The organism is Streptomyces sp. NPDC050485 (assembly GCF_044458185.1).
Lineage (GTDB): Bacteria > Actinomycetota > Actinomycetes > Streptomycetales > Streptomycetaceae > Streptomyces.
Genome location: NZ_JBITHR010000009.1, coordinates 288,358 through 341,430 on the forward strand (window position 1 = coordinate 288,358; position 53,073 = coordinate 341,430).

General features: G+C 70.6%; 43 protein-coding genes, 1 tRNA gene, 1 rRNA gene and 2 pseudogenes (1 of these 47 only partly in view). 16 read left to right on the top strand and 31 right to left on the bottom strand.

The window, feature by feature from the left end; all coding sequences use genetic code 11:
* From hflX to miaA, 6 genes are all read right to left on the bottom strand, one after another.
* Nucleotides 1-1,028, bottom strand: the 5' portion of a protein-coding gene (hflX, locus tag ACIBK6_RS20660) for a GTPase HflX (RefSeq protein ID WP_399052728.1). It extends 475 nt beyond the left edge of the window; only the first 1,028 of its 1,503 coding nucleotides appear in the window; it begins with the start codon at nt 1,026-1,028; its stop codon lies beyond the left edge, outside the window.
* A 227-nt stretch (nt 1,029-1,255) separates the two neighbouring features.
* Nucleotides 1,256-2,713, bottom strand: a complete 1,458-nt coding sequence (locus ACIBK6_RS20665; protein ID WP_399052729.1) for a M1 family metallopeptidase — start codon at nt 2,711-2,713, stop codon at nt 1,256-1,258.
* A 131-nt stretch (nt 2,714-2,844) separates the two neighbouring features.
* On the bottom strand, nt 2,845-4,929 hold the full coding sequence (locus ACIBK6_RS20670) for a RelA/SpoT family protein (protein ID WP_399052730.1): 2,085 nt from the start codon (nt 4,927-4,929) through the stop codon (nt 2,845-2,847).
* A gap of 207 nt (nt 4,930-5,136) precedes the next feature.
* On the bottom strand, nt 5,137-6,000 hold the full coding sequence (gene dapF, locus ACIBK6_RS20675) for a diaminopimelate epimerase (RefSeq protein WP_399052731.1): 864 nt from the start codon (nt 5,998-6,000) through the stop codon (nt 5,137-5,139).
* A 64-nt stretch (nt 6,001-6,064) separates the two neighbouring features.
* A complete protein-coding gene (locus ACIBK6_RS20680; RefSeq protein WP_399052776.1) occupies nt 6,065-6,643 on the bottom strand; it encodes a hypothetical protein in 579 nt (192 codons plus the stop codon).
* Nucleotides 6,644-6,750: 107 nt separating this feature from the next.
* The gene (gene miaA / locus ACIBK6_RS20685) at nt 6,751-7,689 is read right to left on the bottom strand and encodes a tRNA (adenosine(37)-N6)-dimethylallyltransferase MiaA (RefSeq protein WP_399052732.1); all 939 of its coding nucleotides are present in this window, start codon (nt 7,687-7,689) and stop codon (nt 6,751-6,753) included.
* A 182-nt stretch (nt 7,690-7,871) separates the two neighbouring features.
* On the opposite strand from miaA, the gene ACIBK6_RS20690 reads away from it, so the two are divergent.
* Together ACIBK6_RS20690 and ACIBK6_RS20695 are read left to right on the top strand one after the other, a co-directional pair.
* Entirely contained in the window at nt 7,872-8,150 is a 279-nt protein-coding gene (locus ACIBK6_RS20690; protein ID WP_399052733.1) for a hypothetical protein, read from the top strand.
* Nucleotides 8,151-8,170: 20 nt separating this feature from the next.
* Nucleotides 8,171-8,413 (top strand): antitoxin, encoded by a 243-nt coding sequence (locus ACIBK6_RS20695; protein WP_399052734.1) that lies wholly within the window; start codon nt 8,171-8,173, stop codon nt 8,411-8,413.
* Nucleotides 8,414-8,524: 111 nt separating this feature from the next.
* On the opposite strand, the gene ACIBK6_RS20700 is transcribed toward ACIBK6_RS20695, so the two are convergent.
* Both ACIBK6_RS20700 and miaB read right to left on the bottom strand, forming a co-directional pair.
* The gene (locus ACIBK6_RS20700; protein WP_399052735.1) at nt 8,525-9,226 is read right to left on the bottom strand and encodes a class III extradiol dioxygenase subunit B-like domain-containing protein; all 702 of its coding nucleotides are present in this window, start codon (nt 9,224-9,226) and stop codon (nt 8,525-8,527) included.
* A gap of 98 nt (nt 9,227-9,324) precedes the next feature.
* Complete coding sequence (gene miaB, locus ACIBK6_RS20705; protein ID WP_399052736.1) at nt 9,325-10,812, bottom strand: tRNA (N6-isopentenyl adenosine(37)-C2)-methylthiotransferase MiaB; 1,488 nt, start codon at nt 10,810-10,812, stop codon at nt 9,325-9,327.
* A gap of 69 nt (nt 10,813-10,881) precedes the next feature.
* On the opposite strand from miaB, the gene ACIBK6_RS20710 reads away from it, so the two are divergent.
* Entirely contained in the window at nt 10,882-11,877 is a 996-nt protein-coding gene (locus tag ACIBK6_RS20710; protein WP_399052737.1) for a TAXI family TRAP transporter solute-binding subunit, read from the top strand.
* A gap of 55 nt (nt 11,878-11,932) precedes the next feature.
* Here ACIBK6_RS20710 and ACIBK6_RS20715 read toward each other — a convergent pair whose 3' ends face one another.
* The gene (locus ACIBK6_RS20715; protein WP_399052738.1) at nt 11,933-13,336 is read right to left on the bottom strand and encodes a sensor histidine kinase; all 1,404 of its coding nucleotides are present in this window, start codon (nt 13,334-13,336) and stop codon (nt 11,933-11,935) included.
* 16 nt (nt 13,337-13,352) lie between these two features.
* Complete coding sequence (locus ACIBK6_RS20720; RefSeq protein ID WP_399052739.1) at nt 13,353-14,054, bottom strand: response regulator transcription factor; 702 nt, start codon at nt 14,052-14,054, stop codon at nt 13,353-13,355.
* 262 nt (nt 14,055-14,316) lie between these two features.
* Here ACIBK6_RS20720 and ACIBK6_RS20725 point away from each other — a divergent pair, with 262 nt between their 5' ends.
* From ACIBK6_RS20725 to ACIBK6_RS20760, 8 genes are all read left to right on the top strand, one after another.
* A complete protein-coding gene (locus ACIBK6_RS20725) occupies nt 14,317-15,102 on the top strand; it encodes an amino acid ABC transporter ATP-binding protein (protein ID WP_399052740.1) in 786 nt (261 codons plus the stop codon).
* A gap of 174 nt (nt 15,103-15,276) precedes the next feature.
* Nucleotides 15,277-16,197, top strand: coding sequence for a glutamate ABC transporter substrate-binding protein (locus tag ACIBK6_RS20730; protein ID WP_399052741.1), 921 nt, complete (start codon nt 15,277-15,279; stop codon nt 16,195-16,197).
* 95 nt (nt 16,198-16,292) lie between these two features.
* Nucleotides 16,293-16,940: an amino acid ABC transporter permease gene (locus tag ACIBK6_RS20735; RefSeq protein WP_399052742.1), complete on the top strand. Its 648-nt coding sequence runs from the start codon at nt 16,293-16,295 to the stop codon at nt 16,938-16,940.
* Nucleotides 16,937-17,851: an amino acid ABC transporter permease gene (locus ACIBK6_RS20740; protein WP_399052743.1), complete on the top strand. Its 915-nt coding sequence runs from the start codon at nt 16,937-16,939 to the stop codon at nt 17,849-17,851. Before ACIBK6_RS20735 ends, ACIBK6_RS20740 begins: the two co-directional genes overlap by 4 nt.
* A gap of 143 nt (nt 17,852-17,994) precedes the next feature.
* On the top strand, nt 17,995-19,635 hold the full coding sequence (locus tag ACIBK6_RS20745) for an FAD-dependent monooxygenase (protein WP_399052744.1): 1,641 nt from the start codon (nt 17,995-17,997) through the stop codon (nt 19,633-19,635).
* Nucleotides 19,636-19,792: 157 nt separating this feature from the next.
* Complete coding sequence (locus ACIBK6_RS20750; protein WP_309544753.1) at nt 19,793-19,864, top strand: putative leader peptide; 72 nt, start codon at nt 19,793-19,795, stop codon at nt 19,862-19,864.
* Between the two features lie 37 nt (nt 19,865-19,901).
* Nucleotides 19,902-20,501, top strand: a complete 600-nt coding sequence (locus ACIBK6_RS20755; protein WP_399052745.1) for a cysteine dioxygenase — start codon at nt 19,902-19,904, stop codon at nt 20,499-20,501.
* Nucleotides 20,498-20,923 carry a rhodanese-like domain-containing protein gene (locus ACIBK6_RS20760; RefSeq protein WP_399052746.1) on the top strand — a complete coding sequence of 142 codons (426 nt, stop codon included), beginning with the start codon at nt 20,498-20,500 and terminating at the stop codon, nt 20,921-20,923. The genes ACIBK6_RS20755 and ACIBK6_RS20760 overlap by 4 nt, the downstream gene beginning before the upstream one ends.
* Nucleotides 20,924-21,162: 239 nt before the next feature.
* Here ACIBK6_RS20760 and recX read toward each other — a convergent pair.
* From recX to ACIBK6_RS20780, 4 genes and pseudogenes are all read right to left on the bottom strand, one after another.
* Nucleotides 21,163-21,849, bottom strand: a pseudogene (recX, locus tag ACIBK6_RS20765) (recombination regulator RecX); the annotation flags it as partial.
* Nucleotides 21,789-22,913: a recombinase RecA gene (gene recA, locus ACIBK6_RS20770; RefSeq protein ID WP_399052747.1), complete on the bottom strand. Its 1,125-nt coding sequence runs from the start codon at nt 22,911-22,913 to the stop codon at nt 21,789-21,791. The pseudogene recX and the gene recA, both read right to left, overlap by 61 nt.
* A 245-nt stretch (nt 22,914-23,158) precedes the next feature.
* Nucleotides 23,159-23,289: pseudogene (locus ACIBK6_RS20775) on the bottom strand (AI-2E family transporter); the annotation flags it as partial.
* 80 nt (nt 23,290-23,369) lie between these two features.
* A complete protein-coding gene (locus ACIBK6_RS20780) occupies nt 23,370-23,564 on the bottom strand; it encodes a DUF3046 domain-containing protein (protein WP_399052748.1) in 195 nt (64 codons plus the stop codon).
* Between the two features lie 80 nt (nt 23,565-23,644).
* Between ACIBK6_RS20780 and ACIBK6_RS20785 the strand changes: the two genes are divergently transcribed.
* Nucleotides 23,645-24,577 (top strand): hypothetical protein, encoded by a 933-nt coding sequence (locus ACIBK6_RS20785; protein WP_399052749.1) that lies wholly within the window; start codon nt 23,645-23,647, stop codon nt 24,575-24,577.
* A 9-nt stretch (nt 24,578-24,586) separates the two neighbouring features.
* Here ACIBK6_RS20785 and ACIBK6_RS20790 read toward each other — a convergent pair whose 3' ends face one another.
* The 4 genes from ACIBK6_RS20790 to ACIBK6_RS20805 form a co-directional block, all read right to left on the bottom strand.
* A complete protein-coding gene (locus ACIBK6_RS20790; protein WP_399052750.1) occupies nt 24,587-25,759 on the bottom strand; it encodes a PucR family transcriptional regulator in 1,173 nt (390 codons plus the stop codon).
* An 85-nt stretch (nt 25,760-25,844) separates the two neighbouring features.
* The gene (locus ACIBK6_RS20795) at nt 25,845-26,153 is read right to left on the bottom strand and encodes an AzlD domain-containing protein (protein ID WP_399052751.1); all 309 of its coding nucleotides are present in this window, start codon (nt 26,151-26,153) and stop codon (nt 25,845-25,847) included.
* Complete coding sequence (locus ACIBK6_RS20800; RefSeq protein ID WP_399052752.1) at nt 26,150-26,926, bottom strand: AzlC family ABC transporter permease; 777 nt, start codon at nt 26,924-26,926, stop codon at nt 26,150-26,152. The genes ACIBK6_RS20795 and ACIBK6_RS20800 overlap by 4 nt, the downstream gene beginning before the upstream one ends.
* A 10-nt stretch (nt 26,927-26,936) precedes the next feature.
* The gene (locus ACIBK6_RS20805; protein WP_399052753.1) at nt 26,937-27,818 is read right to left on the bottom strand and encodes an AraC family transcriptional regulator; all 882 of its coding nucleotides are present in this window, start codon (nt 27,816-27,818) and stop codon (nt 26,937-26,939) included.
* A gap of 29 nt (nt 27,819-27,847) precedes the next feature.
* On the opposite strand from ACIBK6_RS20805, the gene ACIBK6_RS20810 reads away from it, so the two are divergent.
* From ACIBK6_RS20810 to ACIBK6_RS20820, 3 genes are all read left to right on the top strand, one after another.
* On the top strand, nt 27,848-32,473 hold the full coding sequence (locus tag ACIBK6_RS20810) for an ATP-dependent helicase (protein ID WP_399052754.1): 4,626 nt from the start codon (nt 27,848-27,850) through the stop codon (nt 32,471-32,473).
* Between the two features lie 259 nt (nt 32,474-32,732).
* On the top strand, nt 32,733-33,500 hold the full coding sequence (locus ACIBK6_RS20815; protein ID WP_399052755.1) for an Fpg/Nei family DNA glycosylase: 768 nt from the start codon (nt 32,733-32,735) through the stop codon (nt 33,498-33,500).
* A 52-nt stretch (nt 33,501-33,552) separates the two neighbouring features.
* Nucleotides 33,553-34,317 carry an SDR family NAD(P)-dependent oxidoreductase gene (locus ACIBK6_RS20820; RefSeq protein ID WP_399052756.1) on the top strand — a complete coding sequence of 255 codons (765 nt, stop codon included), beginning with the start codon at nt 33,553-33,555 and terminating at the stop codon, nt 34,315-34,317.
* Here ACIBK6_RS20820 and ACIBK6_RS20825 read toward each other — a convergent pair.
* From ACIBK6_RS20825 to ACIBK6_RS20870, 10 genes are all read right to left on the bottom strand, one after another.
* A complete protein-coding gene (locus ACIBK6_RS20825; RefSeq protein WP_399052777.1) occupies nt 34,265-34,495 on the bottom strand; it encodes a hypothetical protein in 231 nt (76 codons plus the stop codon). The two genes, ACIBK6_RS20820 and ACIBK6_RS20825, sit on opposite strands and share 53 nt — an antisense overlap.
* Before the next feature lie 167 nt (nt 34,496-34,662).
* On the bottom strand, nt 34,663-35,133 hold the full coding sequence (locus tag ACIBK6_RS20830) for a Dps family protein (RefSeq protein WP_399052757.1): 471 nt from the start codon (nt 35,131-35,133) through the stop codon (nt 34,663-34,665).
* A gap of 183 nt (nt 35,134-35,316) precedes the next feature.
* Nucleotides 35,317-35,700 carry a helix-turn-helix domain-containing protein gene (locus tag ACIBK6_RS20835; RefSeq protein ID WP_120721030.1) on the bottom strand — a complete coding sequence of 128 codons (384 nt, stop codon included), beginning with the start codon at nt 35,698-35,700 and terminating at the stop codon, nt 35,317-35,319.
* 109 nt (nt 35,701-35,809) lie between these two features.
* On the bottom strand, nt 35,810-36,319 hold the full coding sequence (locus ACIBK6_RS20840) for a CinA family protein (protein ID WP_399052758.1): 510 nt from the start codon (nt 36,317-36,319) through the stop codon (nt 35,810-35,812).
* On the bottom strand, nt 36,316-36,984 hold the full coding sequence (gene pgsA / locus ACIBK6_RS20845) for a CDP-diacylglycerol--glycerol-3-phosphate 3-phosphatidyltransferase (protein ID WP_399052759.1): 669 nt from the start codon (nt 36,982-36,984) through the stop codon (nt 36,316-36,318). Before pgsA ends, ACIBK6_RS20840 begins: the two co-directional genes overlap by 4 nt.
* On the bottom strand, nt 36,981-38,450 hold the full coding sequence (gene rimO, locus ACIBK6_RS20850) for a 30S ribosomal protein S12 methylthiotransferase RimO (protein WP_399052760.1): 1,470 nt from the start codon (nt 38,448-38,450) through the stop codon (nt 36,981-36,983). The genes pgsA and rimO overlap by 4 nt, the downstream gene beginning before the upstream one ends.
* Nucleotides 38,451-38,510: 60 nt before the next feature.
* Nucleotides 38,511-39,365 carry a helix-turn-helix domain-containing protein gene (locus tag ACIBK6_RS20855; protein ID WP_399052761.1) on the bottom strand — a complete coding sequence of 285 codons (855 nt, stop codon included), beginning with the start codon at nt 39,363-39,365 and terminating at the stop codon, nt 38,511-38,513.
* A gap of 284 nt (nt 39,366-39,649) precedes the next feature.
* Nucleotides 39,650-42,409 (bottom strand): DNA translocase FtsK, encoded by a 2,760-nt coding sequence (locus ACIBK6_RS20860; protein WP_399052762.1) that lies wholly within the window; start codon nt 42,407-42,409, stop codon nt 39,650-39,652.
* Between the two features lie 124 nt (nt 42,410-42,533).
* On the bottom strand, nt 42,534-43,208 hold the full coding sequence (locus ACIBK6_RS20865) for a two-component system response regulator (RefSeq protein ID WP_399052763.1): 675 nt from the start codon (nt 43,206-43,208) through the stop codon (nt 42,534-42,536).
* Between the two features lie 244 nt (nt 43,209-43,452).
* Nucleotides 43,453-48,957, bottom strand: coding sequence for a HAMP domain-containing protein (locus tag ACIBK6_RS20870; protein WP_399052764.1), 5,505 nt, complete (start codon nt 48,955-48,957; stop codon nt 43,453-43,455).
* Between the two features lie 373 nt (nt 48,958-49,330).
* On the opposite strand from ACIBK6_RS20870, the gene ACIBK6_RS20875 reads away from it, so the two are divergent.
* Nucleotides 49,331-51,964: a SpoIIE family protein phosphatase gene (locus tag ACIBK6_RS20875; RefSeq protein WP_399052765.1), complete on the top strand. Its 2,634-nt coding sequence runs from the start codon at nt 49,331-49,333 to the stop codon at nt 51,962-51,964.
* A 56-nt stretch (nt 51,965-52,020) separates the two neighbouring features.
* Here the strand turns inward: ACIBK6_RS20875 and ACIBK6_RS20880 are convergent.
* The 3 genes from ACIBK6_RS20880 to rrf form a co-directional block, all read right to left on the bottom strand.
* Nucleotides 52,021-52,093 (bottom strand) — tRNA-Thr (locus tag ACIBK6_RS20880).
* A 112-nt stretch (nt 52,094-52,205) separates the two neighbouring features.
* Nucleotides 52,206-52,883: a DegT/DnrJ/EryC1/StrS family aminotransferase gene (locus ACIBK6_RS20885; RefSeq protein ID WP_399052766.1), complete on the bottom strand. Its 678-nt coding sequence runs from the start codon at nt 52,881-52,883 to the stop codon at nt 52,206-52,208.
* A 98-nt stretch (nt 52,884-52,981) separates the two neighbouring features.
* Nucleotides 52,982-53,073, bottom strand: a 5S ribosomal RNA gene (rrf, locus tag ACIBK6_RS20890); the annotation flags it as partial.

Below are 53,073 nucleotides of genomic sequence, written 5' to 3' on the forward strand. Positions count from 1 at the left end.
TGGTGCGGCAGATGCCGTACGAATCCGACGGTGTCCGCCAGCGTGTACAGCCGCCCGCCGGGCGTCTCGGCGCGGCGAACCGTCGGGTCGAGGGTGGCGAACAGCGCGTTCTCCACCAGCACGCCCGCGCCCGTGAGGCGGTTGAGCAGCGATGACTTGCCCGCGTTGGTGTATCCGGCGATGGCGACCGACGGCACCTTGTTGCGGCGCCGCTCCTGGCGCTTGATCTCGCGGCCGGTCTTCATCTCCGCGATCTCCCGGCGCATCTTCGCCATCTTCTCGCGGATCCGCCGGCGGTCCGTCTCGATCTTGGTCTCACCGGGACCACGGGTGGCCATGCCACCGCCGCCGCTGGACCCGCCGCCGCCCATCTGCCGGGACAGCGACTGACCCCAGCCGCGCAGCCGCGGCAGCATGTACTGCATCTGCGCCAGCGACACCTGCGCCTTGCCCTCACGGGACTTGGCGTGCTGGGCGAAGATGTCGAGGATCAGCGCGGTCCGGTCGACCACCTTGACCTTGACGACGTCTTCCAGGTGGATCAGCTGGCCCGGGCTGAGCTCACCGTCGCAGACCACCGTGTCCGCGCCGGACTCCAGCACGATGTCCCGCAGCTCCTGCGCCTTGCCGGAGCCGATGTAGGTGGCCGGGTCGGGCTTGTCGCGGCGCTGGTAGACGCCGTCGAGCACCAGGGCGCCCGCCGTCTCGGCGAGGGCCGCGAGCTCCGCGAGTGAGTTCTCCGCGTCCTTGAGCGTCCCCGTGGTCCATACGCCGACCAGCACCACGCGCTCCAGGCGCAGCTGCCGGTACTCGACCTCGGTGACGTCCTCGAGTTCGGTGGAGAGGCCCGCCACGCGCTTCAGCGCGGCACGCTCGGAGCGGTCCAGCTGGTCGCCGTCCCGCGCTCCGTCGATCTCGTGGCTCCAGGCGACGTCCTCTTCCATCAGGGCATCGGCCCGAAGGCTCTCCGTGCGGTGCGTGTCCGCGAAGCTCTGCTCGTCCTGGGAAGGGGATGAAGAGGAGGTCATTGGATCCTTTACGTCGTTGGAATTCCGGACCGGAGTCCCCGAGGGAATTCCGGCTGTGTCGGTCACAACGCGTAATGGACCCGAATGATTCCCGAACGGAATCCGGCCCCGGCGGCGCCGCCGACGTGAACGATGGTCGCACGGCGTCTCCAGGGCCGTCACCCCGGTTTTCCGGCCCTGCCCCGGTCTGGCGGCGCCGGTCCCCGGCAGACCGGGCCGGTGGCCGGTCAGGCGTGCTTCGGTGGCTGGCTGTGCCAGTCCGAATGGCCGGGCATCGGCGGCGTCTTCTCCCCGTACAGCCACGCCGTGAAGAACCCCGACAGGTCACGCCCGGCGATCTCCGAAGCCAGCGCGGAGAAGTCGGCGGTCGTGGCAGTGGAGTCCCGGTGGTCGCGCACCCAGCGCCGTTCGAGGCGCTCGAAGGCCCTCGTCCCGATCTCCTGGCGGAGGGCGTAGAGGACCAGCGCGCTGCCGTCGTAGACGATCGGGCGGAAGATGCCGATCTTCTGCCCGGGCGCGGCCTGCCTGGGCTTCGCCGGCGGCCCGCCCGCAGCCCGCCAGCCGTCGGACAGGGCGTAGGCATTCCGCATCCGCTGCTCCATGGACCGCTTGCCGTACTCCTCGGCGTACCGCGCCTCGTACCAGGTCGCGTGCCCCTCGTTCAGCCAGAGGTCCGACCACATGCGGGGTGAGACGCTGTCGCCGAACCAGTGGTGCGCCAGCTCGTGCACCATGACCGACTCGACGTACCACTCGGGGAACTCGGGGCGGACGAACAGCGACCGCTCGAACAGCGTGAGCGTCTGCGTCTCCATCTCGAACCCGGTGTCGGCCCCCGCGATCAGCGCCCCGTACGTTTCGAACGGGTACGTCCCGACCTGGCGCTCCATCCAGGCGATGTGCGCGGGCGTCTTCTTCAGCCAGCGCTCCAGCTTCGCCTTGTCCGCCGCCGGGACCACGTCGCGGATCGGCAGCCCGTGCGGCCCCTCCCGGTGCAGCACCGCCGAATGGCCGATCGACACCTGGGCCAGCTCGGTCGCCATGGGGTGGCTGGTGCGGTACGTGGACACGATCCTGGCGCCGTGCCGCTCACGCGCGGTCGGCAGACCGTTGGCGACGACCGTCACGTCCGGCGGGGCGGTCACATGGAAGGTGAAGAACGCCTTGTCGGAGGGGTGGTCGTTGCAGGGGAACACCCGGTGGGCGGCGTCGGCCTGATTGGCCATCACCAGACCGTCGGTGGTGCGCACCCAGCCGCCGTCGCGCGCGCCGTTGGGGTCGCTGGTGTGCCGCACCGTGATCCGCAGCGGCTCACCGGGGTACACCGGGCGCTCCGGAGTGACCACCAGATCCTCGTCGGCGCTGGCGAACTCGGCGGACTGGCCATTGACTTCGACGTCGTGCACCTGGCCCCGGGCGAAGTCGAGATTGATCCGCTCAAGTCCGCCCGTCGCGACGGCATCGATGGTCGTGACGGCCTCCATCGGCTTCCTGTTGTCCCCGAGATACGTGAGCCCGATGTCGTACGAGAGCACGTGGTACCCCGGGTTGCCCAAATGCGGGAACAGCGGGTCCCCGATGCCGAGCGGCACGGGGGCGGGCATGGCTGCGGCGACTACGGATGCTGCGGCGGCGGCCAGCAGCGCGGCACGCAGTCGGCGGGGGCGGCGCGGGGTGAGCGGCATGCACTACGGCTACCAGGGCGGCAGCCGGGTACGACGGCGACTCGCGTTGATCCACTCTAACGAGGGGCGGGGGAGGTTGCGGGGTGCCAGGGGGCGGATGTCAGATGCTGATGGGGCTCAGCCGGCATCCGTCACCCCGCAGCAGCAGGATGCTGCGCCCGGCTCACGTCGTACACCCCCGGCACATCGCGCATGGCCCGCATGAGCGCGGGAAGGCCTGCGGCGTCCGGGAGTTGGAGGGTGTAGGTGTGCCGGACCCGTTGTTCGCTGGGGGGTTCCACGGTGGCCGAGACGACCGCCGCCTCGGCGATGGCGATGGCCTCCGTGAGGTCGGCGAGGAGGCGTGGACGGCCGAATGCCTCGGCGACCAGGGTCACCCTGCATTCCACGGCGTCCCCCCAGCGCACCTCCACAGGCGCCCGTCCCCCCGCCTGCATGCGGGCCACGGCCGGACACTCCCGGCGGTGGACGGTCACCGCCGCCCCGCGCACCGAGAAGCCGGTGACCGCGTCCGGTGGTACGGGTGTGCAGCAGCCCGCGAGACGTACCGTCACATCCGGCAGGTCGGTCATCGCGTTGGCGGCTGCCCGCCGGCCGGCGGGGACGTTGACCTGCGGCCGGGGCGCCACGGCCGGCACTTTGGCGCCCTCCGGGTGGACGGCGAGCCAACCGGTGATCGCGATCCGGGCGGCCGGGGTCCTGGCGTGGTCGAGCCAGTCGGACGACGGCCCCGAGGACGCGTCCTGGGTCAGCAGCAGCTGCACGGTGTCGCCGTCGCCCAGCACCGTACTCAGCGTCGCCAGGCGGCCGTTGACGCGCGCGCCGATGCAGCCGTGGGCATCCTCCCCGTACTGCGCGTAGGCGGCGTCGACACAGCTCGCGCCGGCCGGCAGGCCCAGGGTGCGGCCGTCGGCGCCGTAGACGGTGATCTCGCTGTCCTCCGCCAGTTCTTCGCGGAGCGAGGACCAGAACGTGTCGGGGTCGGGCGCGTTCTGCTGCCAGTCCAGGAGGCGGGAGAGCCAGCCGGGCCTGGTCGGGTCCTCGCGCTCGTCCCCCGCCTGCTGCGGCCCGTCGCCGGGGCCCGCCGCATAGGGGTTGCCGAGCGCGATCACCCCGGCCTCGGCGACCATGTGCATCTGGTGCGTGCGGATGAGGACTTCGGCGACTTCGCCGCTCGGGCCGACGACCGCGGTGTGGAGCGACTGGTACAGGTTGAACTTGGGCGCCGCGATGAAGTCCTTGAACTCGGAGACGACCGGCGTGAAACAGGTGTGCAGCTCGCCCAGGACGGCATAGCAGTCGGCGTCCTCGGCGACCAGGACGAGAAGGCGGCCGAAGTCGGTACCGCGCAGGTCACCGCGTTTGAGCTGCACCCGGTGTACGGAGACGAAGTGGCGTGGCCTGATGAGGACTTCGGCGTTGATCCCGGCTTCCCGCAACACCCCGCGTACGCCGTCGGCGATCCCGGTGAACGGATCGACGGTGCCGGAGTTGCCCGCGATCAGGACCCGGGTGTGTTCGTACTCCTCGGGGTGCAGGATCGCGAAGACCAGGTCCTCCAGCTCGGACTTGAGGGCCTGGACGCCGAGGCGTTCGGCGAGCGGGATGAGAACGTCCCTGGTCACCTTGGCGATCCGGGCCTGTTTCTCGGGACGCATCACACCGAGGGTGCGCATGTTGTGCAGCCGGTCGGCCAGTTTGATCGACATCACGCGTACGTCGTCGCCGGTGGCGACCAGCATCTTGCGGAACGTCTCCGGTTCAGCTGCGGCGCCGTAGTCGACCTTCTCCAACTTGGTGACGCCGTCCACCAGATAGGTGACTTCCTCACCGAACTCGGCCCGCACCTGATCGAGCGTCACTTCGGTGTCCTCGACGGTGTCGTGGAGGAGGGAAGCGGTCAACGTCGTTGTTTCGGCGCCCAGTTCGGCGAGGATCAGCGTCACGGCGAGGGGATGGGTGATGTACGGCTCGCCGCTCTTGCGGAACTGCCCGCGATGGGACGTTTCGGCAAGGACGTACGCGCGGTGCAGTACGGCCAGGTCGGCGTCGGGGTGGTGGGCGCGGTGCGCGTCGGCCACATGGCCGATGGCGTCCGGCAGCCGGTCCCGGGAGACGGGTCCCAGCAGCGCCGCGCGTCCCAGTCTGCGGAGGTCGATCCGGGGGCGACCGCGTCGGCGGCTCTGAGCACCAGGATTTGTGGCCTCTGCACTCATGGGGCACCTCCGGCAGCATCGACCGGTGGTGGAGGGACCGGCGTGTCCCTCCGTACCGGTGCTTGATGCTACCGAGCCCACCACGTGGCGCAGTCCCGCTCTCGCTCAGCGTGAAACGGATCACCCATTCGAGCGAAGGTTCAGGACACGGCCGTTTCGGTCCCGACCGGACCGATCAGGATGTGGCGGGCTCCTCGGGCGGGCCGGTCAGCCGGCCAGGAGCGCCGGATCGATGACGCCTTCGGCGACGATCACCGCGGGTCCGGTCATCTCGATCTCGCCGTCCGGGTACTCGGTGATGAGCAGGGTGCCGCCGGGAAGATCCACGGTGTACGCGGCCGGGGCGCCGGTGACCGCGGGGTCCGCTCCGTCCCTGCGCGCGGCGGCTACGGCGACCGCGCAGGCGCCGGTGCCGCAGGAGCGGGTCTCTCCCGCGCCGCGCTCGTGGACCCGCATGGCCACGTGTCCGGGGCCGCGGTCCACGACGAACTCGACGTTCACTCCGTCCGGATACACGTGCGCGGGGGTGAACGGCGGTGCCGAGAACAGGTTGCCCGCGTGGTCCAGGTCGGCCACGAAGGCGACGGCGTGCGGGTTGCCCATGTTCACGTTGCGCGCGGGCCAGCTGCGGCCGTCCACGGTGACCGTGACGCCCTCATCGGGGAGCACGGCGCGCCCCATGGAGACGGTGATGTCGCCGCCCTTGGCGATGTGCACCTTCTTGATGCCGCCGCGGGTGGCGACTGCCACGTCGCCCTCTTCCACGAGCCCGGCCCGCTCCAGATAGCCGGCGAAGACACGTACCCCGTTGCCGCACATCTCGGCGATCGAGCCGTCGCCGTTGCGGTAGTCCATGAACCATGCGGCCTCGTCGGCCATGGCCTTGGCCTCCGGGTGTGCGGCGCTGCGCACGACATGGAGCAGGCCGTCGCCGCCGATTCCGGCCCGGCGGTCGCAGAGCCTGGCGACGGTGGCCGCGGGCAGGTCGATGGCGTTGTCCGGGTCGGGCACGATCACGAAGTCGTTCTCGGTCCCGTGGCCCTTGAGGAAGGCGATCGGCGAGGTGTTCACGCGTCAATCGTACGGGGACGCACTGACACCCGTACGGGACGGCTGCCCCCAGTGGCCGCCGGGCTCAGCGGAGCCGGGCGACGCGCCAGACCGCGAGCGCGACCAGTACGCAGGCGAGGCCGACGTAGAGGGCGAGGACCCGCCAGTCGGGGCGTTCGCCGGATCCTCTGGTGGGCAGGCCCGGCCAGGTGTGGCCGACGCGGCGGGCGGCCATCATGCCCCATCCGGCGGCGCAGCAGCTGATGAGGAGGCCGAGCATGGCCACGACCGGTCCGCCGTCGCCGAATTCGAAGGCGAGGGGGAACGCGAACATGAGCGAGCCGAGCGCCGCGAGCATCACGATGGGGGCGAGCTGCCAGATCCTCAGCCGAGGCTGGGGCCGCAGCTCGACCTCGACCTCACCGCCGTCGGACACGGCACCGACGGAGCCGTCCTCCGGCCCGTCCGGGCTCAGTCCGGACGCGCCGAGCACCGTGGACCCCAGCACCGAGGGCGTTGCTTCCGGGGAGCGCCCGGCATCAGCGTTGCCTTCTGCTGATTCCGCTTCCGAAACCTCCGGGGACGCGGAATCGTGATCCGTCGAGCGCGGGAGCGCGGCGTCCTCCCGCGATCCTTGCTCTCTGTCGCGAGGGCCGGCCTCCATCGCCACGCGCCCTCCCAACTCGGACTCCACTGGTCGATCGAAGTTTGATGATGGCACGCGCGACAGTGCCGCAATGACCGGCGGAGCGTCCCGATGCCATCACGTGATCAGGCTGTAACCGCTCGTTCGACCAACGCCAGCGCCTGACGCGGGAGTTCCTCCCGGTGCTCCACGGCACCGCTCAGCCAATGGACGCGGGGATCGCGTCGAAACCAGGAGTCCTGACGGCGCGCGAAGCGTTTGGTGGCGCGTACGGTTTCGGCGCGCGCCTCGTCCTCGGTGCACTCCCCGGCGAACGCCGCGAGAACCTGCTGGTAACCGAGCGCCCGTGACGCCGTACGCCCCTCGCGCAGCCCGCGCTCCTCCAGCACCCGCACCTCCTCGATCAGACCCGCCTCCCACATCCGGTCGACACGCAGGCTGATCCGCTCATCGAGCTCCGGCCGGCCGACGTCCACACCGATCTGGACCGTGTCGTAGACCGATTCGTGCCCGGGGAGATTGGCCGTGAACGGCTGCCCGGTGATCTCGATCACTTCGAGCGCTCGGACGATCCGGCGGCCGTTGCTGGCCAGGATCGCGCGGGCCGCTTCGGGGTCGGCCGACGCCAGTCGCGCGTGCAGGGCGCCGGAGCCCTGCTCGTCCAGTTCGCGCTCCAGGCGGGCGCGCACCTCCGGGTCGGTTCCCGGGAATTCGAGCACGTCGATCGCGGCGCGCACATACAGTCCGGAACCACCGACCAGGACCGGGGTACGTCCCGCTGCGAGCAGCCGGTCGATCTCGGCGCGGGCAAGCTTCTGATAAGTGGCGACGTTCGCAGGTTCCGTCACGTCCCAGATGTCGAGGAGGTGGTGCGGGACGCCGCCGCGCTCTTCGAGCGTCAGCTTTGCGGTACCGATGTCCATCCCCCGGTAGAGCTGCATGGAGTCGGCGTTGACGACCTCGCCGTCGAGCTGCTGGGCAAGGAAGACACCCAGATCGGACTTTCCGGCCGCTGTCGGGCCGACGACGGCGATGACCCGCGGTGCGGGAGCTGCGCTTCTCACCGTCACAGTCTCGCAAACCTCGGCAGCCCTCCTCGAACGAGCTACGTGACGGGGCACGGCTGGGTTCGTTGCCTGTTGCGAGGTTCCGAACGCCGGTTTGTTGACCGGTGCCCCCGGGCGACGCAATGAGGCGCTCCGGTTGGCGCGGGATTTCGCCCACACGAGTACGCTATGGAGTAGATATGGGCGTTTTTTCAAGGTTTCGCCGTAAGGCCGACGAGGCTGTCGCGGAGTCGACCGAGGAAGTGAAGGCTGCCACGCTGACGGCGGACCCGGAAGTCGAGGGCGCCGCCGAAACGGCGGACTCCCCGGTTGAGGCTTCCAAGGTGACCGAGGATGTCTCGCAGACCGAGGCGGCGGAACCCACCGAGGCCGCGGCCGCGGAGGGGGTCGAGATCCCCAAGCAGCAGTCCGCCGAGGAAGTGGCGGACAGCGAGGCCGGCGAGAGCGCCCGCAAGTAGTCCCCGAGGGAAGGTGCCCCATGGGTTTCCTGGATAATCTGAAAGCCAAGCTGGCCCCGGCCAAGGACAAGGTCTCGGACTTCGCGCAGCAGCACGGGGACAAGATCGACCACGGTCTGGAGAAGGCCGCCAAACTGGTCGACGAGAAGACCAAGGGCAAGTACAGCGACAAGATCGAGTCGGGTACGGGCAAGGCCAAGGAAGCCCTGGGCCGGATCTCCCACAAGGACGACGGCGGTACGCCGCCACCGTCCGCGTCCTGAACCACGCGCGCCGGAGGGCCGTGGAGCTGTCCGCTCCACGGCCCTCCGCCGTGTGCTCGCCGCCTCGTACCGGCGGCTGTCAGAATTTCGGGTGTTCCAGGACTTCGGGTTTCAGGACCAGACGCTGACGAAGTAGCCGACTCCGTAGGGCGCGTCCTCGTAGAGCATCCGTCCGGCGAGGTCCGCGTTCCGGGCCGCGCCCGCGAGGACCTGCCAGGGAGCGCGTCCGGCCACCTTCAGGTCGTACGCCAGCCGGTCGTCGAGGCCCGACAGTGTGCGGGTGTCGGCGGCGCCCAGGGCCGCCGACACGACCTCGTCGAAGCTCGCGGCGCGCTCGTCGAGGTAGCCGGGCGCCTTGAGGGTGCGGCAGGCGCTGCCGTCTCCCATGACGAGCAGGGCGACCCGGGCGGCCCGGGCGGCGAGTTCTTCTCCCGCGCCGGCGCACAGCTGGGGGGTCAGTTCCTGATCGACGGCGAGTCCCGCCACGGGCGCGTCCGCCCATCCCGCCCGCTCCAGGAGCCAGGCGCCGACCGCGAGTGACGCCGGGAGCTCGGACTCCGCGGGCTCGACCGGCCCGAGGCGTACGGAAAGGTCCACGCCGAACCCGGCGAACGACCCCACCGCCCCCTGCCGGTAGGACCCGCCGCCCTGGGCCGGTCCGACCACCACGAGGAGGTCGGGCCGGGATGCGGCGAGCACCCCGACGGCATCGGCGCAGGCGTCGCGCGCCGCGTCGAGTTCCGGCGCGGCGCCGGCGGCGACCTCGGGCACGAGGAGGGGCGGGCAGGGGCAGACGGCGGCGGCTACGAGCATGAGCCGCAGCCTAGCCCCGTTCCGGCACCGGAACCCTGGGGTCCGGGCCGGCGGTGTCCGGTCGTGCAGGGCCCGGCCCTGGCCCAACCGGACACCTTCTAGAGCACCGAGCAGCCGCCCGTGGGCTCCGGCAGGGGCGCCGGGGCGCCGATCGACGGCAGGCCGAGCATCACGCCTGCGGGCTTCTGGGCCGGAGCCGCGTTCCGCTTCTCCCAGGCGTCTCCCGCACGGGTGCGGCGTACACCGGTCGTCGGCCCTTCGGCGAGCAGGTGGTGCGGGGCCGCGTAGGTGATCTCCACGGTCACCACGTCGCCCGGGCGCACGTCCTCGTCCGGCTTCGTGAAGTGGACGAGACGGTTGTCGGGGGCACGGCCGGAGAGTCGCCGGGTGGAGCCGTCCTTGCGGCCCTCGCCCTCGGCGACCATGACCTCGAGAACGCGGCCGACCTGCTTCTTGTTCTCTTCCCAGGAGATCTCTTCCTGGAGGGCGGACAGGCGCATGTAGCGATCCTGAACGACATCCTTTGAAATCTGTCCGTCCATGGTCGCCGCCGGAGTTCCGGGGCGCTTGGAGTACTGGAAGGTGAACGCGTTCGCGAACCGGGCCTCGCGGACCGTGTGCATGGTCTGCTCGAAGTCATCCTCGGTCTCGCCGGGGAAGCCCACGATGATGTCGGTGGAGATGGCGGCGTGCGGAATGGCGGCGCGCACCTTCTCGATGATCCCGAGAAAACGCTCCTGCCGGTACGAGCGGCGCATCGCCTTGAGGACCGTGTCCGAACCGGACTGCAGCGGCATGTGGAGCTGCGGCATCACGTTCGGGGTCTCGGCCATGGCGGCGATCACGTCGTCCGTGAAGTCGCGCGGGTGCGGTGAGGTGAACCGGACCCGCTCCAGGCCCTCGACGTTCCCGCAGGCACGCAGCAGCTTGCTGAAGGCCTCGCGGTCACCGATGTCCGAGCCGTACGCGTTGACGTTCTGCCCGAGCAGGGTGATCTCGGAGACGCCCTCGGCGACCAGCGCCTCGATCTCGGCGAGGATGTCGCCGGGACGGCGGTCCTTCTCCTTGCCGCGCAGCGCGGGGACGATGCAGAAGGTGCACGTGTTGTTGCAGCCCACGGAGATGGAGACCCAGGCAGCGTAGGCGGACTCGCGGCGGGTCGGCAGCGTGGACGGGAACGCCTCCAGGGATTCGGCGATCTCGACCTGCGCCTCCTCCTGGATGCGGGCGCGCTCCAGCAGCACCGGCAGCTTGCCGATGTTGTGCGTGCCGAAGACGACATCGACCCAGGGGGCCCGCTGCACGATGGTGTCGCGGTCCTTCTGGGCGAGGCAGCCGCCGACGGCGATCTGCATGCCGGGCCGCTTCGTCTTCATCGGCGCGAGCCTGCCGAGATTGCCGTACAGCTTGTTGTCGGCGTTCTCCCGCACCGCGCAGGTGTTGAAGACGACGACATCGGCATCACCATCGGCGCCCTCGGGCGCACGGACGTAACCGGCGCCCTCAAGGAGGCCGGACAGCCGCTCGGAGTCGTGGACGTTCATCTGGCACCCGTAGGTGCGCACCTCGTAAGTCTTCGCGCTCATCTCGTACACCAGGGTACGGGGCCCGGCGCCCCCTGGTCCTCGCGGGGAATGAACTGGCAGGATCCAGCCATGCTCCCCGCCCTGTCCCGACTCGGCCGCAACCGGGCCGTCCAAGGCGCCGCGGCCGCCGTGGTCGCCTTCGGGCTGCTGCTGTGGTGGCTCTTTCCGTTCAGCAGCCAGTCGCCCTCGGGCACCATCGACTTCAGTACGGGCGTACGCACCGGGGTCTACCAGCGTTACGGCGAGCTGCTGCAACAGGCGCTGGCCAGTGACCTGCCGGACGTCCGGGTCAATCTCAGGACGAGCCAGGGTTCGCAGCAGAACCTCCAACGCCTGGCCGACGGCACCGCCGACTTCACGATCGCCACGGCGGACTCCGTCGACAAGTTCCGCAAGGACAACACCGCGGGCGCGGACCGGCTGCGCGGCTGCGCCCGGCTCTACGACGACTACGTACAGCTGGTGGTGCCCAGCGACTCCCCGGTGCGCTCGGTCGCGGACCTCCGGGGCAAGCGGGTCGCCGTCGGGCAGGAGGGTTCCGGGGTGCGGCTGCTCGCCGGGCGGCTGCTCACGGCCGCTGGACTGAACCCTGAGAAGGACATCGCCCCCGTTCCCGCAGGCATCGACACCATGCCCGACCTGCTGCGGAACCAGCGGATCGACGCCTTCTTCTGGTCCGGCGGGCTGCCGACCACGGCTGTCCTGAAACTGTCCGAGGAGTACCCGATCCGGCTGGTCCCCCTCGCCGACCTGGTGTCGGCCCTACACAAGGCGGACGGCAGCACCGGCTACTACCGGGCGGCGACCATGCCCGCCGACGCCTACCCCAAGGCGCAGCAGGGCGCCCCCGTGCCGACGATCGCCGTGGCGAATCTGCTCGTCACCACGGATCGCACGAACGCGGCGCTGACCGAGGGCTTCACCCGCACGGTGATAAACAGCCGCGACCGCATCGGGCGCGAGGTGCATGCGGCGCAACTGGTGGATCTGCGGACGGCGATCTATACGGATCCGCTGCCGCTGCATGAGGGGGCTCGTGATTACTACCTCTCGGTCAAGCCGTGAGGTAGGACGGGTGTCGTCAGCCGTCAGCCGTCAGCCGTCAGCCGTGTATCCGGCCTCACGCGCCCGGCTGCGTGCGCGGCACGGTCACGGTCACGCGCAGGCCGTGCGGCTCGTGATGGGCGTACGCGATCGTGCCGCCGCCGGCCGCGAGCAGGGCGCGCGAGATGGAGAGGCCGAGGCCGGAGCCCTTGACGTTCTGGTGGCGGCTCGCCCGCCAGAAGCGGTCGCCGATCCGGGCCAGTTCCTCATCGGACAGACCGGGGCCGTGGTCGGTCACGGTCACGGTGGTCCTGGGTCCGTCGACCGCGACGGTGACCCGTACCTCCTCCCCTTCGGGGGTGAACTTCAGCGCGTTGTCGATGACGGCGTCCAGGGCGCTGGAAAGCGCCACCGGGTCCGCCCAGCCGGTGGCGGCGGCCGAGCCGTCCGCGATCAGCCGTACGCCCTTGTCCTCGGCCAGCGGGCGCCACGCAGCGATCCGCTCCCCCGCGAGCGCGCCGATGTCGGTGAGCTGGAGGTCGGCGGCGGCGTGTTCGGCCAGCGCCAGGCCCAGGAGGTCGTCGAGGACCTGGGCCAGGCGCTTGCCCTCGGTGCGCACGGAGGCGATCTCCTCGTTCCCGTCGGGGAGTTCGAGCGCGAGGAGCTCGATGCGCAGGAGCAGGGCGGACAGCGGGTTGCGCAGTTGGTGCGAGGCGTCGGCGACGAAGGCGCGCTGCTGCTCCAGCACTTCTTCGACGTTGTCCGCCATCTCGTTGAACGAGCGGGCCAGCCTTCTGAGTTCCGGGGGCCCGCCGGCCGCCGCGACGCGTGAGTTCATGCGTCCGGTCGCGATGTCGTGGGTGACGGCGTCCAGGACACGTACGGGTCTGAGCACCCAGCCGGTCAGCCGGAACGCCGCGCCCACCGCGAGCAGCATCGCGGCGAGCTCGCCGGCCGCGATGAGGAGCCAGCCGTGCAGAGTGTCGGACCGCATGCGCCCGGTGGGCGAGTCGGTGACCACGACCGCGATCACATCGCCTTCGCGCACGACGGGTGAGGCCACGACCAGGCGCCCTCGCTGCCATGGATACACCTGGACCGGGTCGTGGCTGCGGCGCCCGGCGAGGGCCTCGTGGAAGGCCACGTACCCCTCACCCTTGTCGGGTACGTGCCAGCCCCTGGGGGCGCTCGCCATGGCGCTGCCGTTGCGGAAGAAGACGCCCGCGTTGATCCCGTACAGGTTCGAATAGCGGGTGAGTTCCTCCTCCAAAGTGGTGAGCCGTTCCGCGCTGTTGGTGTCGCTGCCGTCGGTGGCGGTGACGAACTGGGCCAGCGCGGCGAAGCGCGCGGTGTCGTCGATCCGGTCGACGACCACTCTCTGCTGCTGCGCGCCGGCCACGCTCAGAGCGAGCGGAAAGCCGAACGCGACCAGGACGAGCGCGAGCAGGAAGATGAGGAGCGGGAGAAGTCGGGTGCGCACCGTGGGTTCTCGGCGCTCAGAGCGCGGTCGGCGCGACGAGCCGGTAGCCGACGCCGCGCACGGTCTCGATCAGCGCCGGCATGCGCAGTTTGGAACGCAGGGAAGCAACGTGCACTTCGAGGGTGCGGCCTGTTCCTTCCCAACTGGTGCGCCACACCTCGCTGATGATCTGTTCCCGGCGGAAGACGACCCCGGGACGCTGGGCCAGCAGCGCGAGCAGATCGAACTCCTTGCGGGTGAGCTGCACGCTCTCGCCGTCGACGCTGACCCGGCGGGTGGGCAGTTCGATCTGCACCCGGCCGAGCCGCAGCTCGCTGTCGGCCGAGTCGGGCTGCGCGCCGGGCGGGGGGCGCCTGATGACCGCGTGGATGCGGGCGATGAGCTCGCCGGTGTCGTACGGCTTGACCACGTAGTCGTCGGCGCCCAGGTTCAGCCCGTGGATGCGCGAGCGGACGTCGGCGCGCGCCGTCACCATGATCACCGGGATGGCGGTCCGCTTGCGGATCTTGCCGCAGACCTCGTAGCCGTCCTGGTCCGGCAGTCCGAGGTCGAGCAGAACCACTCCGAAGGGTGGTTTGACCCAGCGGTCGTCAGGAAGGAGCGCTTGCAGCGCTTCTTCACCGTTGCGGGCGTGCTTCACCTCGAAGCCGTGCTTGGCGAGCACGGCGGACAGGGCGGCGGCGACATGGTCGTCGTCTTCGACGAGCAGCAGTCTCATGGGCCACCTCCCTGGATGTTCATCGGCCGCATCACGGCATGTACCCCCGAATCCACGCCCATGTTCGCCACTTCGGTCAAGGGGGCGCTCGCCCTTGCGCGCCATCCGTTACGGAGCCGGTATTCCGCCCGGCGTACGTGCTCACCCAGAGTGCCGCCGCGCAACCGGATCGTTATGCTCAATTTCCGCTCAGATGTACTGACGCTGGTCGTGGCTCCCCACTACGGTCCTCCCCAACCGAGCAGGACGGAGCAAGAAGCCGATGAGCGGAGTATCAGTGGCCAAGGGGACCGAGGACGCCGTACCCGCGTCGGGTGACCTGGTCGTGCTGAACAACGTCAACAAGCACTTCGGCGCGCTGCATGTGCTCCAGGACATCGACCTGACCATCGCCCGTGGCGAGGTCGTCGTCGTCATCGGACCCTCCGGGTCCGGGAAGTCCACGCTGTGCCGCACCATCAACCGCCTGGAGACGATCGATTCCGGGGCGATATCGATCGACGGCAGGCCGCTGCCCCAGGAGGGCAGGGAACTGGCGCGGCTGCGTGCCGATGTCGGCATGGTCTTCCAGTCGTTCAACCTCTTCGCGCACAAGACGGTGCTGGAGAACGTCATGCTGGGCCAGGTGAAGGTCCGCAAGACCGAGAAGCAGGCCGCCGAGGAGAAGGCCCGGGGCCTGCTCGACCGGGTCGGCGTCGGCACCCAGGCCGACAAGTACCCGGCGCAGCTCTCCGGCGGTCAGCAGCAACGCGTGGCGATCGCACGGGCGTTGGCGATGGACCCCAAGGTGATGCTCTTCGACGAGCCCACCTCGGCGCTCGACCCGGAGATGATCAACGAGGTCCTCGAAGTCATGCAGCAACTGGCGCGCGACGGGATGACGATGGTCGTCGTCACCCATGAGATGGGCTTCGCCCGTTCCGCCGCCAACCGCGTCGTGTTCATGGCCGACGGCAAGATCGTCGAAGAGGCCACGCCGGACCAGTTCTTCAGCAATCCGCGCAGCGACCGGGCCAAGGACTTCCTGTCGAAGATCCTGCACCACTGACGACAGTCGGCTGACAAACGACAACTGGCAGTTGGCAACCGACGGTTGCCAACTGACGGATAGCGGATTCCAGATGACAGACGGCAGGCAGCCGATGTCAACTGGCCATCGACGCTTGGCAATTGTCGGCTGACCAATGACGACCAACGACCAACGACGCAAGGAATGCTCGCCATGATGCTCCGCAAGTCCGCCGCCGTCGCGGCGATCGCTGTGCTCGCCCTGTCCGCGACCGCCTGTGGCGGCAAGTCCGGCTCCGCCGGCGACAAGCAGTCCGCTCAGCCGGGCTCCAGCGGCGCACCCCAGCTGCCGACGTACACCGTCGCTTCGAACGTCACCCTTGACTCGCCGACCTTCAAGGCGGCCAAGGCGCGCGGCAAGCTCGTCATCGGAGCCAAGGCCGACCAGCCCTACCTCGGCTTCGAGGACCAGTCGACCAAGGAGCGGACCGGCTTCGACATCGAGATCGCCAAGATGATCGCCGCCGACCTGGGCTTCAAGGCCGACCAGATCGAGTGGAAGACCGTCGACTCCGGCGTGCGCGAGACCGCGATCTCCAAGGGCCAGGTCGACTACTACGTCGGCACCTACACGATCAACGACAAGCGCAAGAAGCTCGTCGGCTTCGCGGGTCCGTACTACAAGGCCGGCGCCGACCTGCTCGTCCGTAAGGACGACACCTCGATCAACGGCAAGGACTCCGTCAAGGGCAAGAAGGTCTGCTCGATCGTCGGCTCCACCCCCCTGCAGGAGATCAAGAAGCCCGAGTACGGCGCCTCCGTCGTCGAGCTCTCCAAGTACTCGGACTGCGTCCAGCAGCTCCTGACCAATCAGATCGACGCGGTGACCACCGACGACGCGATCCTCAAGGGCTACGCCGCCAAGAACTCCACCAAGCTCCGCGTGGTCGGCAAGCCGTTCACCGAGGAGCCCTACGGCGTCGGCATGAACAAGGACGACAAGGCGCTGCGCGACTTCATCAACTCCTCGCTGGACAAGCACGAGCAGGACGGCACCTACAAGAAGATCTACGACGCGACGCTCGGCCTGTCCGGCTCCACCTACCAGGCCCCGCCGACCGTCGTCCGCTACTGATCGACGCCGCTTGAAGCGCCCCGTACTACGTACGGGGCGCCACGGCCCTGCCCCCGCCCGATGACCCAGCCGCTGCCCGCCGACGCGGAGACCTCATGAACGTACTGCTCGACCATTTCGCGGACTTCCGTGACGGCTTCATAGGCACCGTGGAGATCACCGCCGTCAGCTCGGTCATCGCCCTGGTGCTTGGACTGCTGCTCGCCGGTTTCCGGGTCTCCCCCGTCCCGCCGCTGCGCTTCTTCGGCACCGCCTGGGTGACGCTGTTGCGCAACACCCCGCTGACGCTGCTCTTCCTGGTCTCGTTCTTCGTCGTACCGGAGATCTTCTTCCCCGGGATGAGCCCCTTCCTGCTGGGTTCGCTCGCGCTCGGCTTCTACACCGCGTCGTTCGTCTGCGAGGCCGTCCGGTCCGGCATCAGCACGGTCCCGCTGGGCCAGGCCGAGGCCGCCCGCTCGCTCGGCATGAGCTTCACGCAGACCCTGCAGCTGATCGTGCTGCCGCAGGCCACCCGGACGGTGATCCCGCCGCTGAGCTCCATCTTCATCGCGCTCACCAAGAACTCGGCGATCGCCGGCGCCTTCAGCGTCACCGAACTGTTCGGCTGGCAGAAGCTGATGAGCGAGGACGGCTACGACATCGTCCCCGTCTTCATCTGGGTCGCCCTCGGCTATCTGATCGTCACCTTCGCGATCAGCGGTCTCTTCCGTCTCCTTGAGCGCCGCATGGAGGTCGCCCGATGAGTGCCAGCGTTCTCTACGACGCCCCCGGCCCCAAAGCCGTCGTACGCAACAGGATCTACGCCGTCCTCGGCTCGCTCGCGCTGCTCGGCCTAGCCGCCCTCGCGATCGTCCGGCTCTCGGACAAGGGCGACCTCGACTACGGCATGTGGGACATCTTCAACTACGCGGGCATCCGGCAGAACATCGCCGACGCCGTGCTCGCCACCCTCAAGGCCTTCGGCCTCGCCGCCGTCGGCTCGTTGGTGCTCGGCGTGCTCCTGGCCGTCGCCCGGCTCTCCGACCACAAGCCGGTCCGCTGGGCGGCAACCGCCTTCATCGAGCTGTTCCGTTCCATCCCGCTGCTCATCACGATCTACGCGGTCTGGATCGGCTTCCTGACCGACTACTCGATGTGGGCGCTGGCGCTCGGCCTGTCGATCTACAACGGCTGCGTCCAGGCGGAGGTGCTGCGGGCCGGCGTCAACTCCGTGCCCAAGGGCCAGCGCGAGGCCGCGTACGCCCTCGGCATGAGCAAGACGCAGGTCATGACCAGCGTTCTCATGCCGCAGGCGGTGCGGGCGATGCTGCCGACGATCATCAGCCAACTCGTCGTCACCCTCAAGGACACGTCGCTCGGCTTCATCATCCTGTACCCGGAGCTGCTCCAGACCGCCCGTCTGATCGCGAGCAACACCCAGGTCAACGGCCAGTACCCGTATGTCTCGACCATTGTTGTCATCGGCACCATCTACGTGGCGATGTGTCTGGTGCTCTCGGCGCTTGCCACCTGGATCGAGAAGCGCGGGCGCCGGGCGAAGACCGGCATCTCCATGGGTGCGGCCGCCGCCCCGATCGCGGCCGGCGGCCCGGCCGCCGTCATGGCCACCGAAGGGTCCGTTGGGCCCGATGGGGCGCCCGGCACGACGAACTGACGGCATATGAGGCAGTGGCGTCCGCGTCGCTGCCTCCGTCACTTGACGCAAGCACGCGCAGTGGGTTGCATACGTTCTGTGATCGTGCACCGGGTTCCCAGCGCCACCTGCAAGCCGTCCCGACCCGTATCGGGAGCCACGCCGTGGAACCGGTGATCGTCGTCGGCGCCGGCCCGGTGGGACTGGCGCTCGCGCTCTCGCTCGCCGCCCAGGGCGTGCCTTCCGTGGTGCTCGACGAGGGGCCGGGCCGGGACGAGCCCCGCCAGGTCCGCACGGCCGTACTGCGCCCGGACATCGCTTCGTTCGTGGCAGGCCTGGGATGTACGACTCTGCGTGACGAGGGTGCCCGCTGGGTTGCCTGGCGGTCCATGAGGCGCGGTCAGCTGCTGCGCCATGTCACGTTCGGCGAGGGCTTCGACGCCGACTCGCCCCCGGTCCACCTGCCGCAACACACCCTTACGCACGGTCTGCGCGACGCCATCGCCGCCTCCGGTCTCGTGCGGGTGGTCACGCAGAGCCGCCTCGACACACTGGAACAGGACGCCGAGGGCGTCTCCGTACACACGTCGGGGCCCGGCGGAACCTGGTGGCGCGGCAGCTACGCGGTCGGCTGCGACGGCGCCCGCTCGACCGTCCGCAAACTCCTGGACATCCGCTTCGCCGGACGTACGGCCGTGGAACGCCAGGCCGTTGTGGCCCTGCGGACCGAACTCCCCTGGCCCGGCGAGGCGTTGCTGCACCGCCTTCCCCCTTGGCGGACCGCCGGCGACGAGGTGACGGCCCGTCCCCTTCAGGACGGCATCTGGCGGCTGGACTGGCTGCTGCCGCCCCGCGCCGAACTCGTCACGCCCGACGCCCTGGTGGGCCGCATCCGGGACACACTGGCGGGCTGGTGCGGCGAGACACCGTCGTACGAACTCCTCGACACCGGCGTCTACACCCTGCACCACCGCCTCGCCCGCCGCTGGCGGGTGCGCCGCGCCTTCCTCGCGGGTGACGCCGCACACCTGCTGGGCGCGCTGGGCACCCAGTCCCTGGACGAGGGCCTGCGGGACGCCCAGAACCTCGCCTGGAAACTGGCCCAGGCCTGGCACCACGGCGCCTCCGACGTCCTTCTGGACAGCTACCAGACGGAACGCCGGCCGGCGGTCGCCGCCCGGCTGCGAGCGGCCGACCAGTCGCTGCCGGTCCTGCGCGGCGGCGCGGGGCTGCGTGCCTGGATCCCGGGCACCGCACGCGGTCACGACGCCCTCGTGACCGACGGCCACCTGGGGTGCGGCCCACTCGGCGCGCCCCCCGCGTACCCGCACTCCCCTCTCGCACCCCAGTACGCCGAGTCGCACATTCCCGTGGGCACCCAACTGGGTGCGCCGGTCGCCGACATCCGTGTCACCGCCCCCGATGGCTCGACCGTGTCCCTGCGGGACCGGCTCGGCCGGGGCAGGCTCCTGGTCGTCCTGGTCGCGCCGGGCACCGGCGTCTGGGACCGCCGCCACTGGCTCACCGCGGGCGTCATGCCCCGCCTGGCCGCCGCGGTGACCGATCTGCCCATGGACGCGGAGCTACTGGTCGCCGAGGACTACCCCGGCGCCCCGGCCCACACGGTCCTCCTCGTACGCCCCGACGGCCATCTGGTCGCCGCGTTCAACGGCGTGCAGCCGGAGGAGCTGTACAACGCCGCCGATGCGGTGCGAGGGGGGCCGGGCAGCGGCGAGGGGGGCGCGCCGGGCGCTGTGGAGGTGGAACGGGCGGCGGCCGAGGGACGGACGGTTGACATCAATTGATGTCAACCCATCTGTTCTCTGCCGGCCGGGATCTGTCGGCTGACTCCTGCCGGCTGACATCCGTCAGCCGGCAGCTGTGATCTGTCATCCGCCATCCGAACGCCGATTGACCGACGCAGGCGCACATGGTCTACTCCGGAACGTGACCGACACCGATGTGCGCCTGTGGCGGAGGGTCCATATGGACCTGGTCCGCTATGCGGGCTGCGTGTGTCGTCCGTCCTGCTGATTCGCCCTTCCCTTCGCGCCGTGCCGCCGCGCCCTTGATGGCGCCGTCAGCCGTACGCGCGCCTTCGCGAACTCCCTCAGGACGGTCTGCCGTGTCGCTCTCCGTAAGTACTTCTGTGCCCGCTTCCACGCCCGGCTCCGACGCCGCGCCGACCGGGGCGGGACTGCTCGACTTCGCCCGCCGGACCGCAGGAAACGCGGCGTTGATCGCCTCGTTGCCTCTCGACGCCGAGGGCCGCACCTGGATCCGGCTCGACGGCCCGGGCGGCAGTGAGGCCTGGCTGATCAGCTGGCCGCCCGGTACCGGTACGGGCTGGCACGACCACGGCGGTTCCCACGGCGCCTTCGCCACCGCGGCCGGCGCACTGCGCGAGGACTCCCTTGCGGTCCGGCTGCCCACCGAGGGCTGGCGGACCCTGGAACTCGCCGAAGGGGTCGACCGTTCAAGGGAATTGGGGGTGGGCAGCGGTCGGGCCTTCGGGCGGCATCATGTGCACGAGGTCAGGAACGAGTCGGTGACCGAGCACGCCATCTCGGTGCATGCCTACTATCCCCCGCTGCCCCTCATCCGGCGTTACAGCCGGATGGGCGCGGTGCTCCGCATTGAGCAGGTCGAGCGTCCGGAGGACTGGCAGTGAGCGCGGGCACGGACACGGGCGCGGAACGTACGCGGCCGGTGGGAATCGACGACTTGCTCGACCGGGTCAGGGCGGGCCTGGACCGGGTGACGGCGGCAGAGGCCTTCGCCGAGGCTGCCCGAGGAGCGCTCCTGGTGGACATCCGGTACGCGGCGCTGCGCGACCGGGACGGGCTGATTCCCGGCGCCCTCGTGGTCGAGCGCAACGAGCTGGAGTGGCGGCTCGATCCGCAGGGCAGCCATCGCGCGACCGAGGCGACCAGCCACGATCTGCGCGTGGTGGTGATCTGCAACGAGGGGTACGCCTCGTCCCTCGCGGCAGTGTCGCTGCGGCAGTTGGGGCTGCATCGGGCGACCGATCTGATCGGCGGCTTCCAGGCCTGGCGCGCGGAGGGTTTGCCGGTCACGGCTCCCGCCGGGTGACTGGCCCCGCCGGGGTGCGGGTAGTGGCTCAGCTCGTCTGCGTTGGGGGCAGCCCCCGCAGGCCCTCGCGTCCCCCCGGAGACAGCGGCGCCCCTGGCCGAACGGCCAGGGGCGAGCGCGCCGAGCAGGTCCGGGACGCCGGGGAAATCCCGTACGACCGATCCCGTACGTCTCAAGTCCCGTACACCCCAAGTCCCGTACAGCTCAAGCCTGTACACCTCAGTACGGCGACGTACGACTCAGCTCTCGTACAGGTCGTCCGCGTTTTCGCCCTCGTGCTCCAGGGCCTGGCGGACCACTCTCAGGGCCATGCCTTCCGGGTAGCCCTTGCGGGCGAGCATGCCGGCGAGGCGGCGGAGGCGGCGGTCGCGGTCGAGGCCTCGGGTGGAGCGGAGTTTGCGCGCCACCAGTTCGCGTGCGGTCTCCTCCTCCTGGTCGGTGTCGAGCTGGGCGACGGCCTCGTCGATGACCGAGGAGTCCACGCCCTTGGTGCGCAGTTCGCGTGCCAGCGCACGACGGGCGAGGCCGCGGCCGTGGTGGCGGGACTCCACCCATGCATCGGCGAACGCCGCGTCGTTGATCAGTCCGACCTCTTCGAAGCGGGAGAGGACCTCTTCGGAGACCTCGTCGGGGATCTCCCGCTTCTTCAGGGCGTCGGCGAGTTGTTTACGGGTTCGGGGGGTCCCGGTGAGCAGGCGCAGACAGATCGCCCGCGCCCGCTCAGCCGGGTCCTGTGGCGACGGCTCCTTCTCGGCCCTCGACAAGTCGGTGCCGTCGCCCGCTCCATCCGGGCCGGCCCGTCGGGAGCCGGCCCGCTTCGGGCCGGGCTCCTCGGGGTCGGCCCACTCGGTCCTGCGAGTCACCGCTAGCTCTTGGCAGCGGCGGCCTTGGCCGTCTTGGCCTTGGTGGCCGGGGCCGGCACCGCGGCCGCGTCCGCCGCCGGGGCGGTCGCACCCGAAGCGTCCTTGCCGGGCTCGGCGGTCGGCTCCTCCGGACGGACACCGACGCCCAGCTTCTCCAGGATCTTCTTCTCGATCTCGTTGGCGAGATCGGGGTTGTCCTTCAGGAAGTTGCGGGCGTTCTCCTTGCCCTGGCCGAGCTGGTCGCCCTCGTACGTGTACCAGGCGCCCGCCTTGCGGACGAAGCCGTGCTCGACGCCCATGTCGATCAGGCCGCCCTCGCGGCTGATGCCCTGGCCGTACAGGATGTCGAACTCGGCCTGCTTGAAGGGCGGCGCGACCTTGTTCTTGACGACCTTGACGCGGGTGCGGTTGCCGACCGCGTCGGTACCGTCCTTGAGCGTCTCGATCCGGCGGATGTCGAGACGTACCGACGCGTAGAACTTCAGCGCCCGGCCACCGGTCGTGGTCTCCGGGGAGCCGAACATCACACCGATCTTCTCGCGGAGCTGGTTGATGAAGATCGCGGTGGTCTTCGACTGGTTGAGCGCGCTGGTGATCTTGCGGAGCGCCTGGCTCATCAGACGGGCCTGGAGACCCACGTGCGAGTCACCCATCTCGCCCTCGATTTCCGCGCGCGGCACCAGGGCCGCCACGGAGTCGATGACGATCAGGTCGAGCGCGCCGGAGCGGACCAGCATGTCGACGATTTCCAGCGCCTGTTCGCCGTTGTCCGGCTGCGACAGGATGAGGTTGTCGATGTCGACGCCGAGCTTCTTCGCGTACTCGGGGTCAAGGGCGTGCTCGGCGTCGATGAAGGCCACCGAGCCGCCGAGCTTCTGCGCGTTCGCCACCGCGTGCAGCGTCAGCGTCGTCTTGCCGGAGGACTCCGGGCCGTACACCTCCACCACACGGCCGCGCGGCAGACCGCCGACGCCGAGCGCCACGTCGAGCGCGGTCGACCCGGTGGGGATGACCTCGATGGGCTCATTCGGCCGCTCACCCAGGCGCATCACCGCGCCCTTGCCGAATTGCCGTTCAATCTGTGCGAGCGCGGCGTCGAGCGCCTTCTCGCGGTCAGTTCCTGCCATGGGTTCCACCCGATTTGCTTGAGTCGATCGCTTCACGTCAAAGACGCTAACCCCTGCCACTGACAATGGGCCCCGACGTCCTTCCAGCCTGTGGATAACTCCACCGGAAACGCGGTGGAACCCGTGCAAGCACAGGGCCGGAACCCAATAAGAACGGATGTTCGATTTTAGTGTCAAGCACACCACGCCGGTCGGGGCGGCATGGACCCCACTGCGACAAACAGGATATTTCAGGCCAATCGGCTCTGGCGCCCGCCGTGCATCCGCGGGTCGTCCGTCACGTCGTACCGCTTCACATGCCGAGGAACGCCTGAAGGGTCGCGACCTCCGATATCGCGATGAGCGCGCCGACCGCACCCATGAGGGCTGCCTCCGCCGCCCGGAACCGCGCCCTTCATACGGAGGCTGCCGCCGGCGCCGCCTCGTCAGGGGCACGTCCCCCGGAGGCGGCCTTCGTCACCGCCGGTCGGCCGGCACATCCATGGCGGCGCAGACCGCCCGCCAGACGTCCTTCGCCTCCCAGCCGGTGTCGAGCGCCTCGTGCACGGTGCGCCCGCCCAGTTCCGTCATCACATGGTCACGCGCGAAGGAGTCGGCGTACCCGGCGCCGAAGTGGTCGGCCATCCGCTCCCAGAAAATCGTCAACCGCATGACGCAAGTATCGCGCCCCTGAGAGTGCAGCCCCGGCCATCGGACGCTCCCGCGACTCTGTGGGGCCTACCGTCTGAAACATGGCTGGTTCCGGAGCATCCCCCCACTCCCCCGACTCTCCGCTGGCGCGCGCCGAGCACTTCATCTGGCTGACGGCCCGGGTGCTTGAGCAGCGCCGGTTCGCCCACCACTTCCTCGGCAAGGACACCGACGCCGTCGAGGCGGCACTCTCCGCCTACCAGGGCGAGGACGGCGGCTACGGCCACGCCCTCGAACCCGATCTGCGCGGCCCCGTCAGCCAGCCCCTGCACACCGCGCACGCGCTGCGGGTCCTGGACTCGATCGGGCGGCTCGCCGGACAGCGGGTGGAGCGGGTGTGCCGCTATCTGACGGAGGTCTCCACCAAGGACGGCGCGCTGCCCGCGCTCCATCCCTCGCAGCGCGGATATCCGGCGGCGCCGTTCATCCCGATCGTCGACGACCCGCCCAGCGCCCTGCTGACCACCGGCCCCGTGGTCGGGCTGCTGCACCGCAACCGGGTGTGGCACGCCTGGCTGTTCCGGGCCACCGACTTCTGCTGGGCCGCGGTCGACTCCCTGAAGACGTCGCATCCGTACGAGGTCGAGGCCGCGGTCACCTTCCTGGACGGCGCCCCCGACCGTTCCCGGGCCGAGGCGGCCGCGGACCGGCTCGGGCGCCTGGTCAGGGAGCAGCGGCTCGCGGTGCTCGATCCCGCGCGGATCGCCGACTTCCCCGTCGCCGAGGGGTACGCCCCCGGGGAGCACCACTTTCCGCACGACTACGCGCGCGTGCCCGAGTCACTGGCCCGCCGCTGGTTCACCGACGAGGAGATGCGGCGTTCGCTCGACCATCTGGAGGCGGCGCAGCAGGAGGACGGCGGCTGGCCCATCCAGTGGCGGGCATGGGCGCCCGGCACGTCCCTGGAGGGGCGCCCCATCGTGACGATCGAGGCGCTGCGGACGCTGCGCGCCCACGGCCGCGCCATCGGCTGACCGCGGCGGTCAGGCGGCGTCGCGCAGCAGCAGCGCCGCGACCGCCAGCGTCGTACCGCGTGGCGACGACAGGTCGAGCCCGGTCTGTTCGGCGAGCTTGGCCAGCCGGTTGTCGACGGTGTTGGGGTGCAGCCCGAGCGCCTGCGCGGTGGCGCGGCGGTCCTGGCTGCGGGCGAGGTGGGTGCGCAGGGTCTCGATGAGCTCGGGCCGGCCGGCGACCGGGTCGAGCAGCGCGGCGATCCGGTGGCTGGTCTCGCTCGGCCGCGAGAGGTGGTATTCGAGCAGGACGTCGTCGAGGCGGTGCACCCCGGCGGGCAGTCCGCAGGCCCGGCTGACGCGCAGGATCTCTGTGGCGGTGCGCGCGGCGCCGGGCACGGCGGCCGGTTCCCCTGCCCGTACGGCCGCGACCCGCACGTCCAGACCGCAGGCCTTGGAGAGGCGCTGGGCCAGGTCGTCCGGCGGCTCGCAGCCCTTCGGTACGACGGCCCGGCCCGGGTCCGCGTCGAGCAGCGCGAGCACCTCCACACCGAAGGTGTGGTCCAGGACGGTCTGGATGCGCCGCAGCCGTCGGCGCAGCGCCACCGCGCCCTCCCCGGCGAGCGGCCCGACCCCGAGGGCGAGGACCAGCGCGGGCCCTTCGAGGTTCAGCTGGTCGAGGAGTACGTGGCCGGGCGGCAGCATGCCGTCGAGAAACCCGCGCACGAGCGAGCGGCGGGTGGCGTGCCGCTCGGCCTCCAGAGCGGAGCGCTCGTCCAGGTAGGTCTCGGCGACGGCCCCGACGACGCCGTGGTGGGACTGGAGCAGCAGGTCGACGAGTTCGACCAGGGCAGCCTCCTCACCCGGCCCGGCGGCCTCCCTGAGGGCCTGCCACAGGACGTACAGGCCCAGGGCGTGGGTGCGCAGCAGGAGGTGCAGCGGGAGGCCCTCCTCGGCCCGCTGGGCGGCGCGCTCGCGGAACAGCCGGTAGCTGTCGGGAGCCGGGTCGGGCTCAGTGACGCGGCGCAGGAACAGCCGCATCCCGTGGCGGGCGGTCGCGGCCATCTCCAGGTGCTTCACATCGCCGGGGAGCTGCGCATAGCCGGGCAGTTCCTCGAAGGCCTCGCGGGCCATGCGCCGGGCCAGTTCGTTGACGCGGGGTTCGCAGCGCAGCGCGAGGGCCCGGGCGGCGTCGGACAGTGCCATGGCGTCTCCCCGGACGGCCGAAGGGGTCATTGTGACGCGTCACACTACCCACGCCGTACGTTCCGCACCGCCCCGGGCGCCCGGCTCAGCCGCCCAGGGCCCGCACCCCTGCCGTGACGAGTACGGCGGCCCCGACGACGACCAGGAACGGGGCGCGCAGCACCAGCGCGACGGCCGCCGCCGCGAGCCCCGCGCCCCGGGCGTCGAGCAGCACTTGGTGGCCGGTGCTGAAGGTCTGCTGGGCGGTGAGCGCGGCCAGCAGCGCCACCGGCAGCAGCGCGGCCAGCCGCTTGACCAGCGGTCGCTCCAGAGCTCCCGCGGGGACCAGCAGGCCGAGGAGCTTGACGAGGTAGCAGCCGGCGGCGGTGGCCGCGATGGCGATCCAGATGTTCAACGCGCTTGACCCTTCGGGGAGTTCCCGGCTTCGGCAGCGGATCCGACGTCGGCCACCCCGTGACCGCCCCGCCCCTTGAGGAAGAGCACCACGGGTGCCGCGAGGGCCGCCGCCAGGACGGGCATCCCCGCGGGCAGCACCGGCAGCAGGCCCAGGACGAGTGCGACGGCTAGGGCGGCCGTGATCCGCTCGGTGGAGGTCTTGAGCATCGGGGCGAGGAGCGCGAGGAAGACGGCGGGGCTCGCGGCGTCGAGCCCCCACGCGCCGGTGTCGCCGAGGGCCTCGGCCCCCAGCGCTCCGGCGAGCGTGGTCAGGTTCCACAGCACATAGAGGGTGAGCCCGGTGACGGTGAAGCCGATGCGCGCGGCCCGCCGGGTCGGCTGGGCGAGGGTGACCGCGGCGGTCTCGTCGATGACCCACTGCGCGGCCAAGGGGCGCAACGCCCGTGGCAGCGCGAGCAGTTGGGAAAGGCGCAGCCCGTAGAAGGCGTTCCGTACGCCGAGGAAGAAGGCGCTCGCGGCCGCGGTGAACGGGTTGCCCCCGGCCGCGAGCGCGCCGACCAGCGCGAACTGCGAGGCGCCGGTGAAGACGAGCAGGCTGAGCGCGCACGTCTGAAGGATGGTGAGTCCCGATCCTGCCGAGGTCACTCCGAAGGCGAAGCCGGAGAGTCCTACGGCGACGCCGACCCCCAGGGCGTCGCGAACGACCGCAGCGTCGGGTTTGGCCACGGTCCGGGGGCGTATCTCTGGGGGTGCTGTCTGTTCTGCTGCCACACCCGTGACGTTAAAAGAGGGCGGTGCCGTCGTTCTTGTACGTTCTTGCGCGCTCGCGGCGGTAGGCGCCGGGTGTGACGCCGACGATCCGGGTGAAGTGGCGGTTGAGGTGCGGCTGGTCGGTGAAGCCCACGGCTACGGCTGCCTCGGCCGGGGGCGTTCCGTCGTCGAGAAGACGGCGGGCCCGGCGCACGCGCTCGCCGGTGAGCCAGGAGTGCGGCGGCAGCCCGTACTCCGCCTTGAAGGCGCGCAGCAGCGCGAACGGGCTCGTGCCCAGTTCCCTCGCCAGGTGTTCCAGGGAGGGCGGCGCGGTCAGCCGCTCCATCAGGAGTCCCTTCGCGGCGGCCGCGGTGCGGGCGCCCGCCGATCCGGTCGTCCGGGCGGGCAGGGAGCGGCCGTGCCGGACCAGCAGCCGGGCAGTGGCGATGCGGAACACGCTGTCGGCGGCCAGCGCGTTGCCCTGCTCGGCGGCGCGGTGCACTTCCTGGATGAGCAGTGCGGTGTCCGGGTCCTCGACGATGGTCTCGGCGAATCCGGCGGTGCCGCGCAGCGTGGTGATCTCCGCCGCGATGTCGGCCACCAGGCACGCCGAGGGATAGAGAGTGGCGTACGTCCACCCTTCGGGCACCCCGGCGTGGGCCGCGTGCGGTACCTCGGGGTTGATCATGACGACGGTGCCGGGGCGGGCCCGGATCGTCCCACCGGGCATCACCACGTCCTCGATCCCGGTGCGCACCGCGCCGAGGACGAACCCCTCGTGCGCGTGGCGCGCGAAGGAGTGGCTCACATACCGGGCGCGCAGCAGATCGAGGCCCGGCAGCTCCGGATACTGCCAGTGCCGCGCCCATTCCCCGGCCCCGTCCACACCCCCATTCTCGCAGCTCCGGGCCATTGTCAGTGGCTGGGTGCACGATGGGGACCATGGCAAGGACAGCGCTGGAATCCTTCTCCCCCGCGACGCGCGGCTGGTTCACGGGGGCCTTCACCGCGCCCACCGCGGCGCAGGAGGGTGCCTGGCGGGCGATCGCGGAGGGTTCGGACGTACTGGTCGTCGCCCCGACCGGCTCCGGCAAGACCCTCGCCGCCTTTCTGGCCGCGCTCGACGGGCTCGCGGCCGCCCCGCCGCCCGCCGAGGCGAAGAAGCGCTGCCGGGTGCTCTATGTGTCCCCCCTCAAGGCGCTCGCGGTCGATGTGGAGCGCAATCTGCGTTCCCCGCTGACCGGGATCCGCCAGGAGTCGGTGCGGCTCGGGCTGCCCGAGCCGGAGGTCCGGGTCGGCATCCGGTCCGGCGACACCCCGCCCGCGGAGCGCCGGGCCCTCACCACCCGGCCACCGGACATCCTGATCACCACGCCCGAGTCGCTGTTCCTGATGCTCACGTCCGCCGCGCGCGAGGCGCTCGCCGGCATCGAGACGGTGATCCTGGACGAGGTGCACGCGGTCGCTGGCACCAAGCGCGGCGCCCATCTGGCGCTCTCCCTGGAGCGGTTGGACGAGCTGCTCCCGAAACCGGCCCGCCGGATCGGCCTGTCGGCGACGGTGCGTCCGGTGAACGAGGTGGCGCGCTACCTCTCGCCGCAGCGCAAGGTCGAGATCGTCCAGCCGCCCTCCGCCAAGGAGTTCGACCTGTCGGTGGTCGTACCGGTGGAGGATCTGGGCGAGTTGGCGGGATCACCGGCCGCCGACGTCCAGGAGGGGGCCGAGAAGCCGTCGATCTGGCCTCATGTGGAGGAGCGCATCGTCGATCTGGTGCAGGCCCACCGTTCGACGATCGTCTTCGCCAACTCCCGCCGCCTGGCGGAGCGTCTGTGCAACCGGCTCAACGAGATCGCGTACGAGCGCGCCATGGGCGCCCCGCTTCCTGAGGCGCACTCACCGGCGCAGCTGATGGGCGGTTCGGGAGCGGCGGTCGGCGCCCCGCCGCTGCTCGCCAAGGCGCACCACGGTTCGGTCTCCAAGGAGCAGCGGGCGCTCGTCGAGGAGGATCTGAAGGCGGGCCGGCTGCCCGCCGTGGTGGCCACCTCCAGTCTTGAACTGGGCATCGACATGGGCGCGGTGGACCTGGTGGTCCAGGTCGAGTCGCCGCCGTCCGTCGCCTCCGGGCTGCAGCGCGTGGGCCGGGCCGGTCACCAGGTCGGCGCGGTCTCCACCGGAGTGGTCTTCCCCAAATATCGCGGGGATCTGGTCCAGTCGGCGGTGGTCACCGAGCGGATGCGTACGGGGGCGATCGAGTCGCTGCGCATCCCCTCCAACCCGCTGGATGTACTGGCGCAGCAGTTGGTCGCGATGACCGCGCTCGACACCTGGCAGGTGGACGATCTGCTGGCGCTGGTGCGCCGGGCCGCGCCGTTCGCCGCGCTGCCCGAATCGGCGTTCACGGCGGTCCTGGACATGCTGGCGGGCCGCTATCCGTCCGACGCCTTCGCGGAGCTGCGGCCGCGCGTGGTGTGGGACCGGGTGGCGGGCACGGTCACCGGCCGCCCCGGCGCCCAGCGCCTGGCCGTCACCTCCGGCGGCACCATCCCCGACCGCGGCCTGTTCGGCGTCTTCCTAGCCGGGGCCGACCCGAAGAAGGGCGGCGGCCGGGTCGGCGAGCTGGACGAGGAGATGGTGTACGAGTCCCGGGTGGGCGATGTCTTCACCCTGGGCACCACCTCGTGGCGGATCGAGGACATCACCCGCGACCGCGTGCTGGTCTCCCCCGCGCCCGGGGTGCCGGGCAGGCTGCCCTTCTGGAAGGGCGACCAGCTCGGCCGTCCGCTCGAACTGGGGCGTGCCCTGGGCGCGTTCCTGCGCGAGGTCGGCTCGCTCGCACCCGACGACGCCCGGCTGCGCCTGCTGAGCGCGGGCCTCGACGCCTGGGCCGCGGACAACGTGATCGGCTATCTCGATGAGCAGCGCCGCGCCTGCGGCCACATCCCGGACGACCGCACGATCCTGGTCGAGCGGTTCCGCGACGAGCTCGGTGACTGGCGCGTGGTCATCCACTCCCCCTTCGGCGCCCAGGTGCACGCCCCTTGGGCGCTGGCCCTCGGCGCCCGCCTCGCCGAGCGCTACGGCATGGACGCCCAGGTGATGCACGCCGACGACGGCATCGTGCTGCGGCTGCCCGACGCCGACCTGATGGGGCTCGACCTCCTCGACCAGGACCCCCAGCACCTCGACTCGACCTACGACAGCGAACAGGCCCCCGTGGGCGCCGCCGACACGGTCTTCGACAAGGGCGAGATCGAGCAGATCGTCACCGACCAGGTCGGCAGTTCCGCGCTGTTCGCCTCCCGCTTCCGCGAATGCGCCGCGCGCGCCCTGCTGCTGCCCCGGCGCACCCCGGGAAAGCGCACCCCGCTGTGGCAGCAGCGCCAGCGAGCCGCCCAACTGCTCCAGGTGGCAAGCGAGTTCGGGTCCTTCCCGATCGTCCTCGAAGCCGTCCGCGAATGCCTCCAGGACGTCTTCGACGTCCCCGGCCTCACCGAGCTGATGGGCGATCTGGAGGCTCGCCGGGTTCGCCTGGTCGAGGTCACCACCCCCGAGCCGTCCCCGTTCGCCCGCTCCCTGCTGTTCGGCTATGTCGCGCAGTTCCTTTACGAGGGCGATTCACCGCTCGCCGAAAGGCGGGCCGCGGCCCTTTCCCTCGACTCCCGGCTCCTGGCCGAGCTGCTCGGTCAGGCCGAGTTGCGCGAGCTGCTCGACGCGGACGTGCTGACCGAGCTGGAGCAGGAGCTCCAGTGGCTCACCGAGGACCGCCGCATCAAGGACCCCGAGGGCGTCGCCGACCTGCTGAGGGTCCTCGGGCCGCTCACCGACGCCGAGTTGGCGGCGCGCGGCGCCGAGCCCGGCTGGGCCCCTGAGCTGGCGGCGGCGCGGCGCGCCATCCAGGTCCGGATCGCGGGCGCCGGCCACTGGGCGGCGATCGAGGACGCGGGACGCCTGCGCGACGCGCTCGGTACGGCGCTCCCGGTCGGCGTGCCGGAAGCGTTCACCGAGCCGGTGAAGGATCCCCTCGGCGACCTCCTGTCCCGGTATGCGCGTACGCACGGCCCGTTCACCTCGGCCACCGCGGCGGCCCGGTTCGGCCTGGGTGCCGCGGTCACGGACGGGGCGCTGCAACGCCTCGCGGCCTCGGGCCGGGTCGTCCAGGGCGAGTTCCATCCGGCGGGCATCGGCCAGGAGTGGTGCGACGCGACGATCCTGCGCAGGCTGCGTCGCCGCTCGCTCGCCGCGCTGCGCCAGGAGGTGGAGCCGGTACCGCCCGCCGCGCTCGCCGCCTTCCTCCCCCAGTGGCAGCACCTCGGCGGCAACGGCCTGCGCGGCATCGACGGACTCGCCCGCGCCGTCGAGCAGTTGCAGGGTGCCGCCGTCCCGGCCTCCGCCCTGGAAAAGCTCATCCTGCCGTCCCGGGTCGCCGACTACGGCACGGCGCTCCTCGACGAGCTCACCACGACCGGCGAGGTCGTCTGGGCGGGCGCGGGCGCCCTGCCCGGCAAGGACGGCTGGATCTCCCTGTACGTCGCCGACGCCGCCCCGCTGCTCCTGCCGCCCCCGCATCGGCTCGAACTGACCGCGCTGCACGAGTCGGTGCTCACCGCGCTGGCCCCGGGCTACGGTCTGTTCTTCCGCCAGCTCGCCGACCAGGTCCGCGCCACCACCCACCCCGAGGCGACCGACCCCCAACTCGCCGATGCCGTCTGGGATCTGGCCTGGTCCGGGCGGCTGACCAACGACACCCTGGCGCCCCTGCGCTCGCTGCTCGGCTCCGGGCGCACCGCGGGTTCCACCGCCCACCGCGCCAGGCGGTCCGTCCCACGCGGCCGCTACGGCACCCTGACCGCCGCGGCCCGCCCGGTCTCGCGCACCGGGCCGCCGACCGTCTCGGGCCGCTGGTCGCTGCTCCCGCCCCGCGAGCCCGACCCCACCCATCGCGCCCACGCCCTGGCCCGCACCCTCCTGGACCGGCACGGCGTGGTCACCCGGGGTGCGGTGCAGGCCGAAGGGGTGGAGGGCGGCTTCTCGGCGACGTACCGGATCCTCGCCGCGTTCGAGGACAGCGGGCAGGCGCGGCGCGGGTATGTGGTCGAGGGGCTGGGCGCCGCCCAGTTCGCGATGGACGGTGCGGTGGACCGGCTGCGCGCGGCCGCCACCGCCCGGGACCGGGGTGCCGATGCGCACACCGCCCCGCAGGCGGTCGTGCTGGCGGCCGCCGACCCGGCCAACGCGTACGGTGCAGCGCTGCCCTGGCCCGAGCCGCCCACCGGGGCCGGGCACAAGCCGGGCCGCAAGGCGGGCTCCATGGTCGTCCTGGTCGACGGCGAGCTCACGCTGTATCTGGAACGCGGGGGCAAGTCCCTGCTGGCCTGGGCGGCCGAGCCGGACGATCCGGCGCTGACGGCCGCCGCGGAAGCGCTGGCGGGGGCGGCACGGGCCGGACGGCTCGGCACGGTCACCGTGGAGCGGGCCAACGGCGACTCCGCCCTGACATCACCACTCGCCCGGGCCCTGGAGGCAGCGGGCTTCATCCCCACCCCGAGGGGGCTGCGCCTGAGACCCTGACGCACCCGTCACGCACCCGCCGAGCCGCAGGCCCGCCAACTCTCCGACCCTCCGACCCTCCGACCCTCCGACCCTCCGACCCTCCGACCCTCCGACCCTCCGACCCTCCGACCCTCCGACCCTCCGACCCTCCGACCACGGTCACGCCGGGGCGCCCGTACCCACGCCCCCGACACACCCGAGGCAGAGCCCGCACGCCCACACACGCCACTCCGCCTCACGACAGGCCCCCCGCCCCCACCCCCGGCAGAATTGGCCCATGCCCGAAGGCGACACTGTTCATCAGGCCGCGCGGCGGCTGCACGCCGCGCTGGCTGGGCGGGTATTGATCCGGTCCGACCTGCGGGTGCCGCGCTTCGCCACGGCGGATCTGACCGGGCGGAGCGTGCTCGATGCGACTGCGCGCGGCAAGCACCTCCTCACCCGGATCGAGGGCGGCCTCACCCTCCACTCCCACCTGCGGATGGACGGGTCCTGGCGGATCTACGGACCCGGCGAGCGCTGGCGCGGCGGGCCCGCCCACCAGATCCGCGCGATCCTCGGCAACGACGAGCACACGGCTGTCGGCTACCGGCTGCCCGTGCTCGAACTGCTCCGCACCCAGGACGAGTTCAAGGCGGTCGGCCACCTGGGCCCCGATCTCCTCGGCCCGGACTGGGACGCGGAAGCGGCCCTGCGCAACCTTCTCCAGGACCCCGCCCGCACCATCGGCGACGCCCTGCTCGACCAGCGCAATCTCGCCGGGGTCGGCAACGTCTACAAGTCGGAGATCTGCTTCGCGGTCCGGGCCGTCCCCTGGCTGCCCATCGGCGAACTCCCGGCCCCCGAACGCCTGGTGACCGCCGCGAAGCAGCTCCTGGAGGCGAACAAGGACCGCCCGGTCCGGCAGGCCTACGTCTACGGCCGGGCCGGCCGGGCCTGTCCGCGCTGCCGCACCCCGATCCGTACCGCCGTCCAGCGCGACCCCTCCGGCCGCGAACGCCCCACCTGCTGGTGCCCCAAGTGCCAGCCCGCGCCCACCCTTTGACACCCCGGCACTCTTATTGACGACTCGTCAGGTCCAGTCGTACCGTCCCCGCATGCCCCTCACGGCGTACGACCTCACCGACCGCACCGCCTTCGTCACCGGCGCAGCCAGCGGGATTGGCCGGGCCAGTGCCGTGCTGCTCGCGGAGGCGGGTGCCACGGTGCACTGCGCGGACCGCGACGAGCCCGGCCTGCACGAGACCCGGGCGCTGATCACCAAGGCGGGCGGCACCGCCCATGTCCACCCCCTGGACGTCTCGGACCGCAGCCAGGTCAAGGCGGCCGTCGAAGCCACCGGCCCGGTCGATGTCCTGGCCGCGATCGCGGGCGTCATGCACACCAGCTCGGTCCTGGACACCGAGGACGCCGACCTCGACCGGGTGCTCTCCGTCAACTTCAAGGGCGTGCTGCACGCCTGCCAGGAGGCGGCCCGCACGATGATCGCCCACGGCGTCCGGGGCTCGGTCATCACCATGGCCTCCGGCGCCGTCGACTCCTCCCGGCCCGGCCTGTTCTGCTACAGCGCCTCCAAGGCCGCGGTCGTCCAGCTCACCAAGACACTCGCCTCGGAGCTGGGCCCGCACGGAATCCGCGTCAACGCGGTGGCTCCAGGCTGGGTCCGCACCCCCATGACCAGCCATCACGCCGCCGAGCAGCAGGAGCAGATCGAGTCGGCGATGATCCGGCTCTCCCCGCTCGGCAGACTCGGCGAGCCCGAGGACATCGCCCACAGCGTGCTGTATCTCGCCTCGGACGCCTCGGCGTTCACGACGGGCCAGATCCTCCGTCCGAACGGCGGCGTCTCGATGCCCTGGTAGCTCCGGACCGCGCGGTCGACACCGAGGCCACATGGACCGGCAGCAGGCTCAGCCCCCAGCCGCCCGCGACCATCGCACCCTCCACGAACCCCGTCTGACCGGGCACGAGCACGAGCCGCAGCACCGCCCACCACCACAGCGCCGCGACCACGAGCGCGGGCACCCAACGCACCGCCACCGCCATGGGCCGCCTCCTCGGGCCGACGCTAGAGGGCCGGACAACCCGCCGGGAGGGCGCACCGGGTGCGGGCCCGGCGCGCTCCACGCCCCGTGCGCCTCATCTCGTACGACCCCGCCTGTCCGCCATGCACCTGTGCGCGGCGGCGCACGGTCGCGTACAGCGGTTCAGACGGTCTCCGCCTGGAACATCCACGCATGCTTTTCGAGGTCGGCGGTGAGTCCGATCAGGATGTCCTGGGTGATCGGGTCCGGGTCGCCGGTCGCCTTGATGCGTTCGCGCATCCGGTCGATCACCGCGCCCAGCGCGGCCACGAGGGTCCGTACGGCTTCGGTGTCCTTGATCCAGCCGTCCGGGACGGCGCCGATCGCGCTCGACTTCGCCACGGTCTCGGAGCGGCCGTCCGGGCTGACCCCGACGGCCGAGGCCCGCTCGGCCACGGTGTCCGAGTGCAGCCGCGCGGTGGCGACGACCTCGTCGAGCTGGAGGTGCACGGACCTGAAGCGCGACCCGACCACGTTCCAGTGCACCTGCTTGGCCACCAGCGACAGATCCACGAGATCGACCAGCGCGCCCTGCAGGGCGTCGCCCACCACCTTGAGATCCGGCTCCGACAGCGGGCTCTTGATATAGGACATGCACTTCCTCCATTCCGGACGGAACGCCCACGGGAACACCTGCCCCACATGCGGACGTATGCGCGATCTCCCACCACCCTGCCACAGAAGGCCCAAATGGGGCGCGGCGGAAAGGGCTGAGCCCCGGCCGGCCACAAGGGACCAACCGGGGCTCAGTGCAAGCCTGGGTGCGCGCCTGGAAGATCAGGCCGCGACGACGTCCACCGCTTCCGCGGGCGCCTTGATCGTCACCCGCTCCGTCGGCACACCAGTCACCGACGTCACGGAGATCGAATTGAGCATCGGACGTACCGGCGCACGCACCGGATCGCTCGCTGCCGCAGACGCAGCAAGCTCGGCAAGTGCCAGCTCGTCGCTCACTTCCCGCATGAGCTCGGACATCCGTACGTCAAGCGCGTCGCAGATCGCGGAGAGCAGCTCAGAGGAAGCCTCCTTCTGCCCCCGCTCCACCTCGGAGAGATAGCCGAGTGAGACTCGGGCGGACGAGGAGACTTCGCGCAGAGTACGGCCCTGGCGCTGGCGCTGCCGACGCAGCACGTCACCCAGCAGGCGACGGAGCAGAATCATCGGTGGCTCCCTCCTCGGACCGCGTAGCCGCATCCTTCTCGCCCCACCGTACCGCCTCGCGCCGCGGCCGTGCGGGGAGCGATGTCGTGTTCACTCAGGGCTGCAAACATCAAATCCCCCCGTTCTGTTCCGTATCCTGTGCCCGCCCAGCCTTGCGAAGTTCACTGGAGAGCAGTTCGAGCACGCTGCGTACACTCTCCCTACGAATTTCCGCCCGGTCGCCGTTCAACCGCAAAGCGGCGGTTTTCTTGGCTCCGGCCGGACCAACGGCCGAAACGTATACCGTGCCGACCGGTTGTCCGTCCTGCGGGTCGGGCCCCGCGACACCCGTGGTCGCGATCCCCCAGCTCGCCCCCAGGAGCTCGCGCGCCCCCGCCGCCATCTGCGACGCGACCTCGGGATCGACCGCCCCGCGCTCGGCCAGAAGGGCCCCGTCCACCCCGAGGACATCCCGCTTCAGTTCGGTCGCGTACGCCGTCACGGAACCGCGGAAAACCCGCGAGGCACCGGGCACCGCGGTCAGCTCGGCGGCCACCAGACCGCCGGTCAGCGACTCCGCCACGGCGAGCGTCTGGTCACGCTCGGTGAGGAGGCGCAGGAGCCGGGCCGCCTCGCTCACAACGCGGATCCCTCGGCGGCCCGTTGAGCGGCAAGTCCCTTGCGCCTCAGCACGATCGCCTGGCGCACGTAGTCGAGCCCCGTGACCACCGTCAGCACCACCGCGACGGCCATCACCCAGAAGCGCAGGGTGGCCAGCGGACCCGTCAGCGCCAGCACGTACATCCCCGTCGCGGTGCCCTGGGCCAGCGTCTTGAGCTTTCCGCCCCGGCTGGCCGGAATCACTCCGTGTCTGATGACCCAGAAACGCATGAGCGTGATCCCGAGTTCCCGGAACAGGATGACGCCGGTCACCCACCACGGCAGATCGCCGAGCAGGGAGAGGCAGATCAGCGCGGCTCCCATGATCGCCTTGTCGGCGATCGGGTCGGCGATCTTCCCGAAGTCGGTGACCAGGTTGTACGTGCGCGCCAGGTGCCCGTCGAAGATGTCGGTGATCATGGCGACGGCGAAGGCCGCCCATGCCCACGCCCGCATTCCCGGGTCGTACCCGCCGTCCGCGAGCAGCAGCATGACGAAGCCCGGCACGAGCACGAGCCGGATCATGGTGAGGATGTTGGCGATGTTCCAGAGGCTGGCCTGGTTGACGGCCGCAGCACCCAGCTTGCCACCGGGCGCCGGCGTCCGGCCGGCACCGCCCGGCGCCGATGCCGGGACTCCGGTCATCTGCCCGCCTCCTCAACCCCGCCAAGCACCTCGACCACGAGGTCGACGCCTTCGGTGCCGACGACCTTGGCCTCGACCATACGGCCGGGCGCGAGCCCCGCGCTCTGCGTGAAGATCACCTGGCCGTCGGTCTCGGGCGCCTGGTGCTCGGCGCGGCCGACGGCGCCGTCCTCGTCGTCGACCGTCTCGACCAGGACCCGCACGGTCTCGCCGAGGCGCTCCTCGGCGCGCTGCGCGGTGAGCTCCTCCGCGAGGCGCGACAGATGGGCGAGCCGCTCGGCGATGGTGTCCGCGTCCAGCTTGTGCTCGTAGCCGACCGCTTCGGTGCCCTCCTCGTCGGAGTAGCCGAACACGCCGATGGCATCGAGGCGGGCCGCCGTGAGGAAGCGTTCCAGCTCCTTGAAGTCCTCCTCGGTCTCACCGGGGAAGCCGACGATGAAGTTGGACCGCACACCGGCCGTCGGCGCCTTGGCGCGGATCGTGTCGAGCAGTTCGAGGAACCGCTCGGTGTCGCCGAAGCGCCGCATCGCGCGCAGCACGCCGGGGGCCGAGTGCTGGAAGGAGAGGTCGAAGTACGGGACGACCTTGTCGGTCGACGTCAGGACGTCGATGAGGCCCGGGCGCATCTCGGCGGGCTGGAGGTAGCTGACCCGGACCCGCTCGATGCCCTCGACGGCCGCGAGCTCCGGCAGCAGCGTTTCGAGCAGCCGGATGTCGCCGAGGTCCTTGCCGTACGAGGTGTTGTTCTCGGAGACCAGCATGACCTCCTTGACGCCCTGCTCGGCCAGCCACCGGGTCTCGCCCAGCACGTCGCTGGGGCGGCGCGAGATGAACGAGCCGCGGAAGGACGGGATGGCGCAGAACGAGCAGCGGCGGTCGCAGCCGGAGGCCAGCTTCACGGAGGCGACCGGGCTGGTGTCGAGGCGGCGCCGCAGCGGGGCGCGCGGCCCGGACGCGGGCGCGAGGCCGTCGGGAAGGTCCTCGGGGGCGGTGTCCTGCGCATGCCCGGGCAGCGCCACATCGGGGGCGGCCTGTCGCTCGGCCGGGCTGATCGGCAGCAGCTTGCGCCGGTCGCGCGGGGTGTGCGAGGCGTGGATGCCGCCGTTGAGGATGGTCTGGAGGCGGTCGGAGATGTCGGCGTAGTCGTCGAATCCGAGCACCCCGTCGGCCTCGGGAAGCGCCTCGGCGAGATCCTTGCCGTACCGCTCGGCCATGCAGCCCACGGCGACGACGGCCTGGGTCCTGCCGTGATCCTTCAGATCATTGGCTTCGAGGAGGGCGTCGACGGAGTCCTTCTTGGCGGCTTCGACGAATCCACAGGTGTTGACGACGGCGACGTCCGCGTCCGATGCGTCCTCGACGAGCTCCCAGCCGTCCGCTGCCAAGCGGCCTGCGAGCTCCTCCGAGTCCACCTCGTTACGGGCGCAGCCAAGAGTGACAAGGGCGACGGTGCGGCGTTCGGGCATGGACTCAAGACTACTTTGTCCTGGCCCACGCCCCCGCCGCGAGGGTCGCAGCGCCGGGGCTCATCCGACCTGCGGGTCGCCCTTGGTGTAGCTCAGCCGCTCGACCTGGCCGTCCTCGAATTTGTTGTCGATCTTCTTGCCGTTGACGTAGAGCTCGATCGCCCCGGCGTTGCCGAGGATCAGGTCCACCTTCTCGGCGTCCTGGAACGTCTGCGCCTCGCCCTTCTGAAGAAGGCCGTCGAAGAGCATCTGGCCGTTGTGGTCCTTGGCCGAAATCCAGCTCTTGTCGGTGGTCGCGGTGATCTTGACGGTGACCTTGTCGGCCGGGACGGCGGCGATCGCACTGTCCGAGGGGGCCGGCTTGAGAGGAGGGACGGCAGGCTTGGACGCGGCGGGGCTGGACAGCGCACTGGTCTTCTGCTGGGACGGGCCCTCGGCCACCGCCTTGTCGGACTTGCCCTTCTCGCCGCCGCTGAACACCGTGAAACCGACGAAACCGACGACCACGACGATCGCCGCGACCATGGCGGCGGTCCAGTTGGGCCGGCGCGGCTCGGGCCGGATCCGTTCCGCCTCGAACAGCGGCGCCGCGGGGGTAGGCGCGGGGCGGCCGCCGTGCTCGTCGTCGTACTGCGCGACCAGCGGGGCCGGATCGAGGCCGACGGCCTGGGCGAACGTGCGGATGTGGCCGCGCGCGTACACATCACCGCCGCACCGCGAGAAGTCGTCCTGCTCGATCGCGTGCACGATGGGGATGCGCACCCGCGTGGTGGAACTGACCTCGTCGACCGTCAGTCCGGCGGCGACACGGGCCTGCTGAAGTACACGACCGATCGATGGCCCGTCATCTTCGATCGAGGGCCCGTCGTCTTCGATCGAAGGCCGGTCGTCTTCGGGAGAGTTGCCGATGGACACGGGGGCGCCTTTCGAGCGTGAGCCACCTGCTGGGTGTTCAGTCTAGGGGGGGTACGAAAGGGTGAGGCAACCGGGAGAGCGGTCTTTGTACGCCATCGGTATGGCCGCACCGCCGGCATCGAGACAGCTGACATCGCATGTTTCCGTCCCTCCCTCAACTTGACGTATGGCCAAGGGAAACGGTTGCTCCGGCATCCCGTACGAGTGCTGTTTCGCCCGAGTGGCTGTCAGCCGACGGAAACAGTCCGCTGAGAGCCCGCTTCCCTGCCCGCTCCCTCGCACACTCAGGGAGCCTCCCCACGGATCACGGCGAGCACTCCATCGAGTTCGTCCGGCTTGACCAGAACGTCCCGCGCCTTCGAGCCCTCGCTGGGCCCGACGATGTTCCGCGACTCCATCAGGTCCATCAGCCGGCCCGCCTTCGCGAAGCCGACGCGCAGCTTGCGCTGGAGCATCGAGGTCGAGCCGAACTGGGTGGAGACCACCAGCTCGGCGGCCTGGCACAGCAGGTCCAGATCGTCGCCGATCTCCTCGTCGATCTCCTTCTTCTGCTTGCTGCCGACCGTGACGTCGTCCCGGAAGACCGGGGCCATCTGGTCCTTGGTGTGCTGGACGATCGCCGCGATCTCGTTCTCGGTGACGAAGGCGCCCTGCAACCGGGTCGGCTTGTTCGCTCCCATCGGCAGGAAGAGGCCGTCGCCCTTGCCGATCAGCTTCTCGGCGCCCGGCTGGTCGAGGATGACCCGGCTGTCGGCGAGCGAGGAGGTCGCGAACGCCAGCCGGGAGGGCACGTTGGCCTTGATCAGGCCGGTGACGACATCGACGGAGGGCCGCTGGGTGGCGAGCACCAGATGGATACCGGCGGCGCGGGCCAGCTGGGTGATGCGGACGATCGCGTCCTCGACGTCGCGCGGCGCGACCATCATCAGGTCGGCGAGCTCGTCGACGATTACGAGCAGATAGGGGTACGGCGTCAGCTCGCGCTCGCTGCCCTCGGGCAACTTCACCTTGCCGTTGCGGATCGCCTCGTTGAAGTCGTCGATGTGCCGGAAGCCGAACGCCGCGAGGTCGTCGTAACGCAGGTCCATCTCGCGCACGACCCACTGCAGCGCCTCGGCGGCCCGCTTGGGGTTGGTGATGATCGGCGTGATGAGGTGCGGAATGCCCTCGTACGCCGTCAGCTCGACGCGCTTGGGGTCGACCAGCACCATCCGTACGTCCTCGGGCGTCGCCCGCACCATCACCGAGGTGATCAGGCAGTTGATGCAGGAGGACTTTCCGGAACCGGTGGCGCCCGCGACCAGGACGTGCGGCATCTTGGCGAGATTGGCCATCACATAGCCGCCCTCGACGTCCTTGCCGAGCGCCACCAGCATCGGATGGTCGTCCTCGGCCGCGTCCGCGAGCCGCAGCACATCGCCGAGGTTGACCATCTCGCGGTCGGTATTGGGAATCTCGATACCGACAGCCGATTTCCCCGGAATCGGCGAGATGATCCGCACGTCCGGGCTGGCGACCGCGTACGCGATGTTCTTGGCGAGGGCGGTGATCCGCTCGACCTTCACGGCGGGACCGAGCTCGACCTCGTACCGCGTGACCGTCGGTCCGCGGGTGAACCCGGTGACGTTCGCGTCGACCTTGAACTCCATGAAGACGTTCTGCAGCGAGGCCACCACGGCGTCGTTGGCGGCGCTGCGCGTCTTGCCGGGGCCGCCCTTCTCCAGCAGGTCAAGGGAGGGCAGCGCGTACGTGATGTCCCCCGCCAGCTGGAGCTGCTCGGCGCGCGGGGGCAGCGGCTCGGTGGCCGCGGGCGCCGGCTTCGTCAGGTCCAGTACGACGGGCTTCGCGCCCGGCGCGGCCTTCGGCGCCGCCGCTTCGGGCTCGGCGGCGCGGGCGGTCGGCAGCGGGGTGGCCTGCTCCCGGTCCCGTTCGACGGAGACGCCCTGCGTGAGGTCGGCGACGACGGGCGAGGGGGGCAGCCCGTTCAGGACGGCTCCGTCGAGGGCCGCGGCAGCGGCGGCGGCCACGTCCACCGGGTCCATCCCGCCCTCGAACGCGGGTTGCACCGAAGCGCGCCGGGGCTTGCGGCGGCGCGAGAGCGCCTCCTGCTCGGCCCGGTCCGGGTCCTGCTCGTTCGGGGCGGCGGAGCGGCGCCGGTTGCGGGACGCGGGCTCGGCCTCGCGCCACTCGTCGTCGTACGGCTCCTCCGCGCCCTCCTCCACGTCGTGCGGGAGCGGTTCGAGGACGCCGAGTTTGACCCCGAGCAGCCGCAGCCGCTGCGGGATGGCGTTGACCGGCGTCGCGGTGACCACGAGCAGCCCGAAGACGGTGAGCAGCACGAGCATCGGCACGGCGAGCACGTCGCCCAGCGTGAATTCGAGCGGCTTGGACGAGGCCCAGCCGATCAGCCCGCCCGCGTCCCGCATGGCGCCGGTGCCGTCTCCCCGGCCCGGCGAACCGCACGCGATGTGGACCTGGCCCAGCACTCCGAGGACGAGCGCCGAAAGCCCGATGACGATCCGCCCGTTGGCCTCCGGCTTCTCGGGGTAGAGGATCAGCCGGATCGCGATGGCGCCGAGCAGCAGCGGCACCACCACGTCGAGACGGCCGAACGCGCCGGTCACCAGCATCTGGACGAGGTCGCCGACCGGGCCGCGCAGATTCGACCAGGTGCCGGCCGCGACGATCAGCGCGAGGCCGAGCAGCAGCAGCGCGACGCCGTCCTTGCGGTGCGCCGGGTCGAGTCCCTTGGCACCGCGTCCTATTCCCCGGAACAGCGCGCCGACGGCGTGCGCCGCGCCGAGCCAGACGGCGCGCACCAGCTTGTACAGGCCCCCTGTAGGGGACGGCGCCGCCTTGGGCGCGGGCCTGGGGACGGCGGCCGCCTTCTTCGCGGGCGCCTTCTTGGCTGCGGTCTTCTTCGCGGGTGCTTTGGGGGCCGCGGCCTGCTTCGCGGGCGCAGCCTTCTTCGCCGGGGTACGGCCGGTGCGCTTCGCGGTGCCCGCCGTGCCCTGGGAACCCTTGCCGGACGTACGTGAGGCCATGGTGCTGAGGTTACCTGGGTCGGCGGCGGTGGACACGTGTGCCTACGGCTTCACCCGTCCGTGTCGTACGGGCCAAGGACGCTGACGCCGCCTCAGCCGGACACGGCGTCAGATCCGGCGGCCGTCAGTTCTGTGAAGGGAGGGTGGGCGCGCCGCCGGTGCCGGGCTCCAGCGCGTCCAACGCCCGCCGCAGACCGGTGAGCTTGCGCTCCAGGTGGGCGGCGGTGGCGACCGCGGCGGCGTCCGCCGAATCGTCGTCGAGCTGCTTCGAGAGCGCCTCGGCCTGCTCCTCAACTGCCGCGAGCCGCGCGGACAGTTCGGCCAGCAGGCCCGCCGACTCCCTGGCCGGGCCGCCGTGGGCGCCGCCCTCCAACTGGAGCCGCAGCAGGGCCGCCTGCTCGCGCAGTTGGCAGTTCTTCATGTACAGCTCGACGAAGACCGACACCTTGGCGCGCAGCACCCAGGGGTCGAACGGCTTCGAGATGTAGTCCACGGCACCCGCCGCGTAGCCCCGGAAGGTGTGGTGCGGGCCGTGGTTGATGGCCGTGAGGAAGATGATCGGGATGTCCCGCGTCCGCTCGCGCCGCTTGATGTGCGCGGCGGTCTCGAACCCGTCCATCCCCGGCATCTGGACGTCCAGCAGAATGACCGCGAAATCGTCCGTAAGCAGCGCTTTGAGCGCTTCCTCCCCTGACGATGCCCGCACCAGTGTCTGATCGAGCGCAGAGAGGATGGCCTCCAGCGCCAGCAGATTCTCCGGCCGGTCATCGACCAGGAGGATCTTGGCCTTCTGCACCATGGCCCGTCCTCCTCGCCCCGGCAGTGCACCGGGCGCCGCCCCAGGGGACGACTCCCTTGCGTCGCCCGTCCTTGTGCCGGTCATGGTAGCCGCACCCCGCCTGTCGCCACACCCTGTCACCGCGATGTCACTGTGCACGTAGCAGAAACGCGGTGGGAGACCAGAAGGTTCCCCGAATACCGCCGTCTCACACGCCTTCGGCCACACTCAGTCAGCGACACCTGGTGATGCGGACGACGGACGATCACTTCCCGTGCATCCACTGCTCCATCACCGAGAGCAAATGGTCCGGGTCGACCGGCTTCGTCACATAGTCGGAAGCGCCGGACTCGATGGCCTTCTCGCGGTCCCCCTTCATCGCCTTCGCGGTGAGCGCGACGATCGGCAGACCGGCGAACTGCGGCATCCGGCGAATCGCCGAAGTCGTTGCATAGCCGTCCATCTCGGGCATCATGATGTCCATCAGCACGACCGCGGTGTCCTCGTGCTGTTCCAGGACCTCGATGCCCTCCCGCCCGTTCTCCGCGTACAGCACCGAAAGGCCGTGCTGTTCAAGGACGCTGGTGAGCGCGAAGACATTGCGTACGTCGTCGTCGACGATCAGCACCTTCTCGCCGGCGAAGTGGAAGCTGCGCGCGGGCGTCCGCTCCGGCTCGGCCGCCGCCCAGCCGTCGCTCTCGGCGTCGGACCGTCCCGGCATCGTGCCCACCGTCCGCCCGTCCGCACCACCCAGCGCCTTGCGGCGCCGCCGGAACAGTCCGGCCGTTCCGGGCTGCGCCTCGCCCGGCCCCGACTGCGGGCCGCCGTTGTACCCGGCCGCCTGGGGGCGTACGGCGTCGAGGGCGAACCCCACCGCGGTCTCCATACCGCCGGGCACGAGCTGCGGGTAGCCCTGCGGGGGCAACTCGCTGAGGTGGAGCGGGAGATAGAGCGTGAAGGTGGAGCCACGGCCCGGCTCGCTCGCCGCGTGGATCTCACCGCCGAGCAGCCGCGCGATCTCGCGGCTGATGGACAGGCCGAGGCCGGTGCCGCCGTACTTGCGGCTGGTCGTGCCGTCCGCCTGCTTGAACGCCTCGAAAATCACCCGCATCTTGCCGGCCGCGATCCCGATGCCCGTGTCGGTGACCGAGAACGCGATCAGGTCGGCGTCGGCGTCGCGCAGTGAGCCCGACTCCAGGAGCTGCTCCCTGATGGCGTCGGGGACGTCGGAGCCGGCCGGGCGGATGACGAGCTCCACGGCACCGCTGTCGGTGAACTTCACCGCGTTGGACAGCAGGTTGCGCAGCACCTGGAGCAGCCGCTGCTCGTCGGTGTGCAGCGTCGCGGGCAGCTCCGGCGAGACCCGTACGGAGAAGTCGAGACCCTTCTCCGCCGTCAGCGGGCGGAAGGTCGCCTCCACGTAGTCGACCAGCTGGACCAGGGCGATCCGGGTCGGCGAGACGTCCATCTTGCCCGCCTCGACCTTCGACAGGTCGAGGATGTCGTTGATCAGCTGGAGCAGGTCGGAACCCGCCCCGTGGATCGTTTCGGCGAACTCGACCTGCTTCGGGGAGAGGTTCCCTTCCGCGTTGTCGGCGAGCAACTTGGCGAGAATGAGCAGGGAGTTGAGCGGTGTGCGCAGCTCGTGCGACATGTTCGCCAGGAACTCGGACTTGTAACGCATGGAGACCGCGAGCTGCTCGGCGCGCTCCTCCAGGACCTGCCGGGCCTCCTCGATCTCGGTGTTCTTCACCTCGATGTCGCGGTTCTGCTGGGCGAGCAGCTCGGCCTTCTCCTCCAGTTCGGCGTTGGACGCCTGCAGGGCCCGCTGCCGGTTCTCCAACTCGGCCGAGCGCTCGCGCAGTTGCTCGGTGAGCTCCTGCGACTGCTTGAGCAGCACCTCGGTCTTGGAGTTGACGGAGATGGTGTTGACGCTGGTCGCGATCATCTCGGCGATCTGGTTGAGGAAGTCCTTCTGGATGTGCGTGAACGGCTGGAACGACGCCAGCTCGATCACCCCGAGGACCTTCCCCTCGAAGAGCACCGGCAGCACGATCACATGCGCGGGCGGCGCCTCGCCGAGCCCGGAGGAGATCTTGAGGTAGCCCGGCGGCACGTTCTCCACCAGGATCGTCCGCTTCTCCTCGGCGGCCGTGCCGATGAGCGTCTCACCGGGCCGGAAGGAGGTCGGCATCGAACCGGCCGAGTATCCGTAACTCCCGCGCATCCGCAGCTCGTACGATCCGTCGCCGTCCCCGCTCACCTCGGGGCCGCGCCCGGTCGGCATCGCCAGGAAGAACGCGCCGTGCTGCGCCGAGACGACCGGTGTCAGCTCGGTCATGATCAGCGAGGCCACGTCGTCGAGGTCGCGGCGGCCCTGCATCAGGCCGGAGATGCGGGCCAGGTTGCCCTTGAGCCAGTCCTGCTCCTTGTTGGCGACGGTGGTGTCGCGCAGGTTGGCGATCATCGTGTTGAGGTTGTCCTGAAGGGCCTGGATCTCGCCCGCCGCATCCACGTCGATCTTCAGATTGAGGTCGCCGCGGGTCACCGCCGTCGCGACGGCGGCGATGGCGCGTACCTGACGGGTCAGGTTCCCGGCCATCTCGTTCACCGATTCGGTGAGGTCGCGCCAGGTCCCGTCCACGTCCCGCACCCGGGCGTGACCGCCCAACTGGCCTTCGGTACCCACCTCTCGGGCGACCCGGGTGACCTCCTGGCCGAACGAGGACAGCTGGTCGACCATCGTGTTGATGGTGTTCTTCAGCTCCTGGATCTCGCCCCGCGCATCGATGTCGATCTTCTTGGTGAGATCGCCCTGGGCGATGGCGGTGGTGACGGTGGCGATCTGCCGCACCTGGCCGGTGAGGTTGTCGGCCATGGAGTTCACCGATTCGGTGAGGTCCTTCCACGTACCGGAGACGCCGGGCACCCGGGCCTGACCGCCCAGGATGCCGTCCGTGCCCACCTCGCGGGCCACCTTGGTGACCTGCTCGGCGAAGGAGGACAGCGTCGTCACCATGGTGTTGACGGTGTCGGCGAGTTCGGCGACCTCGCCGCGCGCCTCGACCGTCACCTTCTTGGTGAGGTCTCCGTTGGCGACCGCCGCCGAGACCCGGGAGATGTTCCGCACCTGGGTCGTCAGGTTCGCGGCCATCAGGTTGACGTTGTCGCTGAGGTCCTTCCAGATGCCGGTGACCCCGCGCACCCGGGCCTGACCGCCCAGGATGCCCTCGGTGCCCACCTCGCGGGCCACCCTGGTGACCTCGTCCGCGAAGTTGGACAGCTGGTCGACCATGGTGTTGACGGTCGTCACCAGCTCCAGGATCTCGCCCTTGGAGTCGACGGTGATCTTCTTGGAGAGGTCGCCCTCGGCGACCGCCGTCGTCACCTCGGCGATGTTGCGCACCTGTGAAGTCAGGTTGTTCGCCATGAAGTTGACGGACTGGGTGAGGTCCTTCCAGGTGCCGGACACGCCCTGCACCTCGGCCTGACCGCCCAGGATGCCCTCCGTGCCCACCTCCCTGGCCACCCTGGTGACCTGCTCGGCGAAGTTGGACAGCTGGTCCACCATCGTGTTGAGGGTGTTCTTCAGCTCCAGGATCTCGCCGCGCGCGTCCACGTCGATCTTCTGCGACAGATCACCGCGGGCCACCGCCGTGGCGACCTGGGCGATGTTGCGCACCTGCGCCGTGAGGTTGCCGGCCATGCCGTTCACGGAGTCGGTCAGATCGCGCCACACCCCGGCGACGCCGGGCACCTGCGCCTGCCCGCCCAGCCGGCCGTCGGTGCCCACCTCGCGGGCGACCCTGGTGACCTGCTCGGCGAAGGCGGAGAGCTGGTCGACCATCGTGTTGATGGTGTTCTTCAGCTCCAGCATCTCGCCGCGCGCGTCCACGTCGATCTTCTGCGACAGATCACCGCGAGCCACCGCCGTCGTCACCTGGGCGATCTGACGGACCTGCGAAGTCAGGTTTCCCGCCATGAAGTTGACGGAGTCGGTGAGTTCCTTCCAGGTGCCGGACACGCCGTCGACCCGCGCCTGGCCGCCGAGGCGGCCCTCGGTGCCCACGTCCCGCGCCATCCGCGTGACCTGGTCGGCGAACGACGACAGCTGCGCCACCATCGTGTTGACGGTGTTCTTCAACTCCAGCATCTCGCCCGCGACATCGACCGTGACCTTCTGCGACAGGTCGCCATTGGCCACCGCCGTCGTCACCTGGGCGATGTCGCGCACCTGACCGGTCAGGTTGCGGAATGCGGTATTGACGGAATCCGTCAGGTCCTTCCACGTCCCCGCCGCCCCCGGCACCTCCGCCTGCCCGCCCAGCCGGCCCTCGATGCCGACCTCGCGGGCGACCCGGGTCACCTCGGAACCGAACGACTGGAGCTGGTCGACCATGGTGTTGACGGTGTTCTTCAGCTCCAGCATCTCGCCGGCCACGTCGACGGTGACCTTCTGGCTCATGTCACCGCTGGCCACCGCCGTCGTCACCTGCGCGATGTCCCGCACCTGGGTCGTCAGGTTGCGGAAGACGGTGTTGACGGAATCCGTCAGGTCCTTCCACGTCCCCGCCGCCCCGGGCACCTGCGCCTGCCCGCCGAGCAGTCCCTCCGCGCCGACCTCGTTGGCGACCCGGGTCACCTCGTCCGCGAACGTACGCAGCGTCTCGGTCATCTGGTTGATGGTCTCCGCGAGCTGCGCGACCTCGCCGCGTGCGTTGACGGTGACCTTCTGCGACAGATCGCCGCTCGCCACGGCCGTCGTCACCTGGGCGATCCCGCGCACCTGCGCGGTCAGGTTCGTCGCCATCACGTTGACGGAGTCGGTGAGGTCCTTCCACACCCCGGCCACGCCCGGCACCTGCGCCTGACCGCCCAGTTCGCCCTCGGTGCCCACCTCGCGGGCGACGCGCGTCACCTCGGAGGAGAAGGAGGACAGCTGGTCGACCATCGTGTTCACGGTGTTCTTCAGCTGGAGCATCTCGCCGGCCACGTGCACCGTGACCTTGCGCGACAGATCACCCTTGGCGACCGCCGTCGTCACGAGAGCAATATCACGTACCTGTGCGGTCAGCCGGTACGCCATGGTGTTGACGGAATCCGTCAGATCTTTCCAGGAACCGGACATACCGCGCACCTGGGCCTGACCGCCGAGCTTGCCCTCCGTACCGACCTCAAGGGCGACCCGCGTCACCTCGTCGGTGAAGGCCGACAACTGGTCGACCAGGTTGTTGACGGTCCGCCCCACCTTGAGGAACTCGCCGCGCAGCGGCCGCTCGGCGCCGTCGCTGCCGTGCGAACGAAGATCCATCCGCTGTTCCAGATCGCCCTCGGCCACCGCCGAGAGCACCCGCCCGACCTCGGAGACCGGCCGCGCGAGATCGTCCACCAGCGCGTTGGAGGCATCGATCGCGGCAGCCCAGGAACCCTCGCAGGCCCCGTTCTCCAGCCGCTCGGTCAGCTTCCCCTCGCGCCCGACCATCCTGCGTACGCGGGCGATCTCGCCGGTCAGATGCAGATTGCGGTCCGCGACCTCGTTGAAGACGGCGGCGATCTCCGCCATCACGCCATCACCGGACACCGTCAGCCGCTTGCGGAAGTTCCCGTCCCGCATCGACGCGAGCGCCGCGAGCAGCCGCTGCAGCGCCGCCGTGTCCACCTCGGTCGTCCCGTTGCCCCCGCGCTGCTTGTGGCTCCGGGCCTGTTGAGTCCGGGGCTGCTCGTCCTTCGCGCGCGTGCCTACGCCGCGCGCTGCTGCGCCAGACTCCACAATGTCCCTCCCGCAAGGGTTGACCGCACTACCCGGGATGCCTCCGGAAGCATGCCCAGTGTTTCACCACGGCCGAACCAGGCCATAACAGTTCGGCAGCTTCGCATATCCGTCCCCGCCCTCGGAGGGCGGAAACACTGGTGACCGGCATCCGCTCGGACAGCGAAGGTAAGTAACCTGGCATCCGACTGTCCAGCCGCCCCGGTCTGCCCGGCAAGAGGGCGGTTCGTACCTCCTGCTCGGTAAAGCTTGGGGGAGGGCGGCACAAAGGACGACCACGGGACACCGGAGGGGGCGGGCCGACATGGGACTGTTGATTCCCGGAGGGCACGTTCCGGAGCCCCGCCAAGGAGATCCGGGCGTAGAGACGCGTATGAGGAGTTCTGTGATCACCGCGCGGGCGGCAGCCAGCTTCGACCCTGTCGGGCGGTCGGTCGCGACCGCCCGCGCCTTCGTCCGGGACACCCTCCAGGGCTGGGGGTACGCGGACGTCGTCGACGACGCCGTCGTCCTGACCAGCGAACTCGTCACCAATGCGGTCGTCCACGCCGGCACCAAGGCGGACGTCCTGTGCCTGCGCTCCGGCGACGGCGTACGCGTAGAAGTGGCCGACCGCTACCCCGAACGTGAGGTTCCGCTCCTCGGCTCCCCCGCCGACATCGCGGGACCCGACCGAGAAAATGGCCGAGGCCTGCTGCTCTGCGCGGCCCTCGCCTCCCGCTGGGGCGTCGAGTACACCCCGACCAGGAAGAACGTCTGGTTCCAACTCGACCTCCCCGACCGCCCGGTGGGCACCCGCTCCGCCGGCCCCGCCGTGCCCACCGCGCTGCTTCCCGTCACCGACGGCAGGGTCCGGGTCGCCGTCGTCCAGATCGACCGGGCGGGCTCCGTACGCGCCTGGAACGAGGACGCCGAGGAACTGTTCGGCTACCCCTCCGAGCAGGTCACCGGCAAGGCGCTGACCGACTTCGCCGCCTGGCCGCACACCCCCGGCACCTCCACCGGCATCGTCGAGGCCCTCCAACTCTCGCGCTGGGAAGGCAGTTACGGGATAAGGGGCGCGGACGGCCGCGTCGTCCCGGTGTACGCCTCCCACCTGCGCGTGCGCGACACCGAGGGCGAGCCCTCGACGGTCTGCCTGCTGGTGCGCGACGACGAGCGGGCGGTGCTCCAGACCCCCGTCCGCCAGCCCGCCACCGATCCCGCCGCCCACGGCGACAGCCGCAACCTCGACCCGTTCGAGGTCTTCATCGGCTCCCCCGCCCCCGAGGACCTCGACGGCCTGCTCCAGCGCACCGTCGAACGCGCCCGCGACATGCTGGACGGCGACTCCGCCTTCCTGCTGCTCGCCACCGACGACGAGACGGAGCTGGAGGTACGCGCCACCACCGGCCTCCCCTCCGCCCGCCAGCGCTTCGCCCGCGTCCCCGTGGAGGCGGGCACGGGACGGTACGGATCCGCCAGGATGCCCGCCGTCCACGAGGACCTCGCGGCCGTCCCCGGGGCCGTCCCGCTCCTCGAAAGCACCGGCATGCGCTCGGTCGTCACCGTCCCGCTCAAGGTCGAGGGCCGCCTCACCGGCTCGCTGGGCGTCGCCGCGGAATCCCCCGGCCGCTACTCCAACGAGGAGGCCCTGCGCCTCCAGTTCGCCGCCGACCGCATCGCCCTGGCCGTCGAATCGGCCCGCCTGGGCGAGCTGGAACGCCTGCGCAGAGGCTCGTTGAGCTTCCTCGTCGAGGCCTCCGACCTCTTGGCCGGCACCCTGGACCGCGACCAGACCCTGGCCCTCATGGCCCAGATGACGGTCCCGACGCTGGCCACCTGGTGCGCCGTCTACACCATCGCCGACCAGGCCTCGGACCCGTACCTCTCCTACGTCCTGCACGAGGACGAGGAGCGCATCGACGGCCTCAAGGCCCTGCTCTCCAAGATCGACCCGCCGGAGCCGGTGCCCACCCCCGGCGCCCGCGTCTGGACCGCCCCCGGCGAAGCCGCCCACCAGGCCGCTCTCCGCGTCTCGATGCGCGACCTCGGCCGCCCCGGCATCCCGCACGTGGGCGGCGGAATCGGCACCACCCTCTCGACGGCGGCCGCGGTCGGCGGCGAAACCGTCGTGCTGCCGCTCGTCGCCCGCAACCGCGTCATCGGCATGCTGACACTCGGCAAACCGTCAGATGACCATTTCCGTCAGGAGATCCTCGAACTCGCCGAGGACCTCTCCCGCCGGGCCGCCCTCGCCCTCGACAACGCGCGCCTCTACTCCGAGCGCATGGCCATCAGCCGCTCCCTCCAGCGCAGCCTGCTCCCGCCGGGCCTGCCCCAGATCCCGGGCGTCGAGGTCGAGGTCATCTACCGCGCGGCCGGCGAAGGCAACGAGGTGGGCGGCGACTTCTACGATCTGTTCCCCATCCGCGACGGCGCCTACGGCTTCGCCATCGGCGATGTCTGCGGTACGGGCCCGGAGGCCGCCGCGGTCACCGGCCTGGCCCGGCACGCCCTGCGCCTGCTCGCCCGCGAGGGCTTCGGCGGCCCCGCGGTCCTGGAGCGGCTGAACGCGGCGATCCTGGACGAGGGCGCCCGCAGCCGCTTCCTGACCCTCCTCTACGGGGAGTTGTGGCCGCAGGAGGACGGCAGCGCCATCCTGAAGATCGTCTGCGCCGGGCATCCGCTGCCGCTGCGCCTGCGCCAGAACGGCACGGTCGAACCGGCCGCCGAACCCCAGCCCCTCCTCGGCGTCATGGAGGATCTGGAGCTGTACGAGCAGACGATCACCCTTGACCCGGGTGACGTCCTGCTCTGCGTGACCGACGGAATCACCGAGCGCCGCGAGGGCACCCGCATGCTCGGCGACGACGGCCTCACCGACGTCCTCGCCAGTTGCACGGGCCTCACCGCCGGCGCCGTCGCCGCCCGCGTGCTGCGCGCGGTCGAGCGCTTCGCCGCCGAACCGGCCTCCGACGACATGGCGATCCTGTCGCTGCGCATCCCGGAACAGGCCAAGCGATAACCCCGAGAGGGTACGCGAAAGGCCCCGCCCAATGGGCGGGGCCTTTCGTATTCCTGAGCCCCCATGCGGAATCGAACCGCAGACCTTCTCCTTACCATGGAGACGCTCTACCGACTGAGCTATAGGGGCCTGTTGTTGTTTCGGGGTTTCCCCCTCACCAACGAGATAAAGCATACCCCGAATCAGACGGTGTTCCGAACCACGGTCACCGGTTCCGGACCCATGACCCACCGGACACCCCCTAAGCGGGCTGCAGCAGCCCGCCGAGCGCGTTGCAGACGGACACCAATCGCCGCAATTCCGCCTCCGAAAGCCCGTCGAGCGAAGGCAGCGCGAGCGTCTCGTCCGCGGCCCGCTCGGTCTCGGCCAGCATCCATCCGTCCCGCCTGAACTCCCGCATCCGGTGTACGGGAATGGGCACGGGCACCTCGCAGGCGACCCCGCGCCGCCGCAACAGCCGCGCGAACGCATCCCGGTCGGGCCGCCCATTGCCGGGCACGCGCACAACGTACCGCTGATAACGATGCCCCTCGGCGGGCGCGGGCGTCTCGACCCCGGCGAGCCGCCGGTCCAAGTACCCGGCCCGCTCCCGCCGTTGGGTCACATCCCCGTCGGCGCCCGCCCCGTCCTCCTGCTCAAGGATCAACACCCGGTGCCGAACGGCCAGTTCGGCGAACCGCGTGGCATCGGCCGGATACCCGAAGCGGTGTACGAGCACGACAGCGGCGGTCCTGGGCGTGATCGCCGCGCCGACGGCCTCCGGCGCGAGGCAGTAGCTCAGCGGATCGATGTCGGCGAACACCGGCACGGCGCCGGCCGCGACGACCGTCCGGGCCAACTCGCCGGAGTCATAGGCCGGCACGATCACCTCGTCGCCGGTCGCGACACCGGCAGACTTGAGCGCTCCTGTCATTCTCATGACAGCGGATCGTCCTCTTGCCACATGAACGCCAGGTAAGCGGGCACAAAAAAACGCTGGCCCCTGAACCGAAGTTCAGGGGCCAGCGTTGAAAGTTTGTTCGGCGGCGTCCTACTCTCCCACAGGGTCCCCCCTGCAGTACCATCGGCGCTGAAAGGCTTAGCTTCCGGGTTCGGAATGTAACCGGGCG

Excerpts from the sequence above, each read along its gene's own strand:
- ACIBK6_RS20665 (WP_399052729.1), bottom strand. The coding sequence starts at position 2,713 with ATGCCGCTCACCCCGCGCCGCCCCCGCCGACTGCGTGCCGCGCTGCTG.
- ACIBK6_RS20670 (WP_399052730.1), bottom strand. The coding sequence starts at position 4,929 with ATGAGTGCAGAGGCCACAAATCCTGGTGCTCAGAGCCGCCGACGCGGT.
- ACIBK6_RS20680 (WP_399052776.1), bottom strand. The coding sequence starts at position 6,643 with ATGGAGGCCGGCCCTCGCGACAGAGAGCAAGGATCGCGGGAGGACGCC.
- ACIBK6_RS20690 (WP_399052733.1), top strand. The coding sequence starts at position 7,872 with ATGGGCGTTTTTTCAAGGTTTCGCCGTAAGGCCGACGAGGCTGTCGCG.
- ACIBK6_RS20695 (WP_399052734.1), top strand. The coding sequence starts at position 8,171 with ATGGGTTTCCTGGATAATCTGAAAGCCAAGCTGGCCCCGGCCAAGGAC.
- ACIBK6_RS20700 (WP_399052735.1), bottom strand. The coding sequence starts at position 9,226 with ATGCTCGTAGCCGCCGCCGTCTGCCCCTGCCCGCCCCTCCTCGTGCCC.
- miaB (WP_399052736.1), bottom strand. The coding sequence starts at position 10,812 with ATGAGCGCGAAGACTTACGAGGTGCGCACCTACGGGTGCCAGATGAAC.
- ACIBK6_RS20710 (WP_399052737.1), top strand. The coding sequence starts at position 10,882 with ATGCTCCCCGCCCTGTCCCGACTCGGCCGCAACCGGGCCGTCCAAGGC.
- ACIBK6_RS20720 (WP_399052739.1), bottom strand. The coding sequence starts at position 14,054 with ATGAGACTGCTGCTCGTCGAAGACGACGACCATGTCGCCGCCGCCCTG.
- ACIBK6_RS20725 (WP_399052740.1), top strand. The coding sequence starts at position 14,317 with ATGAGCGGAGTATCAGTGGCCAAGGGGACCGAGGACGCCGTACCCGCG.
- ACIBK6_RS20730 (WP_399052741.1), top strand. The coding sequence starts at position 15,277 with ATGATGCTCCGCAAGTCCGCCGCCGTCGCGGCGATCGCTGTGCTCGCC.
- ACIBK6_RS20735 (WP_399052742.1), top strand. The coding sequence starts at position 16,293 with ATGAACGTACTGCTCGACCATTTCGCGGACTTCCGTGACGGCTTCATA.
- ACIBK6_RS20740 (WP_399052743.1), top strand. The coding sequence starts at position 16,937 with ATGAGTGCCAGCGTTCTCTACGACGCCCCCGGCCCCAAAGCCGTCGTA.
- ACIBK6_RS20755 (WP_399052745.1), top strand. The coding sequence starts at position 19,902 with ATGGCGCCGTCAGCCGTACGCGCGCCTTCGCGAACTCCCTCAGGACGG.
- recA (WP_399052747.1), bottom strand. The coding sequence starts at position 22,913 with ATGGCAGGAACTGACCGCGAGAAGGCGCTCGACGCCGCGCTCGCACAG.
- ACIBK6_RS20780 (WP_399052748.1), bottom strand. The coding sequence starts at position 23,564 with ATGCGGTTGACGATTTTCTGGGAGCGGATGGCCGACCACTTCGGCGCC.
- ACIBK6_RS20785 (WP_399052749.1), top strand. The coding sequence starts at position 23,645 with ATGGCTGGTTCCGGAGCATCCCCCCACTCCCCCGACTCTCCGCTGGCG.
- ACIBK6_RS20790 (WP_399052750.1), bottom strand. The coding sequence starts at position 25,759 with ATGGCACTGTCCGACGCCGCCCGGGCCCTCGCGCTGCGCTGCGAACCC.
- ACIBK6_RS20805 (WP_399052753.1), bottom strand. The coding sequence starts at position 27,818 with ATGGCCCGGAGCTGCGAGAATGGGGGTGTGGACGGGGCCGGGGAATGG.
- ACIBK6_RS20810 (WP_399052754.1), top strand. The coding sequence starts at position 27,848 with ATGGCAAGGACAGCGCTGGAATCCTTCTCCCCCGCGACGCGCGGCTGG.
- ACIBK6_RS20815 (WP_399052755.1), top strand. The coding sequence starts at position 32,733 with ATGCCCGAAGGCGACACTGTTCATCAGGCCGCGCGGCGGCTGCACGCC.
- ACIBK6_RS20820 (WP_399052756.1), top strand. The coding sequence starts at position 33,553 with ATGCCCCTCACGGCGTACGACCTCACCGACCGCACCGCCTTCGTCACC.
- ACIBK6_RS20830 (WP_399052757.1), bottom strand. The coding sequence starts at position 35,133 with ATGTCCTATATCAAGAGCCCGCTGTCGGAGCCGGATCTCAAGGTGGTG.
- ACIBK6_RS20835 (WP_120721030.1), bottom strand. The coding sequence starts at position 35,700 with ATGATTCTGCTCCGTCGCCTGCTGGGTGACGTGCTGCGTCGGCAGCGC.
- pgsA (WP_399052759.1), bottom strand. The coding sequence starts at position 36,984 with ATGACCGGAGTCCCGGCATCGGCGCCGGGCGGTGCCGGCCGGACGCCG.
- rimO (WP_399052760.1), bottom strand. The coding sequence starts at position 38,450 with ATGCCCGAACGCCGCACCGTCGCCCTTGTCACTCTTGGCTGCGCCCGT.
- ACIBK6_RS20860 (WP_399052762.1), bottom strand. The coding sequence starts at position 42,409 with ATGGCCTCACGTACGTCCGGCAAGGGTTCCCAGGGCACGGCGGGCACC.
- ACIBK6_RS20865 (WP_399052763.1), bottom strand. The coding sequence starts at position 43,208 with ATGGTGCAGAAGGCCAAGATCCTCCTGGTCGATGACCGGCCGGAGAAT.
- ACIBK6_RS20875 (WP_399052765.1), top strand. The coding sequence starts at position 49,331 with ATGAGGAGTTCTGTGATCACCGCGCGGGCGGCAGCCAGCTTCGACCCT.
- ACIBK6_RS20885 (WP_399052766.1), bottom strand. The coding sequence starts at position 52,883 with ATGAGAATGACAGGAGCGCTCAAGTCTGCCGGTGTCGCGACCGGCGAC.